Origin of the sequence: Micromonospora sp. LOL_025 (genome assembly GCF_048060285.1) — a bacterium.
Taxonomy (GTDB): domain Bacteria; phylum Actinomycetota; class Actinomycetes; order Mycobacteriales; family Micromonosporaceae; genus Micromonospora.
This window is the reverse complement of record NZ_JBHMIR010000004.1, coordinates 279674-335173: the sequence shown is the minus strand read 5'-3', so window position 1 is coordinate 335173 and position 55500 is coordinate 279674. Positions and strand designations below refer to the sequence as shown.

General features: G+C 73.8%; 54 protein-coding genes (2 of these 54 only partly in view). 23 read left to right on the top strand and 31 right to left on the bottom strand.

Annotated elements, in window-relative coordinates:
* The 4 genes from ACFHW0_RS08390 to ACFHW0_RS08375 form a co-directional block, all read left to right on the top strand.
* Window positions 1-564, top strand: the 3' end of a protein-coding gene (locus ACFHW0_RS08390) for an LPXTG cell wall anchor domain-containing protein (RefSeq protein WP_416606626.1). 999 nt of this gene lie to the left of the window's left edge; 564 of the gene's 1563 nt are visible here — the last part of the coding sequence; the start codon falls outside the window, past its left edge; the stop codon is at window positions 562-564.
* 228 nt (window positions 565-792) lie between these two features.
* Window positions 793-2271 carry a 3' terminal RNA ribose 2'-O-methyltransferase Hen1 gene (locus ACFHW0_RS08385; protein WP_416606624.1) on the top strand — a complete coding sequence of 493 codons (1479 nt, stop codon included), beginning with the start codon at window positions 793-795 and terminating at the stop codon, window positions 2269-2271.
* Window positions 2268-4793, top strand: a complete 2526-nt coding sequence (locus tag ACFHW0_RS08380; RefSeq protein WP_416606622.1) for a polynucleotide kinase-phosphatase — start codon at window positions 2268-2270, stop codon at window positions 4791-4793. The genes ACFHW0_RS08385 and ACFHW0_RS08380 overlap by 4 nt, the downstream gene beginning before the upstream one ends.
* A gap of 122 nt (window positions 4794-4915) precedes the next feature.
* Complete coding sequence (locus tag ACFHW0_RS08375) at window positions 4916-5905, top strand: DUF368 domain-containing protein (protein ID WP_416606620.1); 990 nt, start codon at window positions 4916-4918, stop codon at window positions 5903-5905.
* 72 nt (window positions 5906-5977) lie between these two features.
* Here the strand turns inward: ACFHW0_RS08375 and ACFHW0_RS08370 are convergent, their stop codons facing one another.
* The 13 genes from ACFHW0_RS08370 to clpB all read right to left on the bottom strand — a co-directional run bounded on the left by ACFHW0_RS08370 (window position 5978) and on the right by clpB (window position 17382).
* The gene (locus ACFHW0_RS08370) at window positions 5978-6355 is read right to left on the bottom strand and encodes an ArsR/SmtB family transcription factor (RefSeq protein WP_007073957.1); all 378 of its coding nucleotides are present in this window, start codon (window positions 6353-6355) and stop codon (window positions 5978-5980) included.
* A 57-nt stretch (window positions 6356-6412) separates the two neighbouring features.
* Window positions 6413-6952 carry an orotate phosphoribosyltransferase gene (locus ACFHW0_RS08365; RefSeq protein ID WP_121397268.1) on the bottom strand — a complete coding sequence of 180 codons (540 nt, stop codon included), beginning with the start codon at window positions 6950-6952 and terminating at the stop codon, window positions 6413-6415.
* A 169-nt stretch (window positions 6953-7121) separates the two neighbouring features.
* Window positions 7122-7931, bottom strand: a complete 810-nt coding sequence (locus ACFHW0_RS08360) for an SDR family NAD(P)-dependent oxidoreductase (protein WP_416606617.1) — start codon at window positions 7929-7931, stop codon at window positions 7122-7124.
* An 8-nt stretch (window positions 7932-7939) separates the two neighbouring features.
* Window positions 7940-8611, bottom strand: a complete 672-nt coding sequence (locus ACFHW0_RS08355; protein WP_416606615.1) for a hypothetical protein — start codon at window positions 8609-8611, stop codon at window positions 7940-7942.
* A 72-nt stretch (window positions 8612-8683) separates the two neighbouring features.
* Window positions 8684-9529 carry a hypothetical protein gene (locus ACFHW0_RS08350; protein WP_416606613.1) on the bottom strand — a complete coding sequence of 282 codons (846 nt, stop codon included), beginning with the start codon at window positions 9527-9529 and terminating at the stop codon, window positions 8684-8686.
* 141 nt (window positions 9530-9670) lie between these two features.
* A complete protein-coding gene (locus tag ACFHW0_RS08345) occupies window positions 9671-11239 on the bottom strand; it encodes a polyamine aminopropyltransferase (RefSeq protein WP_416606611.1) in 1569 nt (522 codons plus the stop codon).
* Window positions 11236-11946: a hypothetical protein gene (locus tag ACFHW0_RS08340; RefSeq protein WP_416606730.1), complete on the bottom strand. Its 711-nt coding sequence runs from the start codon at window positions 11944-11946 to the stop codon at window positions 11236-11238. The genes ACFHW0_RS08345 and ACFHW0_RS08340 overlap by 4 nt, the downstream gene beginning before the upstream one ends.
* An 89-nt stretch (window positions 11947-12035) precedes the next feature.
* A complete protein-coding gene (locus tag ACFHW0_RS08335; RefSeq protein ID WP_357869936.1) occupies window positions 12036-12458 on the bottom strand; it encodes a DUF350 domain-containing protein in 423 nt (140 codons plus the stop codon).
* A gap of 33 nt (window positions 12459-12491) precedes the next feature.
* On the bottom strand, window positions 12492-12917 hold the full coding sequence (locus ACFHW0_RS08330) for a DUF4247 domain-containing protein (RefSeq protein WP_101413563.1): 426 nt from the start codon (window positions 12915-12917) through the stop codon (window positions 12492-12494).
* Window positions 12914-13420, bottom strand: a complete 507-nt coding sequence (locus ACFHW0_RS08325; RefSeq protein WP_416606610.1) for a DUF2617 family protein — start codon at window positions 13418-13420, stop codon at window positions 12914-12916. Before ACFHW0_RS08325 ends, ACFHW0_RS08330 begins: the two co-directional genes overlap by 4 nt.
* Window positions 13420-14046 (bottom strand): DUF4178 domain-containing protein, encoded by a 627-nt coding sequence (locus ACFHW0_RS08320; RefSeq protein ID WP_416606609.1) that lies wholly within the window; start codon window positions 14044-14046, stop codon window positions 13420-13422. The genes ACFHW0_RS08325 and ACFHW0_RS08320 overlap by 1 nt, the downstream gene beginning before the upstream one ends.
* Before the next feature lie 218 nt (window positions 14047-14264).
* Window positions 14265-14645, bottom strand: coding sequence for a hypothetical protein (locus ACFHW0_RS08315; RefSeq protein WP_416606607.1), 381 nt, complete (start codon window positions 14643-14645; stop codon window positions 14265-14267).
* Between the two features lie 145 nt (window positions 14646-14790).
* Window positions 14791-17382 (bottom strand): ATP-dependent chaperone ClpB, encoded by a 2592-nt coding sequence (clpB, locus tag ACFHW0_RS08310; RefSeq protein ID WP_416606605.1) that lies wholly within the window; start codon window positions 17380-17382, stop codon window positions 14791-14793.
* Between the two features lie 247 nt (window positions 17383-17629).
* On the opposite strand from clpB, the gene ACFHW0_RS08305 reads away from it, so the two are divergent.
* The 3 genes from ACFHW0_RS08305 (at window position 17630) to ACFHW0_RS08295 (ending at window position 19953) form a co-directional block, all read left to right on the top strand.
* Complete coding sequence (locus ACFHW0_RS08305; protein WP_101413558.1) at window positions 17630-18130, top strand: cation:proton antiporter regulatory subunit; 501 nt, start codon at window positions 17630-17632, stop codon at window positions 18128-18130.
* 7 nt (window positions 18131-18137) lie between these two features.
* Window positions 18138-19343, top strand: coding sequence for a cation:proton antiporter (locus ACFHW0_RS08300; RefSeq protein ID WP_416606728.1), 1206 nt, complete (start codon window positions 18138-18140; stop codon window positions 19341-19343).
* A 178-nt stretch (window positions 19344-19521) separates the two neighbouring features.
* A complete protein-coding gene (locus tag ACFHW0_RS08295) occupies window positions 19522-19953 on the top strand; it encodes a hypothetical protein (protein ID WP_121397281.1) in 432 nt (143 codons plus the stop codon).
* A 189-nt stretch (window positions 19954-20142) separates the two neighbouring features.
* Here ACFHW0_RS08295 and ACFHW0_RS08290 read toward each other — a convergent pair whose 3' ends face one another.
* The 5 genes from ACFHW0_RS08290 to dnaK all read right to left on the bottom strand — a co-directional run bounded on the left by ACFHW0_RS08290 (window position 20143) and on the right by dnaK (window position 25172).
* Window positions 20143-20352 (bottom strand): hypothetical protein, encoded by a 210-nt coding sequence (locus ACFHW0_RS08290; protein WP_416606602.1) that lies wholly within the window; start codon window positions 20350-20352, stop codon window positions 20143-20145.
* A gap of 397 nt (window positions 20353-20749) precedes the next feature.
* On the bottom strand, window positions 20750-21190 hold the full coding sequence (locus ACFHW0_RS08285; RefSeq protein ID WP_121399143.1) for a heat shock protein transcriptional repressor HspR: 441 nt from the start codon (window positions 21188-21190) through the stop codon (window positions 20750-20752).
* Between the two features lie 46 nt (window positions 21191-21236).
* Window positions 21237-22430 carry a molecular chaperone DnaJ gene (dnaJ, locus tag ACFHW0_RS08280; RefSeq protein ID WP_121397283.1) on the bottom strand — a complete coding sequence of 398 codons (1194 nt, stop codon included), beginning with the start codon at window positions 22428-22430 and terminating at the stop codon, window positions 21237-21239.
* An 84-nt stretch (window positions 22431-22514) separates the two neighbouring features.
* Window positions 22515-23243 carry a nucleotide exchange factor GrpE gene (gene grpE / locus ACFHW0_RS08275; protein ID WP_416606599.1) on the bottom strand — a complete coding sequence of 243 codons (729 nt, stop codon included), beginning with the start codon at window positions 23241-23243 and terminating at the stop codon, window positions 22515-22517.
* Window positions 23244-23291: 48 nt separating this feature from the next.
* A complete protein-coding gene (dnaK, locus tag ACFHW0_RS08270) occupies window positions 23292-25172 on the bottom strand; it encodes a molecular chaperone DnaK (protein ID WP_416606597.1) in 1881 nt (626 codons plus the stop codon).
* A gap of 223 nt (window positions 25173-25395) precedes the next feature.
* Between dnaK and ACFHW0_RS08265 the strand changes: the two genes are divergently transcribed.
* The 3 genes from ACFHW0_RS08265 (at window position 25396) to ACFHW0_RS08255 (ending at window position 30254) form a co-directional block, all read left to right on the top strand.
* Window positions 25396-27237, top strand: a complete 1842-nt coding sequence (locus tag ACFHW0_RS08265; protein WP_416606595.1) for an ABC transporter — start codon at window positions 25396-25398, stop codon at window positions 27235-27237.
* The gene (locus ACFHW0_RS08260; RefSeq protein WP_416606593.1) at window positions 27234-28919 is read left to right on the top strand and encodes a GTPase; all 1686 of its coding nucleotides are present in this window, start codon (window positions 27234-27236) and stop codon (window positions 28917-28919) included. The genes ACFHW0_RS08265 and ACFHW0_RS08260 overlap by 4 nt, the downstream gene beginning before the upstream one ends.
* A gap of 114 nt (window positions 28920-29033) precedes the next feature.
* A complete protein-coding gene (locus ACFHW0_RS08255) occupies window positions 29034-30254 on the top strand; it encodes a hypothetical protein (protein ID WP_416606591.1) in 1221 nt (406 codons plus the stop codon).
* Between the two features lie 179 nt (window positions 30255-30433).
* On the opposite strand, the gene ACFHW0_RS08250 is transcribed toward ACFHW0_RS08255, so the two are convergent.
* Window positions 30434-30985, bottom strand: a complete 552-nt coding sequence (locus tag ACFHW0_RS08250; protein ID WP_416606589.1) for a phosphatase PAP2 family protein — start codon at window positions 30983-30985, stop codon at window positions 30434-30436.
* A gap of 336 nt (window positions 30986-31321) precedes the next feature.
* Here ACFHW0_RS08250 and ACFHW0_RS08245 point away from each other — a divergent pair, with 336 nt between their 5' ends.
* From ACFHW0_RS08245 to ACFHW0_RS08220, 6 genes are all read left to right on the top strand, one after another.
* Window positions 31322-31882, top strand: coding sequence for a hypothetical protein (locus ACFHW0_RS08245; RefSeq protein ID WP_416606587.1), 561 nt, complete (start codon window positions 31322-31324; stop codon window positions 31880-31882).
* A gap of 674 nt (window positions 31883-32556) precedes the next feature.
* Entirely contained in the window at window positions 32557-33732 is a 1176-nt protein-coding gene (gene pdhA / locus ACFHW0_RS08240; RefSeq protein WP_416606585.1) for a pyruvate dehydrogenase (acetyl-transferring) E1 component subunit alpha, read from the top strand.
* Window positions 33732-34721: an alpha-ketoacid dehydrogenase subunit beta gene (locus tag ACFHW0_RS08235; RefSeq protein WP_416606583.1), complete on the top strand. Its 990-nt coding sequence runs from the start codon at window positions 33732-33734 to the stop codon at window positions 34719-34721. The genes pdhA and ACFHW0_RS08235 overlap by 1 nt, the downstream gene beginning before the upstream one ends.
* Window positions 34722-34726: 5 nt before the next feature.
* Window positions 34727-36184 carry a dihydrolipoamide acetyltransferase family protein gene (locus ACFHW0_RS08230; protein WP_416606726.1) on the top strand — a complete coding sequence of 486 codons (1458 nt, stop codon included), beginning with the start codon at window positions 34727-34729 and terminating at the stop codon, window positions 36182-36184.
* Between the two features lie 220 nt (window positions 36185-36404).
* Entirely contained in the window at window positions 36405-36542 is a 138-nt protein-coding gene (locus ACFHW0_RS08225; protein ID WP_165947779.1) for a hypothetical protein, read from the top strand.
* A 342-nt stretch (window positions 36543-36884) separates the two neighbouring features.
* Window positions 36885-39635, top strand: a complete 2751-nt coding sequence (locus tag ACFHW0_RS08220) for an LppU/SCO3897 family protein (RefSeq protein ID WP_416606582.1) — start codon at window positions 36885-36887, stop codon at window positions 39633-39635.
* 165 nt (window positions 39636-39800) lie between these two features.
* On the opposite strand, the gene ACFHW0_RS08215 is transcribed toward ACFHW0_RS08220, so the two are convergent.
* Together ACFHW0_RS08215 and ACFHW0_RS08210 are read right to left on the bottom strand one after the other, a co-directional pair.
* Window positions 39801-39992, bottom strand: a complete 192-nt coding sequence (locus tag ACFHW0_RS08215; protein ID WP_416606580.1) for a DUF397 domain-containing protein — start codon at window positions 39990-39992, stop codon at window positions 39801-39803.
* The gene (locus ACFHW0_RS08210; RefSeq protein WP_416606579.1) at window positions 39983-40750 is read right to left on the bottom strand and encodes a DUF5753 domain-containing protein; all 768 of its coding nucleotides are present in this window, start codon (window positions 40748-40750) and stop codon (window positions 39983-39985) included. Before ACFHW0_RS08210 ends, ACFHW0_RS08215 begins: the two co-directional genes overlap by 10 nt.
* A 373-nt stretch (window positions 40751-41123) precedes the next feature.
* On the opposite strand from ACFHW0_RS08210, the gene ACFHW0_RS08205 reads away from it, so the two are divergent.
* The 3 genes from ACFHW0_RS08205 to ACFHW0_RS08195 all read left to right on the top strand — a co-directional run bounded on the left by ACFHW0_RS08205 (window position 41124) and on the right by ACFHW0_RS08195 (window position 43593).
* Window positions 41124-41435: a hypothetical protein gene (locus ACFHW0_RS08205; protein WP_416606578.1), complete on the top strand. Its 312-nt coding sequence runs from the start codon at window positions 41124-41126 to the stop codon at window positions 41433-41435.
* Window positions 41435-41680 carry a flavin reductase gene (locus tag ACFHW0_RS08200; protein ID WP_416606577.1) on the top strand — a complete coding sequence of 82 codons (246 nt, stop codon included), beginning with the start codon at window positions 41435-41437 and terminating at the stop codon, window positions 41678-41680. The genes ACFHW0_RS08205 and ACFHW0_RS08200 overlap by 1 nt, the downstream gene beginning before the upstream one ends.
* A 71-nt stretch (window positions 41681-41751) precedes the next feature.
* A complete protein-coding gene (locus ACFHW0_RS08195; protein WP_416606576.1) occupies window positions 41752-43593 on the top strand; it encodes an NHL domain-containing thioredoxin family protein in 1842 nt (613 codons plus the stop codon).
* A gap of 55 nt (window positions 43594-43648) precedes the next feature.
* Here the strand turns inward: ACFHW0_RS08195 and ACFHW0_RS08190 are convergent, their stop codons facing one another.
* From ACFHW0_RS08190 to ACFHW0_RS08180, 3 genes are read right to left on the bottom strand one after another with little or no spacing between them, the layout of a single operon-like run.
* Complete coding sequence (locus ACFHW0_RS08190) at window positions 43649-44398, bottom strand: LamB/YcsF family protein (RefSeq protein ID WP_366641416.1); 750 nt, start codon at window positions 44396-44398, stop codon at window positions 43649-43651.
* Window positions 44382-45338: a biotin-dependent carboxyltransferase family protein gene (locus tag ACFHW0_RS08185; protein ID WP_416606724.1), complete on the bottom strand. Its 957-nt coding sequence runs from the start codon at window positions 45336-45338 to the stop codon at window positions 44382-44384. Before ACFHW0_RS08185 ends, ACFHW0_RS08190 begins: the two co-directional genes overlap by 17 nt.
* Window positions 45236-45874, bottom strand: coding sequence for a 5-oxoprolinase subunit B family protein (locus tag ACFHW0_RS08180; protein WP_416606574.1), 639 nt, complete (start codon window positions 45872-45874; stop codon window positions 45236-45238). Before ACFHW0_RS08180 ends, ACFHW0_RS08185 begins: the two co-directional genes overlap by 103 nt.
* Window positions 45875-45981: 107 nt before the next feature.
* On the opposite strand from ACFHW0_RS08180, the gene trhA reads away from it, so the two are divergent.
* The gene (gene trhA / locus ACFHW0_RS08175) at window positions 45982-46659 is read left to right on the top strand and encodes a PAQR family membrane homeostasis protein TrhA (protein ID WP_416606572.1); all 678 of its coding nucleotides are present in this window, start codon (window positions 45982-45984) and stop codon (window positions 46657-46659) included.
* A gap of 60 nt (window positions 46660-46719) precedes the next feature.
* On the opposite strand, the gene ACFHW0_RS08170 is transcribed toward trhA, so the two are convergent.
* Window positions 46720-47004 carry a DUF6458 family protein gene (locus ACFHW0_RS08170; RefSeq protein WP_089002696.1) on the bottom strand — a complete coding sequence of 95 codons (285 nt, stop codon included), beginning with the start codon at window positions 47002-47004 and terminating at the stop codon, window positions 46720-46722.
* 115 nt (window positions 47005-47119) lie between these two features.
* On the opposite strand from ACFHW0_RS08170, the gene ACFHW0_RS08165 reads away from it, so the two are divergent.
* Entirely contained in the window at window positions 47120-47659 is a 540-nt protein-coding gene (locus ACFHW0_RS08165; protein WP_416606569.1) for a SixA phosphatase family protein, read from the top strand.
* Window positions 47660-47715: 56 nt separating this feature from the next.
* Here ACFHW0_RS08165 and ACFHW0_RS08160 read toward each other — a convergent pair whose 3' ends face one another.
* The 4 genes from ACFHW0_RS08160 to ACFHW0_RS08145 form a co-directional block, all read right to left on the bottom strand.
* The gene (locus ACFHW0_RS08160; protein ID WP_013730795.1) at window positions 47716-47985 is read right to left on the bottom strand and encodes a DUF6458 family protein; all 270 of its coding nucleotides are present in this window, start codon (window positions 47983-47985) and stop codon (window positions 47716-47718) included.
* Between the two features lie 869 nt (window positions 47986-48854).
* Window positions 48855-50711 carry an acyl-CoA dehydrogenase gene (locus ACFHW0_RS08155; RefSeq protein ID WP_416606567.1) on the bottom strand — a complete coding sequence of 619 codons (1857 nt, stop codon included), beginning with the start codon at window positions 50709-50711 and terminating at the stop codon, window positions 48855-48857.
* Window positions 50712-50861: 150 nt separating this feature from the next.
* Complete coding sequence (locus tag ACFHW0_RS08150) at window positions 50862-51989, bottom strand: PP2C family protein-serine/threonine phosphatase (RefSeq protein ID WP_416606565.1); 1128 nt, start codon at window positions 51987-51989, stop codon at window positions 50862-50864.
* Between the two features lie 100 nt (window positions 51990-52089).
* Window positions 52090-52731, bottom strand: coding sequence for a septal ring lytic transglycosylase RlpA family protein (locus ACFHW0_RS08145; protein ID WP_416606563.1), 642 nt, complete (start codon window positions 52729-52731; stop codon window positions 52090-52092).
* Window positions 52732-52927: 196 nt separating this feature from the next.
* On the opposite strand from ACFHW0_RS08145, the gene ACFHW0_RS08140 reads away from it, so the two are divergent.
* A complete protein-coding gene (locus ACFHW0_RS08140) occupies window positions 52928-53479 on the top strand; it encodes a phosphoribosyltransferase family protein (protein WP_416606561.1) in 552 nt (183 codons plus the stop codon).
* 138 nt (window positions 53480-53617) lie between these two features.
* Here the strand turns inward: ACFHW0_RS08140 and ACFHW0_RS08135 are convergent, their stop codons facing one another.
* Window positions 53618-54154, bottom strand: a complete 537-nt coding sequence (locus ACFHW0_RS08135) for an alpha/beta hydrolase (protein ID WP_416606559.1) — start codon at window positions 54152-54154, stop codon at window positions 53618-53620.
* A gap of 103 nt (window positions 54155-54257) precedes the next feature.
* On the opposite strand from ACFHW0_RS08135, the gene ACFHW0_RS08130 reads away from it, so the two are divergent.
* Window positions 54258-54689 carry an ASCH domain-containing protein gene (locus ACFHW0_RS08130; protein ID WP_121399144.1) on the top strand — a complete coding sequence of 144 codons (432 nt, stop codon included), beginning with the start codon at window positions 54258-54260 and terminating at the stop codon, window positions 54687-54689.
* A gap of 76 nt (window positions 54690-54765) precedes the next feature.
* Here ACFHW0_RS08130 and ACFHW0_RS08125 read toward each other — a convergent pair whose 3' ends face one another.
* A protein-coding gene (locus ACFHW0_RS08125; protein ID WP_416606557.1) for an LLM class flavin-dependent oxidoreductase crosses the window boundary here: on the bottom strand, window positions 54766-55500 show its 3' portion. Its footprint extends 147 nt past the window's final position; only the last 735 of its 882 coding nucleotides appear in the window; its start codon lies beyond the right edge, outside the window; the stop codon is at window positions 54766-54768.

Below are 55500 nucleotides of genomic sequence, written 5' to 3'. Positions count from 1 at the left end.
AAGGGGAAGGCGGGCGAGCGGGTCACCGCGACGGTCGGCTTCCGCAACAACGGTCCCGCCACCCTCGACTACCAGCGCGGCTGGTCCTCCGTGACCTACATGGAGGTCGCGGTTCCCGAGGGCACCACGGTGGTCGACGCCCCCGACGAGTGCATGCCCGTGAAGGGCGACGATCGGGGCGAGCCGGGCGAGCCGGGCGCCCGCACCTACTTCTGCTACGCCCAGCCGTTCCTCAAGGCCGGCGATGCGGAGACCTTCGAGTTCGGGCTCCGGATCGACAAGGTCGTCGCCGACGCGACGGGCACCGTCGACATCAACATCCCGTGCCAGTGCGACGGGGGCTTCTACGCCGACCTGAAGCCCGCCAACGACACCGCCAAGCTCCTGGTCAACGCGACCGGCGGCCAGGGCGGCGGCGACGGTGACGGTGACGGTGACGGCGGCACCCTGCCGATCACCGGCGAGTCCACCGGCCTGATCGCCGGCATCGGCGGGCTGCTGCTCGTCGCCGGCGTCGGCGGCTACGTGGTGACCAAGCGCCGCAGGACCCGCTTCGTCGCCTGATGCACCCGCACCACCGGTGCCCCGTCGACCCAGGTCGGCGGGGCACCGCCACATCCACACCATCCCAGACACCCACCCCCCGGGCCCCCACCCCGACAGCACGCGCCCCCACCCCATGCCCCGAGCCACCGGACGAACCCGGCCCACGAAGGGTTTCCGGGGGAGCCCCACCCGACGAGCACCGAAAACGGGACGACGCAAGATCGAAGAGGCTGAGACCATGGGCGCGTGCTGCTCACCCTGACCACCACGCACCGGCCGGCCACCGACCTCGGGCACCTGCTGGTCAAGCACCCCGACCGCGCACACTCCTTCGACGTGCCGGTCGGCACCGCGCACGTGTTCTACCCGGAGGCGGGCGAGCAGCGTTGCACCGCCGCCCTGCTGCTCGACGTCGACCCGCTGCGGCTGGCCGGCGTGCGGGGCAAGGGTCGCGGCCGGCAGCAGGCCCCGACCCCCGACAGCTTCACCCTCGGCCGGTACGTCAACGACCGGCCCTACGCGGCGTCCAGCCTGCTCTCCTCCGCGCTGTCCAAGGTGTACCGCTCGGCCCTGCGCGGCGAGTCCCGCGAGCGCCCCGAGCTGGCCCGTACGCCGATCCCGCTGGAGGTGCGGGTGCCGGTGCTGCGCTGCCGAGGCGGCGCGGACGTGGCGGTCCGGATGTTCGGCCCCCTCGGCTGGGCGGTGACCGCCGCCCCGATCCCGCTCGACGAGCGGCACCCGGAGTGGGGCGACAGCCGGTACGTCGACCTGACGCTGACCGGCACGCTGCGCGTCGCCGACGCGCTCAACCACCTCTACGTCCTGCTGCCGGTGCTGGACGACGCCAAGCACTACTGGGTCGCCCCGGACGAGGTCGACAAGCTGCTCCGGGCCGGTGAGGGCTGGCTGGCCGGCCACCCGGAGCGTGACATGATCACCCGCCGCTACCTGGCGCACCGGCGGGCGCTGGCCGGGCTGGCCCTCGCCCGCCTGGCCGAGCGACGCCCGACCGACGAGCCGGCCGCCGACGGTACGACCGCGGACGAGGCGACCGGGGACGGCACGACCACGGACGGGGCGACCGGCGAGGGCGGACAGGCCACGGCCCGCCGGGCGTCACTGGCCGCACGCCGGCGGGAGGCGGTGCTCGGCGCGCTGGCCGGGGCGGGCGCGAGCCGGGTGCTGGATCTCGGCTGCGGCGGCGGTGCCCTGCTCGCGGCGCTGGTCGGCGACCATCGGTTCACCGAGATCGTCGGCACCGACGTGTCCACGCACGCGCTGGCCCTGGCCGCCCGGCGGCTGCGGCTGGACCGGCTGCCCGAGCGGCAGCGGGACCGGATCCGGCTCCGGCAGTCCGCGCTGACCTACCGGGACGACCGGCTGCGCGGGTACGACGCGGCGGTGCTGATGGAGGTGATCGAGCACGTCGACCCGCCCCGGCTGCCGGCGCTGGAGGACGCCGTGCTCGGGCACGCCCGGCCGGCCACCGTCGTGGTGACCACGCCGAACGCCGAGTACAACGTCCGCTACGAGGGGCTGCCCGCCGGGCGGTTCCGGCACGCCGACCACCGCTTCGAGTGGACCCGCGCGGAGTTCGCCGCCTGGGTCGACCGGGTGTCCACCACGTACGGCTACACCGCCGCGATCAGCGGGGTCGGCGACGACGATCCCGAGGTCGGCGCCCCCACCCAGCTCGTCGTGCTGACCCGGAAGGAGAACCCGTGACCACCCTCGACATTCCCGAGCTGGCCCTGGTCGCACTCGTCGGCGTCTCCGGCTCCGGCAAGTCCACCTTCGCCCGCCGGCACTTCGCGCCCAGCCAGGTGCTCTCCTCCGACATGTTCCGGGCGATGGTCGCCGACGACGAGAACGACCAGTCCGCGTCCGCCGACGCCTTCGACGCGCTGCACCACGTCGCCGCCACGCGGCTGCGCCGGGGCCGGCTCACGGTGGTCGACGCGACGAATCTCCAGCCGCACGCCCGGGCCGCCCTGGTGCGGGTGGCCCGCGAGCACGACGTGCTGCCGGTGGCCGTCGTGCTGGACGTGCCCGAGGCGCTGGCGTGGGAACGCACCGAGGGCCGCGCCGACCGCACCTTCGGCCGGCAGGTGCTCGCCCGGATGCAGCGCGACCTGCGCCGGTCGTACAAGCTGCTGGCCCGGGAGGGCTTCCGCAAGGTGCACGTGCTGCGGGGCGTCGAGGAGATCGACGCCGCCGAGATCCGCTACGAGAAGCTCTTCAACGACCGGCGGGAGCTGACCGGGCCGTTCGACATCGTCGGCGACGTGCACGGCTGCCGCGCCGAGTTGGAGGCGCTGCTCGTCCGGCTCGGCTGGGAACTGCGCCGCGACGAGCGGGGCCGGCCGGTGGACGCGACGCACCCGTCGGGGCGTACCGCCGTCTTCGTCGGTGACCTGGTGGACCGCGGCCCGGACTCCCCCGGCGTGCTCCGCCTGGTGATGGGCATGGTCGCCGCCGGGCACGCGATCTGCGTGCCCGGCAACCACGAGCAGAAGCTGCTGCGCCGGCTGCGCGGCCGCGAGGTGCGGCTCACCCACGGGCTGGCCGAGACCATGGAGCAGCTGGCGGCGGAGCCGGACGCCTTCGTGGCCGAGGTGGCGGGCTTCATCGACGGCCTGGTCAGCCACTTCGTGCTCGACGGCGGCCGGCTGGTGGTCGCGCACGCCGGGCTGAAGGAGGCCTACCAGGGCCGCGCCTCGGGCCGGGTGCGCTCGTTCGCGCTGTACGGCGAGACCACCGGAGAGACCGACGAGTACGGGATGCCGGTGCGCTACCCGTGGGCGCGGGAGTACCGGGGTTCGGCGATGGTGGTCTACGGGCACACGCCGGCCGCCGTGCCGGAGTGGGTGAACAACACCATCTGCGTCGACACCGGCTGCGTCTTCGGTGGCCGGCTCACCGCGCTGCGCTACCCGGAGAAGGAGCTGGTCTCGGTGCCGGCGGAGCGGGAGTGGTACGCCCCGGTGCGCCCGCTGACCGCCGCCCCGGCCCGGCCCGACCAGGTGCTGGAGCTGACCGACGTGACCGGCCGGCGGCACGTCGAGCACGCGTACGGGTCGCTGACGGTGCCGGCGGAGAACGCGGCCGCCGCGCTGGAGGTGATGAGCCGCTTCGCGGTCGACCCGCGCTGGCTCGCCTGGCTCCCGCCGACGATGGCGCCCTGCTCGACGGCCACGGCGGGCGGCTTCCTGGAGCACCCGGCGCAGGCGTTCGCCGACTACCGCGCGGCGGGCGTGGACCGGGTGGTCTGCGAGGAGAAGCACATGGGTTCGCGGGCGGTGGTGCTGGTCTGCCGGGAGCCCGACGGCGGGCCCTTCGGTCCGGGCGGCGGGGTGGTGCACACCCGCACCGGCCGGCCGTTCTTCGGCGCGCCGCTCGACACGGAGCTGCTCGACCGGGTGCGCGCGGCGGTCGGCGGGGCGGGGCTCTGGGACGAGCTGGGGAGCGACTGGCTGCTGCTCGACTGCGAGCTGCTGCCCTGGTCGGCGAAGGCGGGCGGCCTGATCCGCGAGCAGTACGCCGGTGTCGGCGCCGCCGGCCGGGCGGCCCTGCCGGCGGCGCTGGCCGCGCTGGAGGCGGCGGCCGGTCGGGGCCTGCCCGTCGACGGGCTGCGCGACCGGATGGCCCGCCGCCGCGACGAGATCCTGGCCTACTCGGACGCCTACCGCGCGTACGTGGGGCCGACCGACGGGCTGCGCGGGGTGACCCTGGCCCCGTTCGCGGTGCTGGCCGGCGCGAAGGCCAGCTACGCCGACCGGGACCACGGCTGGCACCTCGGGCTGGCCGACCGGCTCTGCGCCGCCGACCCGGAGTTCTTCACGCCGACCCGTCGCCAGGTCGTCGACCTGGCCGATCCGGCCGCCGAGGCGGCGGCCACCGAGTGGTGGCTGGCGCTGACGGCGGCGGCGGGCGAGGGCATGGTGGTGAAGCCGTACGCCGGCCCGGCCGCCCGCAGCGACCGGGGTTCGCTGCTCCAGCCGGGCATCAAGTGCCGGGGGCGGGAGTACCTGCGGATCATCTACGGTCCGGGGTACGACGAGCCGGAGCAGCTCGCCGCGCTGCGCCGCCGGTCGCTGGGGCGCAAGCGGGGGCTGGCGCTGCGCGAGCACGGGCTGGGGCTGGCGGCGCTGGACGCGCTGGTCGCCGGCGCCCCGCTGTGGCGCCGGCACGAGCTGGTCTTCGCCATCCTGGCCTGCGAATCCGAGCCGGTCGACCCCCGGCTGTGACTCGCGTTCCTGGCCTGTGAATCCGAGCCGTCGCCCCGACTCTGACGGTCCGCCGGCATCGCCGGCCGTTCGCGCGACGTGGTGCGCTGCGCCCAGGCTCGGCACCGGTAGCCTGTGTGGCCGTGGCGAGCGCCACACAGGCAGCGGTTCGAGTGGATGACGAACGGATTCTCGCAATGGCATGGGGCGAACGCATTGGCCACGTCTTCCGTGGGGCGGCCATCGGGGTGGCTGAGGCCGTTCCGGGAGTCAGCGGTGGCACAATCGCGCTGGTCACCGGGGTGTACGAGCGGGTCATCGCCTCCGCCGGCCACCTGGTGAACGCGGTTCGCTTCGTAGCCTCGGACCTCCCTCGTGGGAGGGGGTGGACGCGGGCCTCGCGCCAGTTCCGCCAGGTCCACTGGGAGGTGGTGATCCCGCTTCTGCTGGGCATGGTGCCCGGTCTGCTGATCGCGGCGAAGCTGCTGGAGCCGCTGCTGCACGACCATCCGGAGCAGACCCGTGGGCTGTTCCTCGGTCTCGTGCTCGCCTCGGTGCTGGTACCGATCTCGATGGTGGGCAAGCCATGGCGGGGCGCAGAGGTCGGCGCACTGGTGGTCAGCGCCGTGGCCGCCTTCGTGCTGACCGGTCTCCCTCAGGCGACGGTCGACACGCATCCGCTGATCGTGCTGGTGGCGGCGGCGGTCGCGGTCTGCGCGTTGGTGCTGCCCGGCGTTTCCGGTTCGTTCCTGCTGCTGACCGTCGGCCTCTACGAGCCGACGATCAATGCGGTCAACGACCGTGACTTCGGCTACCTGGCCATCTTCGCCGCCGGGATGGTGATCGGCCTCGCGCTGTTCGTGAAGCTGCTTCAGTGGTTGCTGGAGAAGCACCGTCGCATGACGTTGGCGGTGATGGCCGGGATCATCGTCGGCAGCCTCCGGGCCCTGTGGCCGTGGCAGTCGGAGGACCGGTCGATGCACGCCCCCGGCGACAATCTCGTGTCGATACTCGCGCTATTCCTGCTCGGCGTGGCGCTGGTCAGCGCAATGATCATCGCCGAGCGTCGCCGGCTGCGGCGCGCGGCGAGGGATCTCACCGAGGAGACGTACGAGAGCCGGCACGTCCGCTGATCCGTACCGTCGCGGCCCACCCGCTCGGTGGCTACCTTGAGGGCGGCCACCGAGCGGATCGGATCGGACGGGTCAGCGCGCCTTCTTGGTGGCGCGCTTGCGCGGCGGGGTCAGCAGATCGGCGATCGTGGCGATCGCCGTCGGCACCAGCCGGTAGTACGCCCAGACACCGCGCTTCTCCCGCTCCAGCAAGCCGGCCTCGGTGAGGATACGCAGGTGGTGACTGACCGTCGGCTGCGAGAGGCCGAGGGGCGCGGTCAGGTCGCACACGCACGCCTCGCCCTCGGGCGCCGACTGGATCAGGCTGAGCAGCCGAAGTCGAGCGGGGTCGGCGAGGGCCTTGAGGACCCCCGCGAGACGCTCGGCATCGGCACGTTCGATCGGCTCGCCGGCAAGCGGCGAGATCTGAGGCATAGTCATTTCAGCCAACGCAGTTCCCACGTATTCCATCCTTCCACCAGCAGCATCGATCCGCCTGCATATCGGCGGATCCGAATCGGCAGACTTTTACGCCACAAGGCCGAGGTCAGCCAACGTATAGGCCGCTCGATACGGCAATCCGGCGGCTCGCACCGCGTCGCCGGCGCCTCGATCAACAATAACCGCCACACCCACGATCTCGGCCCCGACCTCGCGAAGGGCCTCGACCGCCGTCAACACACTTCCCCCGGTGGTGGAGGTGTCCTCCACCGCCAGCACCCGCCGGCCGGCCACGTCCGGCCCTTCGATCCGGCGCTGCAGCCCGTGCGTCTTGCCCGCCTTGCGGACCACGAACGCGTCCACCGGGCGATCGGTTCCGGACGCGGCGTGCACCATCGACAGCGCCACCGGGTCGGCGCCCAGGGTCAGCCCGCCCACCGCGTCGTACTCCCAGTCGGCCGTCAGGTCACGCATCACGCGCCCCACCAACGGAGCGGCCTGGTGATGGAGCGTGACGCGACGTAGATCGACGTACCAGTCGGCCTCGCGGCCTGAGGAGAGCACCACCCGGCCGTGGACCACCGCCAGGTCAGTGATGAATTTACGCAGGTCGTCGTGGTCCCCCATGCCGATAGAGGGTACTGCTCAAGTCTGGGAGTCGTGTGCGGGGTCCACCGGGATCAGCCCTGGGGACGACGAGCGGGTGGCGGTGCCCGGCTACGCTGAGCGACCGTTCAGCCGGGCATATCGGACGACCGACGAAAATCGACGGGGCGAGCCGGCCCCGACCCGTCGCTCAGCCGCCGTCGCGGCCGGTCCGGCCCCGGGTGTCCCGGGACACGGCTTCCAGCAGCCGCCGGGGCGCGTGCCGCAGTCCCGCCACGGCGAGCTTGTACTTCCACGCGGGAACGCTGACCAGCTTGCCTTTCCGCAGGTCACGCAGGGCTTCGTCGACCACGTCGTCGGCCCGCAGCCACATCCACTCCGGCGTCTTCGACATGTTGATGCCGGCGCGCTCGTGGAACTCCGTACGTGTGTAGCCGGGGCAGAGCGCCATCACGCGTACGTCGAAGGGCCGGGCGGACTGGCCGACGGACTCGCTGAAGTTGGTGACCCACGCCTTGCTGGCGGAGTATGTCGAACCCGGCATGACCGGGCCGAAGCCCGCCACCGAAGAGACATTTATCACTGCCCCACGGCGCCGCTCGGTCATCGGACGCAGGGCCGCGAGGGTCAGCCGCATCACGGCGTGCACGTTGAGCCGCAGCAGCCGCGCCTCGTCCTCGACGGACGACCGCAGGAACGGGGTGTTCAGGCTGATCCCGGCGTTGTTGACCAGCAACTCGATCGGCGCCCCCTCGGCCAGCCGCCCCTCGACCGTCGCGCAACCGTCGTCGGTGGACAGATCGGCCGGGATCGTCTCGACCTCCCGGCCGTGCCGCCCGGTCAGCTCGGCGGCCGTCGCGGCCAGCCGGCTCGCGTCCCGGGCCACCAGCACCAGGTGCCAGCCGTCGGCGGCCAGCCGGCGGGCGAAGGCGGCACCGATGCCGGCGGTCGCTCCGGTGATCAGGGCCCGCCGCTCGCTGGCCGACTGGTCGAGCGTCACGGGCGGTCCTACCTCGGCGGGTACGGGGGCGCGGGCGGCGCCCCGGGCGGCTGGTGCGAGGGCTGGGCGGGTGGCGCGGGCGACGCCGGAGGATGGTGCGGGGCGGACGGCGCGGGCCGCCGGCGGAACCAGGCGCTCGCCGCCGGCAGTGCCAGCAGCACGGCTACCACAAGGTAACCGAGCACCTGGCCGACGGAAAGCCCCGCGCCCAGCGGAATCCACCAGGACGGGTAGGCGTCGGCGAGGAGGCCGAGGAGCTCCGCCGTCGCCCGGTCGTCCTCCCCGGACCCCAGCGGGGCGGCACGCTGGCCGACCAGCAACGCGAGCCCGCAGCACCCGGCGATCAGCCCCAGCCCCGAGACCACCCAGGTCGCGGTGCGGGCGCCGTCCCGGCCGGCCCGTAGGCCGAGGGCGAGACCGGCGAGGAGCAGCCCCGCGAGCAGGCTCACCGCCGCCGTCAGCACGGTGGACACGTCCAGCAGGGTGACCGTCCGGTCGATCTGGTCCGGGCCCGCCGAGGTGCCTCCGGCGGCGGCGCGGAACCGGTCGACGGTGCCGCCCCGCGTCGCCACACCGGCGGCGGCGTACGCGAGGGCGGCGACCGCCATCAGCGCCAGCAGCGCCACGGCCGCCGTGACCACGGCCGGGCGGCGGGCCGGTGCCCGATCGGGGTGCGACACGACGAGTCCCTCCGGTAGGCGTCGGGTTGCAACCTACTCGGAGGGACCGTCGGCGTCGCTGTTATCGACCGGTCAACTCACCGGCGGCGGGTTCGGCCCGGGACGGTCCGACCCGGGCTGATCGCCACCCGGGTTCGACCCCGGCTGGCCCGGCTGGCCCCCGCCGTACGGCGCGGACGGCGGCTGGTCGCCCGGGGCCGGCGGGTAGCCCGGCTGGTCGGACGCCTGCGGCTGGCCCGGCGTCGGCGGGTACCCCGGCGTGGGCGGGTAGCCGGGCTGGCCGGACTGCGGGTAGCCGGGCTGGCCGCCGGACTGCGGGTAGGCCGCACCCGGGACCGGAGGCTCCCAGCCCTGCTTCGGCTTGCGGAAGAACTCGTTGGCCTTCGGCAGCGCCAGCAGGATCAGCGCGGCGAGCAGCGCGAGCAGCCCGATCACGCTGAGCAGCGTGGTGACCGGGGTGAACCAACCGGGCAGCGCCTCGTCGAGGCGGCGCTGGATCTCCTCCGGGCTCGGCCCGTCGCCGGTCGTCTGACCGGTGCCCATGCCGCCGCCCACTCCGCTGACCAACCCGCCGCCCGTGCAGCAGACCATGATGCCGCCGAGCACCCAGGTGGTGATCCGCGACCCGTTGCTGCCCCGGTTGTTGAACACCCCGAGCACGGCCAGCACGACCGCGAGCAGGAGCACGAAGACCGCGCCACCGATGGTGATCATCGTGGTGATGTCGGCCAGGTTCTGCGTGCCGTTGGCGTCGGTGCCCCGGTACGCGTCGTCGAGCACCTCCGAGATGGTGCCGACGGTGGAGAGCGTGATGATGAGGCCGATCAGCTGGGTGAGCGCGAACAGCCACAGCAGATACGTGGATATGGTCACCACACCCGGCCGGGTGCGGGCCGGCGTGTTGTGGGAATCGACCATGATTCTCCTTCCCTAGATCGCGGTCACACCGTATCCAGGTCGGGCCACTCCGGCACGTCAGACGGGCGTTGACCCGCCGGGACGGCGGCGATCACGGGCCGCGGGGCCTGTTCACCAGCGGGCTGTGGCTGCCGCGGCGCCTCAGTAGCCGCGCCACTCCGCGCGGGCGTACTCCAGCACGCGGGGCTGGAGCAGGGTGGAGGCCGGCACGTCCACCCGGCGGCGGTCGGCCGGGAAGTTGCCGGCGGCGGTCAGGGTCGCCGCGTCGAGGAAGCGCAGCCCGGGCGCGCCCGGCGGCAGGGCCAGGGCGGGCGCGGTCGGGCCGGGGGCGGCCAGCAGGAAACCCCAGTCGCCGAAGGACGGCACGTCCACGTGGTACGGCGTGGTGGCGAAGCCCGCCTCGCGCAGCGACGCCTCGATGGACCAGTACGACCGGGGCGCGAAGTACGGCGAGCCGGACTGCACCACCAGCCGGCCGCCCTCGGCGAGCACCGTCCGCACCAGCGCGTAGAACTCGACGGTGTAGAGCTTGGCGGTGGCCGTCTCGTCCGGGTCGGGCAGGTCGGCCACGACCGCGTCGAACCGGTCGGCGGCGGTACGCAGCCAGGCGAACGCGTCGGCGTGCACCACCCGCACCCGGGGGTCGTCGAGCGCCCCGCCGTTGAGCCGGCGCAGCTGCGGCTCGCTGCGGGCCAGCGCCACCACCGCCGGGTCCAGGTCCACCACCGTGATCCGCCGGACGTCCGGATAGCGCAGCAGCTCGCGTACGGCGAGGCCGTCCCCGGCGCCCAGTACCAGCACCTCGCCACGCGGGCCGTTCAGCACCGGATGCACCAGCGCCTCGTGGTAGCGGTACTCGTCGACCGAGCTGAACTGGAGGTCGCCGTTGAGGAAGAGCCGCAGGTCGGTGCCGGCGCGGCCGGTCTCGGCGACCGAGCGGGTGAGCACGATCTCCTGGTACCGGCTGCGCTCGGCGTGCACCACCGGGTCCCGGTAGAGCTGCTGGCGGGCGGTCAGCTCGAAGTCGTGCGCGGTCACCCACGCGTACCCGAGGCTGACGAAGACCACGACGCTGCCGGCGCCGAGCGCGACGCGGGCCCGGCGGCTCAGCTCCCGCCGGAAGACCGTGCAGACCAGCGCGAGCCCGGCGACGGCGTTCACCGCGCCGACCACCAGCGCCCCCTTGAGCTGGCCGAAGACCGGCAGCAGCAGGAACGGGAAGGCCAGCCCGCCGAGCAGCGCGCCGACGTAGTCGGCGGCGAACAGGTCCGCCACCGCGCTGCCGGCGGCCTGCTCCCGGATGCGTTGCAGCAGCACCATCAGCAGCGGGATCTCCGCGCCGATCAGCAGCCCGAGCACGAAGGCGGTGCCGATCAGCGCCGGGCCGTAGAGGTCCAGCCACGCGAAGGCCGCGTAGAGGCCGAGCACGGAGAGGCCGCCGAGCAGGGCCAGGGCCAGCTCGATCGCGGCGAACGCGGCGGCGGCCCGGGGCTGCAACGGCTTGGCGGCGAGCGCGCCGACGCCCATCGCGAACACCATCACGCCGAGCACGATCGACGCCTGCCCGACCGTGTCCCCGATCAGGTAGCTGCCCAGGGCGACCAGGGCCAGCTCGTAGACCAGGCCGCAGGCGGCGCAGACGAAGACCGCGACGAGCACCGCCGCGCGGGACAGCCGCCACCGCGCGGGTGCCGGCGCGTCGACGGTCACCGGCCCTCCGGCGTACGCCCGGCGGCCCGGACGTCCCTCGTCCGCCCCTGCCGTCCGGCCTCCTTGCGGCGCTGGCGGCCGCGCTGCCAGAAGCCGGCGGCGAAGAGCAGCGCGGTGAACAGCAGCAGGCCGACCGCGGCGAGCAGGTAGCCCCAGCGGTCCCGCCAGAGGTCGCTACCGGCGTCCGGCAGCGGTGGTGCGTCGGCCGTCGCGGCCGCCGGGGTCGGCGCCGGCTCCACCACCCCCGCCTCGGCGGCGAGCAACGGCAGCGAGACGGCGGCGCGGGTGACGGCCCAGCCGGGCTCGTCGACGAAGGCGTCCTCGGTCAGCCCGAGCCGTTCCAGCCCGCTCTGCATCCGCAGGCGGGCGGTGGCGGAGACGTCGTCGGAGGCCTCCACCGTGACACGGGCGAAGTCGTTGCTCTCGCTGCTCTCCGACGTGTAGGCGACCCGGGCGACCACCTGCACCCAGCGCGGGCAGGCGGCGTTCTCCTCGACCGCGATCCCGTCGCCGAGGTTCGACCCGACGCTGAGGTCGGTGTACCTGTAGAAGTCCTGGAGCACCCAGCCGTAGCAGATGCCCTGGCTGGCGCTGGAGCGCTGGAGGATCGGCACGGTGTCGCCGCGCTCCTGCGAGGTCGGCGGCAGCACGTCGTCCCCGCCCCCGCTGCGGTTGACGACGCCGATGCCCACGCAGCACAGGACCATCACACCGATGACCACCCAGACGATCCAGGTGCCCGTGTTCGCGTTCGCGACCGCGGCCTGCTGCCCGCCGGGCTTCTTCGCCGTCGCCATCAACTGATCGCGGCGGCGATGATCGCGCCGGTGGCGAGGTGCACGACGGCGGAGACCCAGACCGCCGGGTGCGGCTGCTGGTCGACCAGGATCTCGCCGAGCTTGCCCGGCGTGGCGACGTCGAGCAGCACGAAGGCCGCCGCCATGATCACCAGGCCGAGGATCCCGTACGCGGACGCGCCGACGATGCCGAGCGCGAAGTCGTCGTCGCTGGCGGCGATCGCGGCGACCACGATGATGCCGACGCCGGCCAGGTTGGAGGCGAGCAGCAGCGCCGCGTTGCGGTTGCGCTCGGTCCAGATCAGCTGGTTGAGCCGGCCGGGGGTGGCGAGGTCCACCAGGACGTAGCCGATGCCCATCAGCAGGACACCGACGGCCCCGTAGGCGAGGGTGACCAGCAGATCGGTGACGAGGGTCTGCACAGGAGGCTCCAGGGTGAGGGGGGGGTCGGTGCGTCACTTGCCGCTGCCGGGGCCGCCGCCCCGGACGGTGCTGCCACGGCCCCAGCCCCAGTGGGAGCCGACCGTGGAGTGGTAGCGGGGGTAGGCGGTGCTCATGCGCTCCAGCAGGATCACCGAGCCGGCGGCGATCGGCAGGATCACCACCGAGTCGTCGTCGTAGCGCAGGTAGACGCCGCTGCCGTCGACGTACTGGTCGGCGGGCTGCCATGCGTCGGTGACCTCCTTCGCCACCTGACTCGGCGAGCGGGGCGAGGTGTAGGCGACGGCGTTGCGGCCGATGTCGTGGCTCGCCGCCCGCCTGTACTTGTCCTCGACGTAGCCGCGCGGCGAGAAGCTGCCGTAGAAGATGGCGAAGGCGGCGACCAGAGCGCCGATGACGGCGAACGCCACCCCCACCACGAACCAGCGTCGGTACGTCATCGCAGTGCCACCACCGTCTCGGTCAGGACCAGCTCGTTGGTCTGGGGATACGCGTGCCAGGTGCGCCAGGCGAGGGTGCCGGCCGGCGGGTCGGGGCGGACCGCCAGCGCGGTCACCGCGTCGGCGTCGCCGGGGAACACGCCCACCAGCGCGTACGGGTCGTCGGCCAGGTCGGCGCGGAGGGTGGCGACCTGCGCGCTCAGCCCCGTGCCGGCGGGCCGCAGCACGGTCGCCGTGAAGTGGTAGCCGCTCGCCTCGTCGCGTACCGCCGGCGGCAGCTCGGGCGGGCGGCCGGGCAGGCAGGCGACCGTCTCGGTCAGCGTGGCGCCGGGCGCGTGCAGGACCACCTGGTGCGAGGCGCCGAGCAGCCGCAGCCGCAGCCGGACGCCGCCGGGCAGGTCGAGGTCGAGCACGTGCAGCGCGGGCCGCTCGACGTCGTCGAGCGCCAGGCTGAGGTCGGCGGCGCTGGTGTCGACGTACGGGGCGTCGAGGGTGACGAGCATCAGCCCACCTCGGACTGCGGGTAGATCATGACGTCGCCGCGGTGCAGCAGCTCACCGAGCGCCACCTCCCAGCCCGCCTCCCCGTACGCCTCGAAGGAGAGCCGGGCGCCGCCGGGCGCCTGGTAGTCGTGGTACCGCATGGTGCCGGTCGGGTCTAGCCCGGTGTTGCCGACGGCGGTGAAGCGGGCCTGGCCGGACTCGTTCCAGTTGTAGCGGCGGCCGGCGAAGTCGATCGTCGGCGCGCCCGGGGTGACGGTGGCGCCCTGCTCGGCCCCCCAGAGCACCAGCTCCAGCTCCGGGTCCTCCTCGACGGAGAGCCAGCGCCGCACGCCGCCGGCGTCGTCGAGCAGGTGCTCGGCCCAGCTCCAGCCGCCCTCGACCAGGCGGATCGAGCCGCGCACCGCGTACGACACGCCCCGGATCTCGACGATGTCGCCGGGCTTCAGCCGGCGCGGGTCGCCGCGCAGCGCGTCGGCGTCGCGGTCCCGCAGCGGGTCGCCCGGCCCCTTGGCCCGTTGTTGCGGGCGGGAACGCGTCCGGTTCCAGGCCACCGCGGCCACGACCAAGCCGCCCACCCCGACCAGACAGCCCATCGCCGCCAGCACGTATGCGATCGTCCCGCTCATCCCGACCACCTCCCCAGGTACGTCGGCGAGGACGGTAACAACCCCGCGCACCTGGGGAAACATGCTGTCGCCTGAGTGAGGGAACGGTCACTCGGCGTGCTCCGCCGGTGGGCTCCCGGGACCGTTCCGGGCGTGCTCCCGGCCCCTTCGCGGCGTGCTCCCGGCGAGCTGTTCCCGGGCGGCGGGTAGGCCCCGGGGCTGTTCCCGAAGGCCGGGGGTCAGCCTCGGGGAAGGTGCTCGGCGACGTACTCGCGCAGGGTGGTGCGGCCCATGACGCAGCCGGTGAAGGTGCCGAACTCGGCCGGGTCGCCGCCCAGCGCCGTCCAGGCGGCCCACGCGGCCGACGGATCGACGCGTTCCAGCAGCGTGGCGGCGTAGACGCGCCCGGCCGGGGTGCCCTTGGCGAGCAGCCGGTCGAGCTGTTCGCGTACGCCCTCGGGGTCGTCGGCGAGCGCCGCCTCCACCCGCCGGTACGCCTCGGTCACCGGCAGCACCGTCCCGGCGATCCCCACCCCGCCGAACGCCACCGTGTCGGCCTGCCGCAGCTCGTCGAGGGCCGCCTCGATCTCCCGGTCCCGTTTCTTGCCGATCCCGAACATGCCCCTGTTCCTTCCCCCGTCGCGCCCCGCCCACCCTGTCGATCAAGAGATTCGCGTCGTCCACGAAGCGCTGCCGGGACGCAACCTCTTGATCGTCACAGGCTCGCCCCGGCCGGCGGCGCCGGCCGGGGCGAGGTGGAGCGGGTCAGGCCGCCGAGACCGTCAGGGCGTCCCTGGTGTCCGCCAGGTCGACCTCGACCGTGTCGCCGTCGCGGATCCGCCCCGACAGGAGCGCCTTGGCGAGCTGGTCGCCGATCGCCGTCTGGACCAGGCGGCGCAGCGGGCGGGCGCCGTAGATCGGGTCGTAGCCGTGCTCGGCGAGCCAGACCCGGGCCGGCTCGGTGATCCTCAGGCCGAGGCGGCGGTCGGCGAGACGCTTGCGCATCCGGTTGAGCTGGATGTCGACGATCGCCCGCAGGTCGTCCCCGCGCAGCGCGGCGAAGACCACGATGTCGTCGAGGCGGTTGAGGAACTCCGGCTTGAAGTGCGAGCGGACCACCGCCAGGACGCCCTCCCGGCGCTGCTCCTCGGCCAGCGTCAGGTCGCCGATCACCGACGAGCCCAGGTTGGAGGTGAGGATCAGGATGGCGTTGCGGAAGTCCACCGTGCGGCCCTGCCCGTCGGTGAGCCGGCCGTCGTCGAGCACCTGGAGCAGGATGTCGAAGACGTCCGGGTGGGCCTTCTCGACCTCGTCCAGCAGGATCACCGAGTACGGCCGGCGGCGCACCGCCTCGGTGAGCTGGCCGCCCTCCTCGTAGCCGACGTAGCCGGGCGGGGCGCCGACCAGCCGCGCGACGGAGTGCTTCTCGCCGTACTCGCTCATGTCGATGCGGACCATGGCCCGCTCGTCGTCGAAGAGGAACTCGGCGAGCGCCTTGGCCAGCTCGGTCTTGCCGACGCCGGTCGGGCCGAGGAAGAGGAAGCTGCCGGTGGGGCGGTCGGGGTCGGCGACCCCGGCCCGGGCGCGGCGGACCGCGTCGGAGACCGAGCCGACCGCCTCGGCCTGACCGACCACGCGGGCGCCGAGCGACTCCTCCATCCGCAGCAGCTTGGCGGTCTCGCCCTCCAGCAGCCGGCCGGCGGGGATGCCGGTCCAGGAGGCGACCACGGCGGCGATGTCGTCGGCGCCGACCTCCTCCTTGAGCATCGCGCCCTCGGCCTGGAGCCGGGCCAGTTCCTCCTCGGCCTGCTTCAGCTCGGCCTTGAGGGCGGGGATCCGGCCGTAACGCAGCTCGGCGGCCCGCTCCAGCTCGCCGTCGCGCTCGGCCCGTTCGGCCTCGCCGCCGAGCCGCTCCAACTCCTCCTTGGCGGTGGAGAGCTTGGTGATGTGACTCTTCTCCAGCTGCCAGCGCTCCGACAGGACGGTGAGCTGCTCGCGCTTGTCGGCCAGCTCCTTGCGCAGCCGCTCCAGCCGCTCGGCGGAGGCGGCGTCCGGCTCCTTGGCCAGCGCCATCTCCTCGATCTCCAGCCGGCGCACCGCCCGCTCGATCTCGTCCACCTCGACGGGCCGGGAGTCGATCTCCATCCGCAGCCGGGACGCGGACTCGTCGACCAGGTCGATCGCCTTGTCTGGCAGGAACCGGTCGGTGATGTAGCGGTCCGACAGGGAGGCGGCGGCGACCAGGGCGGCATCGGTGATCCGTACGCCGTGGTGCACCTCGTAGCGCTCCTTCAGGCCGCGCAGGATGCCGATGGTGTCCTCGATGGTCGGCTCGCCGACCAGCACCGGCTGGAAGCGGCGCTCCAGGGCCGGGTCCTTCTCGATGTGCTCGCGGTACTCGTCCAGCGTGGTCGCGCCGACCATCCGCAGCTCGCCGCGGGCCAGCATCGGCTTGAGCATGTTGCCGGCGTCCATCGAGCCCTCGCCCTTGCCGGCGCCGACGACGGTGTGCAGCTCGTCGAGGAAGGTGATGACCTGACCGTCGGAGTTCTTGATCTCCTCCAGGACGGACTTGAGCCGCTCCTCGAACTGGCCCCGGTAGGAGGCGCCGGCCACCATCGCGCCGAGGTCGAGCGAGACGAGCTTCTTGTTCCGTAGCGACTCGGGTACGTCGCCCGCGACGATCCGCTGGGCCAGGCCCTCCACGATGGCGGTCTTGCCGACACCCGGCTCACCGATGAGCACCGGGTTGTTCTTGGTCCGCCGCGACAGCACCTGGATCACCCGGCGGATCTCCGAGTCCCGGCCGATGACCGGGTCGATCTTGCCGTCGCGGGCGCTGGCGGTCAGGTCCACGCCGTACTTGGCCAGGGCCTGGTAGGTCTGCTCGGGGTCGGCGCTGGTGACCCGCCGGTCCCCGCCGCGCACCGACGGGAAGGCGGCGACGAGGGTCTCCTCGGTGACACCGGCCGACTTCAGCGCGTTCGACACCGCGCCGCCCACCCGGGCCAGGCCGGCGAGCAGGTGCTCGGTGGAGGTGTACTCGTCGCCGAGCGGCCGGGCGATCTGCTCGGCGGCCCCGATGGCGTTGACGAACTCCCGGGCCAGGGTCGGCTCGGCGATGCTGGAACCCCGCGCGGCGGGCAGGCCGTCGACCGAGCGCTGGGCGACCCGGCGCAGCTCGCCGGGATCGGCCCCGACGGCGCGCAGCAGGCCGGCGGCGGTCGAACCGTCGGTGTCCAGCAGTGACAGCAGCAGGTGCCAGGGCTCCACGGTGGCGTGGCCGCGCTGGTTCGCCAGCGCGACGGCACCGGTGATGGCCTCGCGGCTCTTGGTGGTGAGACGTTCCGTGTTCATGGGCTCCCCCGGATCGGCGTGTCCACTGGAAAGGACACAACCAGAGTTGAGCCTATTCCGCTCAACCCTGACCACGTGAGCTGGCTCACACATTCCGTGGCAGCGGCCGGGCCTTTCCGGTCCCGGCGTCCGGCCCCTGTCGCGCCGGGTCGTTCACGACGGTGGCGGAGGAGCACTGACAGATCACTCAGCGGCAGGCGACGTCCTGACAGGATCCGCAGGTGACGGCGGGGAGTAGCCTGACCGCGTGCGCGTACGTGTCGAACAGACCGCCCTGCCTGGTATCGGGGTCCGTCACGATCTGCTGACGGAATCCGGCCGCCGCCTCGGCGTCGTCTCCCACCGCAATGGCCGCCGTGACCTCGTCCTGTACGACCCGGACGATCCCGACTCATGTCAGCACGACATACCGCTGACCGACGACGAGGCGGAGGCGCTCGCCGACATCCTCGGCGCGTCCCTGATGCTGGGTCAACTCTCCGGGCTGCGCGACCAGGCCGCCGGGCTGCTCACCGAGCAGATCGCCATCCCGGCCGGGTCGAAGTACGTCAACCGCAAGCTCGGCGACACGCAGGCACGTTCCCGCACGAGCGCCTCGATCGTCGCGGTGCTGCGCCACGGCGAGGTGATCGCCTCGCCGGACCCGTCCTTCCGCTTCGCCGCCGGTGACGTGGTGGTCGTCGTCGGGACCCGCAGGGGCCTCGACGGAGTGACAGCCATCCTCGCCGACAGTGACCCGGACGGCTGAGGCGCGGATGCACCACACGACAACCCTGCTCGTCGAAGTCGGCGCGCTGCTGTTCCTGCTCGGCCTGCTCGGTCGGCTGAGCCGCCGGATCGGCCTCTCGCCCATCCCCCTCTACCTGCTCGCCGGGCTCGCCTTCGGGCACGGCGGCCTGCTCCCTCTCGCCGCCAGCGAGGAGTTCTTCGCGGTCGGCGCCGAGATCGGCGTGATCCTGCTGCTGGTGATGCTCGGCCTGGAATACTCGGCCAACGAGCTCGTCGGCAACCTGCGCGCCGCGGCCCCCGCCGGGCTGATCGACGGGCTGCTCAACGCGCTGCCGGGGGCGGCGTTCGCGCTGCTGCTCGGCTGGGACTGGGTCGCCGCCCTGGTGCTGGCCGGCATCACCTGGGTCTCCTCCTCGGGTGTCATCGCCAAGGTGCTCGCCGACCTGGGTCGCCTCGGTAACCGGGAGACGCCGGTGGTCCTCTCGGTCCTGGTGATCGAGGACCTGGCCATGGCGTTGTACCTGCCCCTGCTCACGGCCGTGCTCGCCGGCACCGGCCTGCTCGGCGGCGGGATCGCGCTCGGCATCGCGGTCGGCACCGTGCTCCTGGTGCTGGTGGTCGCCATCCGCTACGGCAACCTGATCTCCACCGCGATGTCGGCGAAGGACCCGGAAGCGCTGCTGCTCGGCGTACTCGGGATGACCCTGCTGGTGGCCGGCATCGCGGCGAAGCTCCAGGTGTCGGCGGCGGTCGGGGCGTTCCTGGTCGGCATCGCCCTCTCCGGGCCGGTGGCACACCACGCCACGGAACTGCTCACGCCGCTGCGGGACCTCTTCGCGGCGGTCTTCTTCGTCTTCTTCGGGCTGGTCACCGACCCCCGGGACATCCCGCCGGTGCTGCTGCCCGCGCTCGCGCTGGCCATCGTCACCATGGCGACCAAGACCCTCACCGGCTACCTGGCCGCCCGCCGGGTCGGCATCGCCGAGCCCGGTCGATGGCGTGCCGGTCTGGCCCTCGTACCACGGGGTGAGTTCTCCATCGTCATCGCGGGCCTCGCCGTGGCAGCCGGCAGCGTCGAGCCGAAACTGGCGGCGCTCGCGACGGCGTACGTGCTGATCACCGTGGTGACCGGGCCGATGCTGGCACGGCTGCCCGACTTCGCGTGGTTCAAGCGCTGGCTGCGACAGCGCGGCGCCGCACAGCGGGCCCAGCCGGCACCCGTGGCGGAATGATCGACGTTGGCCGGGGGGCGGATCGACCGTACGGTCGGGTCGGCCCTCGGCCAACGGATGTCGAATTGCTCCCCACGGGGTCTACCGCCGACCAGCGCTCCGGGTTACCGTTTCGCCCCAGCAGCCAGAGCCCGTGGGTGGCCGACGCCCTCGCGGGCTCAGAGCGGAAGGTTGGCCGGTGAGCGTGCAGGAGTCGACGTTCCACGGCTTCGCCAACCCCGTCGACCCGACCCCCGCCGAGTTGCGGGCGTGGGCCTACCAGCCGGACTCCGTACCGCTGACCTCGATGCCGCCGGACTGGGACCTGCTGGTCTCCGGCGACCGGCTGGTGGCGGTGCTCTTCGGCCTGGCGATGGACCCGGCCTGCCCGGCGCGCCGGTTCGCGCTGCACTGCCTCTACATCTACGCCGCCGACGGCATCCGGACGAACTTCCGCGCCCACCCGAAGCGGCGCTTCCGCAAGCTCGTGGAGCAGGCCGAACGCGACGGCGACGACCTGATGCGCACCTGGGCGTACAACAGCCGGGCGCTGCTGGCCCGCCCGGAACTCTTCGTCTACCGGGACTGGTGCGAGGGCGGCCTGGTCCGCGAGAACCGCCGCATCGCCTGAGCGAAGCAGACCCTCTTCTACGACGAACGGGCCGGGCCCCGCACGAGACCACGAGCCTCCCGGCCCGCACGCCCGAACGGCGAACAGGCCGGGACCCCCGCACGGAACCACGAGCGTCCCGGCCCGCACGCCCGAACGACGTGCGGGCCGGGACCCCCCGTGGGTCCCGGCCCGCACGTCGGCGGATCGTCAGTGCTCCGGTCCGCCCTGCTCGCGGCGTCTCGCCTCGTCGCGTCCCTGGTCGGTGCCGTGGTCGGCCCGGTCGGCGAACGCGCCGTTCTTGACCTTGTCGGTGAAGCGGCCCTCGGTGACCCGGTCGAACCTCTCCCGGACGTTCTTCGCCACCTCGTCGAGCCGTTCCTCCGCCTGCTGGGCAACCTTCCTCGCGGCTTCCGTCATGGCTCCCCCTGCCATTGGAGTCCGGATTAAGCGGGTTGGACCTGATTCGCAGATTAGCGGATCCGGCGCCTCCCCCGCCGGCAAACCGGCAACCGCGCACGGGTGGAACACCACAGGTGTCATTCGGGGGTGGTGACACCCGTGGTGTTCCACCGGTGGTGCCCGGTCGCGCGGTGTTCGGCGCGACGTCGGACGCGACGCGCCGGAACGGCCTACCCGCCGGCGACGGCCGGAACGGCCTACCGCCAGCGACGCGGCGGTCGGCGACGGCACCAGAACCGGGAGTCGGGAGTCGGAGAGTGGCCACACCGCGCGACGGCAGGGCGGGGCGGCCGGGCGGGGGCGGGTAGACGACCGCGCCCGGCCGCGGAGGGCGGCCGGGCGCGGTGAGATGTCGTCAGCGCTCGGGGCCCCGGCGGGGACGCCAGACCACCAGCGCGGTGGAGGTGCGGTTGGTCGGCACCAGGTCGCTGCCCGGGAAGCGGGCCAGGGCCTCCAGTTCGGCGATCCGCCGGTACGCGGCGTCCAGCTCCGCCTCCAGCCGGGCCACCCGCTGCTGCGCCTGCTCCAGCAGCCGTTCCAGCCCGATGATCCGCTTGACCCCGGCCAGGTTGATCCCGTCGTCCTGGCTGAGCCGCTGCACCTCGCGCAGCAGCACCACGTCGCGGACGCTGTAGCGGCGCCCGCCGCCGGCGGCCCGTCCCGGTTGGACCAGGCCCAACCGGTCGTACTGGCGCAGGGTCTGCGGGTGCATCCCCGCCATCCGCGCCGCCACCGAGATCATCAGCACCTTGGCCTCGTAGGCAGGGTCACCCGAGCCGACGAACTCGTCCGACATCCCGCTCACCTCCGCGTGCACTCCACCGAGCCGACTGAACACCGGGTCAACTGAATCGACGTACCCGCGCCTCGAGATGTTCCCGGGCGGCCGGCGGGGTCTGCGCGGCGAAACTCTCCAACGCCGCACGCGCCTCGTCTGACACCTTCGCGGGCACGACCACGTCGAGCGTCACCAGCAGGTCGCCCGCCTGGCCGTCCCGGCGGACCACCCCCTTGCCCCGCGCCCGCAGGATCCGGCCGCTCGGCGTACCCGGTGGCACCCGCAGGGTCACCGCGCCGTCGAGGGTGGGCACCCGCAGGTCCGTGCCGAGCACGGCCTCCGCGAACGTGACCGGCACCGTCAGCGTGAGGTCGTCGCCGGTACGCCCGAACAGTTCGTCCGGCCGCACCTTCACGTGTACGAAGAGGTCGCCCGCCGGGCCACCCCGCGCGCCGGGCTCGCCCCGCCCGGCCAGCCGGATCTTCTGGCCGTCCGCCACGCCGGCCGGGAAACGGACGTTCAGCGTGCGGGTCTTGGTGACCCCGCCGGTGCCCTGGCACTCGGGGCACTTCTCGTCCACGACCGTGCCCACGCTCTGGCAGTTGCGGCACGGCTCGGAGAAGCTGAACGACCCCTGGTTGCGGTTGGTCACGCCGGCCCCGTGGCACACCGGGCAGGTGCGCGGCTGGGTGCCGGGCTTGGCCCCGTTGCCGTGGCAGGTGTCGCACACCCCCGGGGCGCGCAGCGTCAGCGGAAGCGTCACCCCGCGTACGGCGTCGCCGAAGTCGAGGGCCACCTCGGCCTCGACGTCCCGCCCCCGGGCCGGGCCGCGGGCCGCCGCCCCGCCGGCGGGACCGCCGGCACCGCCCGAGAAGATCGAGCTGAACAGGTCCTGGAAGCCGGCCCCGCCGAAGCGGCGGTCACCGCCCCCGCCCGCGGCGCCCCCGAACAGGTCGGAAACGTCGAACGGGACGCCGCCGGGCTGGCCGGGACCACGGGCCCCGCGCCGGAACGCCCCCGAGCCGAACAGCGACCGCAGCTCGTCGTACTCCCGCCGCTTGGCGTCGTCGCCGAGCACGGCGTACGCCTCGGAGGCGGCCTTGAAACGCTCCTCGGCCTTCGGGTCGCCGGGGTTGTGGTCCGGGTGCGAATCCCGGGCCAGTTTCCGGTACGCCTTCTTGACGTCGTCGGCGGTGGCGGCCTTGTCCACGCCCAGCACGGCGTAGAAGTCCTTCTCGATCCAGTCCTTGGAACTCACCGGTCCACCCCCCTCCCTAGCTGGGGACCGACCGTCCCGCCCACCCTCTGCGGGCGGGCGGGACGGTCCGGTCGTCGTTCCGCACTACTCCGGGTCGGCGACCGCGACCATCGCGGGTCGCAACAGCCGCTCACCGACCTGGTAGCCCCGACGCATCACCTGTACGCAGGTGGGCTCGGTGACGTCGGCCGAGGTCTGGTGGGCGACCGCCTCGTGCCGGGTCGGGTCGAACGGGTCGCCCTGCTCGCCGAACGGGGTCAGCCCGAACTTGCCGAGCGCCGTGGTGAGCTGTTCGGCGACGGTGCCGAACGGCCCGACCAGGTCGCCGTGCTCGCGGGCCCGGTCCAGGTCGTCGAGGATCGGCAGCAGCGCGGCGAGCACCGCGCCGGTCGCCTGCTCGGTGACCAGGCCCTTGTCCCGGTCCACCCGCTTGCGGTAGTTGGCGTACTCCGCCGTCACCCGCTGGAGGTCCCGGGTCCGCTCGTCGAGGTCCTTGCGCAGTGCCTCGAGTTCGGCGCCGAGCGCGGTCGGGCCGCCGTCGGCCGGCTGCGCCGGGGCGTCCACCACCGGCGGGCCGGTCACCTCGGCCGCCTCGACCTCGATCTCGTCGACGACGACCTCGGCCTCCTCGACCAGGCCCTCGGCCGGGACGTCCGAGCCGGCGTCGGCGGCGGCCGGCTCGGACGTCTCGCTGATCTTGCGGTTGTTACGGATGACGACCCGCGGCCCGTCGCCGGCCTGCTCGGCGGGCGCGGAGCCACCCGGCGCCGACCCGGTCGCACCCGGGTCGGCAGCTCGTGGCTTCTCCGTCATGGGGCTACCTCATCCCTCTGCCGTGGTTCCGTGTCCGAGGACGAACCGTCACTTCTTGTCCTTGTCCTCGTCCACGATCTCCGCGTCGACCACGTCGTCCGCGCCACCGGCGGAGCCGCCGGCCTGCGGGCCACCGGTCGCCCCGGCGCCGGCGGCACCCGCCGCGCCCGGCCCGGCCTCGCCCGGCTGCTCGCCCTGCTGGTTGTAGAGCAGCGAGCCGGCCTGCTGGGAGACCTGCGCCAGCCGCTCGTGGGCCGACTTGATCTTCTCGAGGTCCTGGCCGCCGAGCGCGCCGCGCAGCTCGCCGAGCGCCTCGTTGATCTGGTCACGGGACTCCGCGGGCAGCTTGTCGCCGCTCTCGGCCAGGAACTTCTCGGTCTGCCACTGGAGCGCCTCGGCCAGGTTGCGGGTCTCGGCCTCCTCGCGGCGACGCTTGTCGTCCTCCGCGTGCTCCTCGGCGTCGCGGCGCATGCGCTCGATGTCGTCCTTCGGCAGCGAGGAGCCGCCGGTGATCGTCATCTTCTGTTCCTTGCCGGTGCCGAGGTCCTTGGCGTGCACGTTGACGATGCCGTTGGCGTCGATGTCGAAGGTGACCTCGATCTGCGGCACGCCGCGCGGCGCCGGCGGGAGGCCGGTCAGCTCGAAGGTGCCGAGCTTCTTGTTGTAGGCCGCGATCTCCCGCTCGCCCTGGAACACCTGGATCAGCACCGACGGCTGGTTGTCGTCCGCCGTGGTGAAGACCTCGGAGCGCTTGGTCGGGATGGTGGTGTTGCGCTCGATCAGCTTGGTGAAGATGCCGCCCTTGGTCTCGATGCCCAGGCTCAGCGGGGTCACGTCGAGCAGCAGGACGTCCTTGACCTCGCCCTTGAGCACACCGGCCTGGAGTGCGGCGCCGACGGCGACGACCTCGTCCGGGTTCACGCCCTTGTTGGGCTCCTTGCCGGTGAGCTGCTTGACCAGGTCGGTCACGGCCGGCATCCGGGTCGAGCCGCCGACCAGGATGACGTGCTCGACGTCGGAGACCTTGATGCCGGCGTCCTTGACGGCCTGCTCGAACGGGCCCTTGCAGCGGTCCAGCAGGTCCTGCGTCATCCGCTGGAACTCGGCCCGGCTGAGCGTCACGTCCAGGTGCAGCGGGCCCGCCGCGCCGGCGGTGATGTACGGCAGGTTGATGTTGGTGGTGGTGGCGGCGGACAGCTCGATCTTGGCCTTCTCGGCCGCCTCGCGGAGCCGCTGGAGGGCCATCTTGTCCTGGCCCAGGTCGATGCCGTGCTCGCCACGGAAGGTCTTCACCAGATGGTCGATGATCCGCTGGTCCCAGTCGTCGCCACCGAGGTTGTTGTCACCGCTGGTCGACTTGACCTCGATGACGCCCTCGGCCAGCTCCAGTAGCGACACGTCGAAGGTGCCGCCACCGAGGTCGAAGACCAGGACGGTCTGCTCCTTGGAGCCCTTGTCCAGCCCGTACGCCAGGGCCGCCGCGGTCGGCTCGTTCACGATCCGCAGCACGTTGAAGCCGGCGATCTCGCCAGCCTCCTTGGTGGCCTGGCGCTGGCCGTCGTTGAAGTAGGCCGGGACGGTGATCACCGCGTCGGTGATCTGCTCGCCCAGGTACGCCTCGGCGTCCCGCTTGAGCTTCATCAGCGTGCGGGCCGAGATCTCCTGCGGGGTGTACTTCTTGCCGTCGATGTCGACGGACCAGTTGGTGCCGATCTCCCGCTTGACCGAGCGGATCGTCCGGTCCGGGTTCGTCACCGCCTGGCGCTTGGCGACCTCACCGACGAGCACCTCGCCGTTGCGGGCGAACGCGACGATCGACGGGGTCGTCCGCGAGCCCTCAGCGTTGGCGATGACGGTGGGCTCACCGCCCTCCAGAACGCTGACGCAGGAGTTCGTCGTGCCGAGGTCGATACCGACCGCACGTGCCATCTTCGCTTCCTCGCTTCATCACGTTGTGGGCAGGTGACGGGCGACGCCCGTCGAGCTGCCCGGCGGGCGTCGCCCGCAGCGACCCCACCACAAGTTGAGTGAACTTGACTCAATAGTGCCACGCCCCGCGAAATCGTCAAGTCGGGGTTGAGTCGACCCGACGCAACCCCAGCTTGATACTGACCGGTTGTCTTCCCTTGCATCGGTCGGGCACGCTTTAGCGGTGACGACGCACGGCGATCCCGCCAACCCGGCCGGCACGCCCACCGTCGCAGCTCGCACCGGCCCCACGGACGCCGGGGAGGACCGGCCCGCCACCACCGGGGACGACAGCCTGCCCGCCGCACTGGCCGGCCTGCGTGCCGCGATCGGGGCGGCCCGGTTCCCGCTCGCGCTACCCTCCGCCGAGCCCGCCCGGCGGGCCGGCGGAAGCCTCACCGACCAGCTCGACGACTACCTGCTGCCCCGGCTGCGCCGGCTCGACGCGCCACTGCTCGTGGTGGTCGGCGGGTCCACCGGCGCGGGCAAGTCCACCCTGGTCAACAGCCTCGTGCAGGCGCGGGTGAGCGCCGCCGGGGTGCTCCGCCCGACCACCCGCTCCCCGGTGCTGGTCTGCAACCCGGCCGACTCGGGCTGGTTCCGCCAGGGTGAGCTGCTGCCCGGCCTCACCCGCACCACCGAGCCCAGCGAGGACCCGCGCACCCTGCAACTGGTCACCGCCCCGGCCCTGCCGGCCGGGCTGGCCTTCCTCGACGCCCCCGACATCGACTCGGTCGTCGACGCCAACCGGGCCCTGGCCGGGCAGCTCCTGGCCGCCGCCGACCTCTGGCTCTTCGTCACCACCGCCGCCCGCTACGCCGACGCCGTCCCCTGGGAGCTGCTGCGCAGCGCCCGGGCCCGGGGCGCCGTCATCGCCATGGTGCTGGACCGGGTGCCCCCGGAGGCGGCCGACGAGATCGCCGCCCACCTGTCGGAGATGCTCGCCGCGCAGGAGTTGGGGGCGGCCCCGCTCTTCGTGCTGCCCGAGATCTGGGTCGACGGGCAGGGCCTGCTGCCCGAGCGGGTCACCGCGCCGCTCGCCGCCTGGTTCGCCCGGCTGGCCGCCGACGCCGACGCCCGCGCCGCCGTGGTCCGGCAGACCCTGGACGGCGCGCTCGCCGCGCTGCACCCGGCGGTCGAAGGGCTCGCCGACGCCGCCGAGGAGCAGATCGCCGCCGCCGACGCGCTCGACGAGCGGGTGCTGGCCGCGTACCGGGGGGCGCACCGGACCGTCGGGCAGGGGCTGAAGGACGGTCGGCTGCTCCGCGGCGAGGTGCTGGCCCGCTGGCAGGAGTTCGTCGGCACCGGCGAGTTCTTCCGCACCATCGAGGCCCGCATCGGGCGGCTCCGCGACCGGGTGGTGTCGGCGGTCACCGGCCGGCCCGCGCCCGCGTCCGAGCTGCGGGAGGCGATCGAGTCCCAGCTGGTGACGCTGCTGCGGGGCGTCGCCGCCGAGGCGGCCGAGAACGCGTACACCGGGTGGAAGGCCCATCCCGCCGGGGCGGCGCTGCTCGAACCGGAGCTGGCCCACCCCTCCGCCGACCTGCCCGAACGGGCCGAGCGGCTGGTGCGGGAGTGGCAGCGTGGAGTGCTGGAGCTGGTCCGCGCCGAGGGCGGCGACCGCCGCTTCGTGGCCCGGACGGCCGCGTACGCGGTGAACGCCACCGGGCTCGCCGTCATGATCGCGGTGTTCGCCTCGACGGCGTTCATCCCCACCGGGCTGGAGGTGGCCACCGGGGCCGGCACGACCGTCGCCGCGCAGACCGTGCTCCAGGCGATCTTCGGCGACCAGGCCGTGCGTACGCTGGCCGCCAAGGCCCGGGCCGACCTGCTGGACCGGGTGCGGGCCCTGCTCGACGACGAGGCCGGCCGCTACCTGGACCGGACGGCGCAGGCGCGGCCCGCCGCGCGCACCGCCGAAGCTCTGCGCGGCGCCGCCAACCGGGTGGAGATCGCCCGCAACCGCAGCGACCTCGCCGGCACGGCAGTCGTGGGCCTGCCCGGCGCCGGGGATGGAGGGTCATGACCAACATCGTCGGGCGGATGCGCGAGGCGTTCCGCGGTGACCAGCGGGTGGACGCCGACGCGCTCATCGCCCGCCTCGACGCCGTACGCCGGTTCCTCACCGTCGTCGACGGCCACCTGCCGGACGCCCGGCTCGTGCCGGCACACACCCTGGTCGAGCGGGCCGGCACCCGGCTGGCGCTCTCCCGCGACCACACCGTGGTGGCCCTCGCCGGCGCGACCGGCAGCGGCAAGTCCAGCCTGTTCAACGCGCTCGCCCGGATGGAACTCTCCACGGTCGGGGTGCGCCGCCCCACCACCGGCGTCGCCCACGCCTGCGTCTGGGGGCCGCTCGACGGCGGCAACCGCCTGCTCGACTGGGTCGGCGTGCTGCCCCGGCACCGGTTCGTGCGGGAGAGCGTGCTCGACGGCGACGACGAGTCGGCCCTGCACGGGCTGATCCTGCTCGACCTGCCCGACTTCGACTCGGTGCAGCGGTCCCACCGGCTGGAGGTGGACCGGCTGCTCGGCCTGGTCGACCTCGTGGTGTGGGTGGTCGACCCGCAGAAGTACGCCGACCGCGTCATTCACACCAGCTACCTGCGCGAGTTCCACCGGCACCGGGACGTCACCCTGGTCGTGCTCAACCAGGCCGACCGGCTGCCGCCGGCCGAGCTGCCCCGGGTGCTGGCCGACCTGCGCCGGCTGCTCGACAGCGACGGCCTGGACGGCGTACCGCTGCTGGCGACCACCGCCGTCGATCCGGCGGGCATGGCCGGGCTGCGGGAGGCGCTGGAACGCACGGTGGCCGAGCGGCAGGCCGCCCTGCGGCGGCTCCGGGGCGACGTGGACGCGGTGGTGGCCGGGCTCGAAGAGCTGGTCGGCGACGCCTCGCCGGCCGGTGGGCCGGACGACGCCGCCGTCACCGCGCTGCACCGGGCGCTCGCCGGCGCCGCCGGGGTGCCGGCGGTCGCCGAGGCGGTCGAGCAGGCGTACCGGCACCGGGGCGCCGCCACCACCGGCTGGCCGCTGGTCCGGGGCTGGCGGCGACTGCGGCCCGACCCGCTGCGCCGGCTGCACCTGCCCGGCCCGGCCGCCGGCCGCGACGAACCGGCGGAGAGCCTCGTCGCCGCGACCTCGGTACCCGACCCCACCGCCGCACAGCGCGCGGCGCTCGGGCTGGCGATCCGGTCGGTGGCCGACCGGGCCGGGGCGGACCTGCCCGCCGCCTGGCCGGCCGCGGTGACGGCCGCCGCCCGCTCCCACCTCGCCGACCTGCCCGACGCGCTGGACCGCGCGGTGGCCGGCACGGACCTCGGCATGGACCGGCGACCGCTCTGGTGGCGGTTCGTCGGCGGCCTCCAGTGGCTGGTGACCCTGGCCGCGCTGGCCGGGCTGGGCTGGCTGGCGCTCGGCTACGGGCTGCGCGCGCTGAGCCTGCCGGCGCTGGAGCACCCGATGGTCGGCGAGGTGCCGCTGCCCACCCTGCTGCTCCTCGGCGGCCTGCTCGCCGGGCTGCTGGTGGCCGCCCTGACCAGGCCGATCGTCCGCTGGGCGGCCCGCCGCGCCCGTCGTCGGGCCGAGCGGCGCCTCACGGACGCGGTGGCGGCGGTCGGCGAGGAGAACGTGCTCGCCCCGGTGCGGGCGGTGCTCGCCTCCTACGCCGAGGCCCGCACGGCTCTGGAGGAGGCCGCCGGCCGCTGAGCCGGGAATTCCGTCCCACGGCAACCGCAGGTCGGCGGCGCGGCGCCGCGACGCGGACCTGACGCTCGGGTCGCTCGTACCGTCCCGGGGCGGGCGGCGGCGTAGGGTCGGTGGATGGGAACGCCTCAGACCCCGTACGACGCGGTGCTGCACGCCGCCCGCGACGTGGCCAAGCTGGACAACGCCCTCGACGCGGAGATGCTCGGCGCGGCCCTGCTGGGCAGCGTCTACTCGGTCGCGGAGACCGAGCGTGACGCCGCCGTCCGGGACTTCGTGGCCGGCTTCCTGGCCGCCACCTCCCGCCGGCGCTCGGCCGCGGCGACCACCATCCGCGCCGTCTTCGCCGCGCTGGTGCCCGACGCCGAGGGCACCGACCGGGTCCGTCCGGGCGCCGCCACCCCCGCCTGGGCCGGCCAGCTCGGCCGCGTGCACCTGACCGGCTGCTGGTCCTACGGCGACGTGTACGGCGACCAGACCTCCTACCTCGCAACCTTCGCCTACGACGACCCGGCCGGCGGTTCGGCGCACGCCGTGGTGACGCTGCTCGACCACAACATCGGCATCACCAAGGACGTCTTCGTCGGCGGGCCGCCCGACCGCATCCTCGACCAGGTCCGGCAGATGTGCGCCGGGGACGAGCTGACCTGGTTCCGCGACGAGGAGCCGGCCCGGATGCGCGCCGAGGTGACCCGCCACCTGGCGATCACCGACGGCCTGACCGAGCTGCCCGGGGAGGGCTCGCTCGCCACCGACCGCGCCCTGCTCGGGGCCCGGCTGGCACTGCTGCCCCAGACGGCAGGGGCGGCCCCCGCGCCCGCCGAGCCGCTCTCCGCCGCCGAGCGCACGGATCTGGTCCGCCGGTTCCTCGCCGCGCCGGAGGCGGCCCGGTTCGGCCTGGACACCATCGACGGGGCGGAGCTGGCCTCGCTGCACTTCTGCCTCAGCCTGCTGCTGGACCACGCGGCCAGCTTCCCGGACGCCGACCCGATGCGGTGGAGCCCCACCGTGGCCGGGCTGTTCCTGCTGGACTGGGTGCACCGGCGCGCGGTGCTGGACATGGACGACGCCGCACTGCTGCCCCGGGTGCTGCGTGCCTGGGCCGGATACGCCGCCCGCAAGCGCGGCCTACCCGAGCAGGCGGCGGCGCAGATCGACACGGCCATCGAGGAGATGGTGCCGGAGTTCGCCCGCCTCTACAGCACGGGCGAGCGCCGCAGCCCCGCCACCGCCGCCGTCGCCCAGCTGATGGCCGACGGCGTCGACCCCGACGACCCGGCCGCCCTCGACGCCTGGATCGAAGCCAACCGCCACCGCCTCACGGACGACCCCGCCTAACCCCCACCCCCCGCCCCGCCCCGCCCCGCCCGTCGGCGTCGATCATGCAGTTGTGGTGGGCGGAAAGCGGCATTCCGTAGCTTTTGCGGGGCACCACAACTGCATGATCGGCGGCCTCGTCCGGGGTGCGCGCCATCAGCTTCGGGGGGAGGGGGAGGGGGTCAGGGGCAGGGGCAGGGTCAGCGGAGGGGGGCGAAGATGAGGGCGGCGACCAGGGCGCCCAGGGCGAGCCCCGCGACCACCTGGGGCACCGTGTGGTCGCGCAGGCGGACCCGGGACCAAGCGACCAGCGCGAGCAGTGGCGCTGTCGCCAGCAACCCGGCCCCGAACGTGAGCACCAGCACGACCACCGTCCCGGCGGCCACCGCCGAGTGGATCGACATCTTCCACCAGTGACTCACCGTCACGGCGACCACCAGACCGACGAGCCCGGCGGCGGCCAGGGCCAGCACCGGTCGCGGCGCGCCGAGCACCGTGAGCAGGGCCAGCCCGGCGGCGACCGAGCAGAGCCCGAACAGCAGCGGGACCCGGCGCTGCTCGCGGACCCCCACGTGGTGGTCGGTCAGTCGGCCGCGACGCACCCCGCCGAGGATGTACGCGAACGGGATCCCGCTGACGAAGAGCGTGGCCAGCAGTCCCCAGGCCAGCCCGTGCGCGCCCCGGGCGCTGTGCCAGCCGACCGCCAGCGTCAGCGCCGAGACCAGCACCGCGGGCGCCGTCAGCTCGGTCACGAAGCGGGCGAGCCGGAGGGTGCGGCCGGGTGGTGGCGCGGCGGCCGGACGGGTCTGGGGTTCCGCGTCCGAACCGCCCGTCCCGCTCAGCGCCCCGCCTCTGCGTCCACCCCGGGCCGCCGCCCGGAACCGTTCCCGTCCGTCCCCCGGCGCTCCGACCGGGCCGGGGCTGGATCACCTGCCGTCGACCGTCACCGTACCCGCAGCCGACCGTCCCGGTGCCCGGTCCCGCCGGGACCGGTCGGACCGGAGCCGGCGGCGGTCGGGCCTGGATCAGCGGCGGTCGGGCTGGGGTCGGCGGGGGTCGGGCTGGGGTCGGCGGGGGTCGGGCCGGGAGTGACGGTCGCGCTGGCGGTCGGGCCGTCCGGTGCCGGGGACGCGCTGGGCGCCGGGGTCGCCGTGGGCTCGGGTGGCGGTAGCGAGAGGCTGCTCGTCGGCTCCACCGACGTCGGCTCGCCGGTCGGTGTGGGCGCCGGGCTCGGGCTCGGGCTGGCCGAGGGCTTCGGCGACGGGCTCGGGGACGCCGAAGGCCTCGGGGCCGGGGGCGGCGGGACCGGTCGGCCGCCGGGCCTGGCCGAGGGCTTCGGATGTGCCGCCGGGCCGCGCGGCGGCGGCGGGGCTGGCGCCGGCGCCGCGACGATCGGCGTACCCGGGAGGGGCACGACGGTCCGCCAGTCGCCCGGGTCGGGCGCGGCGGGGGACGGGGTCGACGGGACGACCGGCGGCTGGCCCGTCGCCGGCACCGGGATCACCACTGGGCCGACCGAGGGTGTCGGAAGGAACGGCGTGCTGCCGTCCGGCAGGGCCGTGCTGCCGACGGTGGCGGAGCCGGTGCTGATGGCGGCGAGGATCGGCATCGACGCGGTGCCGGCGAGCAGTGCCACGGTGAACAGGTAGCCCCGGGACGGCCCGCCCGAGCCGGGAGCCCGGTGCGCGCCGACCAGCCGGCGGTAGCCGCCGGCGGCGCGGTGCCGGCCGAGGAAGGGGACGGTGGGATCTCGGCCTGGCTCGGACACCACACACCCCTTTTCGTCGACTGCGGCAGTGGACGGGCCGGTACGGCGACCGGCCCGAGCGCCCGGGGGCACCGCCCGGACGCGGGGAAGCGGCAAACCGCCCCGACGCGGACGATCCCGCGCCAATCAGCCTGGACCAGTGACGCTCGGTCAGCCAACCCTGCACAGCGTGTCGACACGCTTATCTGGCCGAACGGTGACGAACCACCGCCGGATCGGCCGCGCGTCGATGCAACGGACAACGGGCGCCCCGTGCGACGAAGCGGGTCACCGCAGGTGCCCGGGACAGGCGCACTGTGGGCGCGCTCACGTGTGATGCGAATATGGACCACGACGGCAACGCAGCCACGACCTCCGCGCACCCTCGCGGCAGGCGCGGCTGGGCGCCGGCGCTCCCGAACCGGGTTCGGCCAGAATCCGGCTCACGCCGCGCGGCAACCCCCACCGGGGCTAGGCGCGGCCGCCAGGAACCCGTCCGGCACCAGCCGGGCAGGCGCACGAGTTGCGCGGCCGGGTGACCCCCCGGTGCCGACGCAGACAGACAGGGAGAGACGGATGGCAAAGGGCGACCCCGGGGTCTCCAGTCGCGGCCGACGGGCCGCACCCCGGTCCAAGAAGGGTGCGACCGGCGACCCGCAGCTGGTGCAGTTGCTCACCCCGGAGGGTGAGCGGTTCGAGAGCGCGACCGGCCCGGACGGGACCGAGTACCGCGTCGACTTCACCGACGAGGAGTACCGCGGGCTCTACCGCGACCTCGTGCTGGTCCGCAAGCTCGACGCCGAGGCCACCGCGTTGCAGCGCCAGGGCGAGCTGGGCCTGTGGGCCAGCCTGCTGGGCCAGGAGGCCGCGCAGGTGGGCTCGGGACGCGCGCTGCGTACGCAGGACATGGCCTTCCCGACCTACCGGGAGCACGGCGTCCTCTACTGCCGGGGCATCGACCCGATCATGCCGCTCGGCCTGTTCCGGGGCGTCGACCAGGGCGGCTGGGACCCGAACGAGTTCAAGTTCAACATGTACACGATCGTGATCGGGGCGCAGACCCTGCACGCGACCGGGTACGCCATGGGCGTCCACATGGACGGCAAGACCGGGACCGAGGACGGCGAGGCGGTGATCGCCTACTTCGGCGACGGCGCCACCAGCCAGGGCGACGTCAACGAGGCGTTCGTCTGGGCCAGCGTCTTCAACGCCCCGCTGGTGTTCTTCTGCCAGAACAACCAGTACGCCATCTCCGAGCCGCTGGAGCGCCAGACCCGCGTGCCGCTCTACCAGCGGGCCGGCGGCTTCGGCTTCCCCGGTGTCCGGGTGGACGGCAACGACGTGCTCGCGTCGTACGCGGTGACCCGGCACGCGCTGGACAACGCCCGGCTCGGCCAGGGCCCCAGCCTGATCGAGGCCTACACCTACCGGATGGGCGCGCACACCACCTCCGACGACCCGACCCGTTACCGGATCGCCAGCGAGGTCGAGGCGTGGCAGGCGAAGGACCCGATCGCCCGGATGAAGGCGTTCCTGACCCGGCAGCAGATCGCCGACGCGGACTTCTTCGCGGCCGTCGACGAGCAGGCCCGCACCGAGTCGGTGCACCTGCGCGAGCGGGTGCTCGCCATGCCCGACCCGGAGCCGGCGACGATGTTCGACCACGTCTACCCGCACGGGTCCCCGGAGCTCGACGAGCAGCGGGCGCAGTTCACCAGCTACATGGAGTCGTTCGAGGGGAGCGCCCACTGATGGCCACGGAGACGCTCAGCCTCGGCAAGGCACTCAACACCGGTCTGCGCAGGGCCCTGGAGGACGACTCGAAGGTCGTCATCATGGGCGAGGACGTCGGCAAGCTCGGCGGCGTCTTCCGGATCACCGACGGCCTCCAGAAGGACTTCGGCGACCAGCGGGTGATCGACACGCCGCTCGCCGAGTCCGGCATCATCGGCACGGCGGTCGGCCTGGCCATCCGCGGTTTCCGGCCGGTCTGCGAGATCCAGTTCGACGGTTTCGTCTACCCCGCGTACGACCAGATCGTGTCGCAGGTGGCGAAGATGCACTACCGCTCGCAGGGCAAGGTCCGGATCCCGATGGTCATCCGGATCCCGTTCGGCGGCGGCATCGGCGCGGTCGAGCACCACTCGGAGTCGCCCGAGGCGTACTTCGCCCACACCGCCGGCCTGAAGGTGGTGTCCTGCGCCAACCCGCAGGACGCGTACACGATGATCCAGCAGGCCATCGCGTCGGACGACCCGATCGTCTTCCTGGAGCCGAAGCGGCGCTACTGGGAGAAGGGCCCGGTCGAGCTGGACGCCCCGCTGTCCGGGGCGTACCCGCTGCACTCGTCCCGGGTCGTCCGGACCGGCACGGACGCCACGGTGCTGGCGTACGGGCCGATGGTGCGGACCTGCCTGGACGCGGCGACGGCCGCCGCCGAGGACGGCCGGGAGCTGGAGGTCATCGACCTGCGCTCGCTCTCCCCGCTGGACCTGACCGCCGCGTACGAGTCGGTGAGGCGCACCGGCCGCTGCGTGGTCGTGCACGAGGCCCCGGGCAACCTGGGCCTGGGCTCGGAGATCGCGGCCCGGATCACCGAGGAGTGCTTCTACTCCCTGGAGTCCCCGGTGCTGCGGGTGACCGGCTTCGACACCCCCTACCCGGCCTCCCGGGTGGAGGAGGAGTACCTGCCCGACCTCGACCGGGTGCTCGACGCCGTCGACCGCACCTTCGGCTGGTGAGCGGCATGTCGCGGATCAAGGAGTTCAACCTGCCCGACCTGGGCGAGGGCCTGACCGAGGGTGAGATCCTCGCGTGGCTGGTCAAGGTCGGTGACGTCATCGAGCTGAACCAGCCGATCGTCGAGGTCGAGACGGCCAAGGCGGCCGTCGAGATCCCGGCGAAGTGGGCCGGCCAGGTGCAGGCGATCTTCCACCCGGAGGGGAGCACGGTCGAGGTCGGCACGCCGATCATCGCGATCGACACCGATCCGGGCGCCGGGCCGATCGAGGCGTCGACGACCGGCGCGCCGGCCGCCGCCCTGCCGACCCCGTCGGCGGCGTCCCTGGCCGCGGTCGAGGTGGCGCCGGCCGAGGGCGCGGTCGAGCCGGGCCTGATCGGCGGTCCCGCCCCGGGTGGGCGCACCGCCGTGCTGGTCGGCTACGGCCCGCGGAACACGGCGGCCAAGCGGCGCCCGCGCAGGGGCGACACCCCGGTGCCGGCCCAGCCGGCGGCCCCGGTCGCGCCGGTCGCGCCGGCGTCGCCCGCCCCGGTGGTGACCGCGCCGTCGAACGGTCACGGTCCTGCCGGTGGGCCGGTGCTGGCCAAGCCGCCGGTACGCAAGCTCGCCAAGGACCTCGGCGTCGACCTGTCCACGTTGACCGGGTCGGGACCGCTGGGCTCGATCACCCGGGAGGACGTACAGCGGGCGGCGAGCGGGGCCACGGCGGCGGCCGAGCCGCTCGCGGTGTCGGCCCCGGCCACGGCGGCCGCGAGCTTCGGCGCGGACCGCGAGCAGCGCATCCCCGTCAAGGGGGTACGCAAGCTCACCGCCGAGAACATGTCCCGCTCGGCGTTCACCGCGCCGCACGTCACGGAGTTCCTCACCGTCGACGTGACCCGGGCGATGAAGGCCCTGGACCGGCTCCGCAACCGGCGGGAGTGGCGCGACGTGCGGGTCTCGCCGCTGCTGCTGGTGGCCAAGGCGGTGCTGCTGGCCGTCAAGCGCCACCCGATGGTCAACTCGACCTGGGCCGGCGACGAGATCGTCGTCAAGGACTACGTCAACCTGGGCATCGCGGCGGCCACCGAGCGCGGGCTGATCGTGCCGAACATCAAGGACGCCGGTCGGCTCTCGCTGCGCGAGCTGGCGGACGCGATGACCGACCTGGTGCAGACGGCCAAGGCCGGGAAGACCTCGCCGGCGGACATGTCCGGCGGCACGCTGACGATCACCAACGTCGGCGTGTTCGGGGTGGACACCGGTACGCCGATCCTGCCCCCGGGCGAGTCGGCGATCCTGGCCTTCGGCGCGGTCCGCGAGATGCCCTGGGTGCACAAGGGCAAGGTGCGGCCGCGTCAGGTCACCACGCTGGGCCTCTCCTTCGACCACCGGATCATCGACGGTGAACTCGGCTCGAAGTTCCTGCGCGACATCGGGGAGTTCCTGGCCGACCCGGAGGCGGCGCTGCTCGCCTGGACCTGACGGTCTGACGCCAGCCGAACGGCCGGTGTGCTACGGGTTGACGCCCGGCACACCGGCCGTTTCCGTTGGGGAACGAAAGCGTTGGTCACCAACCCTCCACACCTTCGATTGTTCGGCCCGTGTCCCAGCTCACCTAAGAATCGATGGAAGGTGCGCCCGTCTTGGGGTTCAATGGAAGACATCAAGGGGCTGACAACCGAATAGCCAGGAGGAGAGACCCATGAGCATGATCGAGCGAATCCGCAACCGCCGCGACGCCAACCGCCGCGCCCGTGCCATCGAGCACGCGCTGCGCTCCGCCAACTCGCCCGCGGTCCGCGAAGAGATCCTCGCCATCGCCCAGCGTCACATGAGCTGACGCCCAGAACCTCTCTCACCTCCTCCAGATCGATGACCCGCCCGGTCCGCCCGGGCGGGTCATCGGCGTTTCGCAGCGGTTGACACCGGGATTCCACCTCGCCCCAGCGCCCGGTACGGTGGGCTTCGGTCGTCGCCCGCCGACCCGGAGCAGTCGAGTCGATAGAAGCCGCTCGACACCGTCCGGCCACGGGGAGTGACGACCGTGCTCCCCGGGCGCCCTCGGGCGGTCACCGGCTACGGTGCGGGGAGCCGGCACGGCCGGTACACCGGCGACGCCGGCCACCCTGCCGAGAAGACCGATCGGCAGTGGCGGCCGACAGGTGATGGAGGAGGCGCACGCATGACGTCCGAGGGCACGCACCACCCCGGCCAGCAGCCGGACGAGGTGTCGCCGGGCGCCGGCGGACCGGCGCCGTACGGCGACCGCCCGGCACAGCAGGACAACGGATACGGCGCCGGCGCCCCGGACCTGGGCTGGGCGCCCCCGCCCCCGTCCGGGCGACCGAACCCGCCCGCCTGGGGCGCGCAGGGTGAGCAGCAGCAGACCCCCGCGTGGGCCGCCCAGGCGCCGCAGCAGACCGACCCGGCCCAGCCCGGCCAGTGGGCGCCGGCCGGCGGATCGCCGCAGCCGGCGTGGCCGGGCGCGCAGGAGCAGGCCGGCCCGGCCTGGGCCGCCGCCGCCGCGCAGCAGCCCCAGCCGCCGCACGCCGCTCCGGAGCAGCCCGCCTGGGGACCGGCCGAGCAGGCGTCCCCCGCCTGGGCGCAGCCCGAGCCCGCCGCCCGCGGCGCCGCCCGGGTCCCCCAGCCCGCCCCGGCCCCGGCACCTCAGCCCTGGCCCGCCCAGGACGATCCCAACCGCTCCGGCGGCTGGGTCGGCGGCCAGCAGCAGCAGGACGAGCAGGCCCGTCCCGGCGGCTGGGCCGACGGCGCCACCCCGGACGACCGGCCCCCGCAGGGCGACTGGGCCGCGCAGCAGGACGACCCGAACCGCTCCGGCGGCGGCCAGCAGCAGGACGAGCAGCCCGCCTGGGGATCGGCCGAGCAGGCGTCCCCCGCCTGGGCGCAGCCCGAGCCCGCCGCCCGCGGCGCCGCCCGGGTCCCCCAGCCCGCCCCGGCCCCCGCCCCCGCACCCCAGCCCTGGCCCGCCCAGGACGACCCCTCCCGCTCCGGCGGCTGGAACGCCGAGTCCCCTCAGGACCCCGCCAGCGGCTGGGCCCCCGGGCAGCAGCAGGACGACCCCAACCGCTCCGGCGGCTGGGCCGGCGGCCAGCAGCAGGACGAGCAGCCCGGCTGGGACGCCGGTGCGGAGCAGCCTCCGAGTGGCGCCTGGGCCGCCTCCCGCGACGACGCGCCCCGGGACGGCCAGCCCCAGGGTGACGAGTGGCCCGCCCGGGACGAGCGCGCCGCGCGGGGTGCCGCGTCCGTGCCCCCGATGCCCGACGACCGGGACGCGAACGGCTGGGGCGCCGCACAGCCCACCTCCACCCCGCCCGGCCGTGCCTCCGTCCCGGTGCCGGGCGACGGCGGGCCGAAGCCGTGGGGTCCCGCTCCGGAGAACCCGCCGCAGTGGGCCGGCAACGCCGCCGAGCGGCCGGCCGTACCGGATGTCGAGCCGTGGTCGGCGGACGAGGTGTGGGGCCGCGCGGAGGCGAGCGAGCCGGCCCCGGGCCGCGCCGGCAACGGCTGGGAGCCGGAGCGGGCCGAGGAGCCCCCGATCTACCAGCCCGCCCCGGGGCCCGGCATCTCGCCGGCCAACGCGGTGCCGCTGCCGCCGCAGGAGCAGCGGGTGCCCGGCGCCAGCCTGGCCTCCGCCCCGCCGGTCGACTACGCGCCGCCGGCCCAGTTCACCCCCGAGCAGCCCGGCCGGGACGGCGGCCTGCCGGCGTACGAGCAGGAGCAGCCGGCTTGGGCCCAGGCCGGCTCCCGGCACGACGAGCCGCAGTCGCCCGCCGGTCCGGTGGTCCCGGCACCGCGCACCTCGCCTGAGGTGGGCGGGCGGGCGGCCGTACCGTCGCCGGAGAGTGCCGAACCGGCCGCCGGCAGCGTCTCGGCGAGCGCCTCGGTGCCGCTGGCCAGCCGGGTGATGCCGCCGACCGACCAGGCCCTCCGCCCGGGTGGTGCACCCGCGCCGCAGCCCCGCGTGTACGGCCGACCGGCCCGCCCTGAGCCGGCGGACGAGCCGGAGCAGGAGGACCCGCGCGGGCACCGGCCGGACCACGCGCCGGCACCCAGCTTCGACCAGGGGCCGGACCCGCGCTTCGGCCAGGGGCCGGACCCCCGCTTCGAGCAGGGGCCGGATCCGCGCTTCGGCCAGGGCCAGGACAACCGGTTCGACCAGGCCCCCGAGGGCCGGTTCGACCAGGGCCAGGATGGCCGCTTCGACGACCGGGACCGGGCACCGAGCGGGACCGCCGTCTTCGGCGCGGTCTCCCCGGTGGCGCCCGCCTCGCCGGCCGCGCCTCCGGCCTTCCCGCCGGGCGTGCCGTCCTTCGTCGACGCGCCGGCCAGCAACCGACCGGTGAACGGGGTCCGGCCGCACGACGGCGCGGACCGCCCCGCCGACCCCTTCGGTACGCCGGCAGCCGGCGGCCCGGCACCCGGCTACGGGGCCGCCCCGACGGCCGAGCCCACGCCGGGCGGGGCGTTCCCGCCGGCGTTCCCACCGCCTCCGCAGCAGCCCGGCCCCTGGGACCAGGGCGGCCCGGAGCAGGAGCAGAACCGCTTCGACTCGTTCAAGCCGATCGCGGAGCCGAAGACCGAGGCCCCCACGCCCAAGATCCGCAATGGCCGGGTGCTCGCCGCGGTGCTCGTCGCGGCGGTGCTCATCCTGGCGGTGCCGCTGGGCCTGCTCATGCTGCTCGGCAAGGTCGGCGGCGAGGACCCGGCCCCGGCGTTCGACCCGGCGGTCGGCAGCTGCGTGAAGAAGTCGGGTGAGACGGCGGCGGCGGCGGAGTGCGGCGAGGCGGGTGCCTTCACCGTGGTCTCCAAGGTGGACGCGAAGGACAAGTGCGCCGACCCGACCCAGCCGCACGTGGTGCTCCAGGGCGGCGGGGCGAACCGCGTGCTCTGCCTCAAGCCGGCAGGCCAGTAGCTACAACGACGGCGGCGGGGCCACGGGAGAGACCGTGGCCCCGCCGCCGTTTCTCCGGCCGGTGGCGCCATGGAACGGACGCGGAAAACGACAGTGCCCGTGGTACGGCAACGGAAAGCGCCCGCCTCCGGGATCGGGGACGGGCGCTTTCGGGAGTCTGGTCGGTCAGGACCGTTCGGCGACCTGGGCGACGAAGGCCCGCCAGGCGGCCGGGGCGAAGACAAGGGCCGGGCCGGTCGGGTCCTTCGAGTCGCGGACCCCTACGACGCCGGAAAGGTTGTCGGCGACCTCGACGCAGTCGCCACCATTGCCACCGCTCTTCGTGCTCTTGCGCCACTGCGCGCCGGTCAGGTCCATGATGCTGCCGCTTCTCTGAGAAGTTCCAAGGAGCGCCCTCGGGGAAGAGCCTCACCCCGTATGCGTTCCCACCGGTGCTCCAGCGTAGCAATGTCGGATGTCTGGTCGACTATCTGTGCACGCGCCTGGCTATCGACGTGCGCCACCCGCGTTCCGTCGGGAAGTTCGGCGAGTGTGAACGGTCCGTCGAGGCCTGGATAAGTCGCTGTCTCACGTGGCACGACGTGGAGTTGCACGTTCGGCATCTCGGCACAGCGCACCAAATGGGCTAGCTGCTCGGCCATCAGTCTCCGGTCTCCTGCCGCGGGACGACGGATGATCTCCTCGTCCAGCACCGCGACGAACAGGGGTCCGCGTTCACGAGTCAGGATCCCCTGGCGGGCAACCCGCGCCGAGACCAACTCGCCCACCTCGTCGTTGGCTAGCGGCTGGCCGATGAACGTGGCCCGCGCATAAGCCTCGGTCTGGAGGAGGCCCGGCACCCAGGCGAGTTGGAAAGCCCGTAGGGCTACCGCCTCACGCTCGATGTCGACCCACGGTCGGAACCACACGGGTTCGCGGCGGTTCAGCGTGTCCGGCCAGAGTTCCGACACGTTCTTGCCGAGGATCTTCGCTACCTCCGCACGATGTCGGCTCTGCGGGATACGTCCCGGGTTTGCCCACCGAGCAACGGTCTTCGGATGAATCCCGAGGCGGCCTCCCAGGCTTTCGGCTGTCTCGCACGCCTCGGCGAGCGCCGCCACGAATGCATGGTTCATGCCGCGTCCCTTCTGGAGCGATCAGAACGTTCCCGAGAAATCATCTAACGCTGTGTGATTGTCCAGCAACCCTCGGCAGAGTGCTTCGTAGACGGCGTGAGCCGGTGGAGGCGATGGGAGCCCGCCGGGCCGCGCTGACGGGGCCGCCCCGGGCGAGCAGCCGGACGGCCCCTCCCACCACCCGCCGCACGAGGGGGAGCATGCCCGAGGAGAGGCCGAAGCCGACACCCGCGCCGAAGAGCGATCCGCCGCCGGCCCGCCCGGTCGTCCCGGGGCCGATCGGTCCGTTCATCCCGCCGTACCGGGGCCCAGGCCGCGTGAGCAACGTCGTCCCCGCGTCGCGCTGGTCCGCCCGGTGCAACCGGGGTCCGCAATGACCGCCCGGACACCGCCTCCCGTACGGATGCTGCGGGCCGGCGAGGTCCTCCACCTGACCCGGGCGGCGTCGCCGCAGTTCGTGACCCCGATGCGCGTGCGCGTGATCCGCGAACTCGTCGACCGCTTCCCGCCGTACGGCTGGCTCTGGTTGGAGGGTTACCAGCTCGACGCCAGGGGCCGCGCGGTGGCGAAGCGTGAGCTGTTCGTCCTGCGCGAGGGCCTTGAGTGGGTCGTCACGGCGCCGCCCCCGGCCCGGCCTGCCCTCTCCCGCCGGCCACCGGCCCGCCCCCGCGTGGCGGTGGGCTGATGGCCCACGTCCGCGCCCACGTCCCCAGCCGGCCCACCTGGCGGTGCAGCGCCTGCGGGGTGGCGTGGCCCTGCTCGACGGCAAAGCTGCTCCTGCTCGCGAAGTACCGCGAGAACCCCGACGCGCTGCTGGTCCACCTCGCCGAGCTGTGCGAGGAGGCCGCCACGCAACTCGCCGAGTTGGACCACGGCAGCCCGCCGGCGGACCTGACGGCGCGCTTCACCGGCTGGGCCCGCGCCCGCTAGCCCGGCTCGCCGCCTGTCGTCCGGGTCACGGGTCCGACGTGGCGCGAGCCCGACATGGCAGGCTGGCGGACATGGGAACGACACCGCGCGTACGTGCCCCCGAGCTGCGGGGCCGGCAGTGGCTCAACACGGGTGGGCGAGAGCTGAAGCTGTCCGATCTGCGGGGCAAGATCGTCATCGCTGACTTCTGGACCTTCTGCTGCATCAACTGCCTGCACGTGCTCGACGAGCTGCGCCCGCTGGAGGAGAAGTACGGCGACGTGCTCGTCGTGATCGGCGTGCACTCGCCGAAGTTCGAGCACGAGAAGGACCCGGACGCGCTGGCCGCCGCCGTGGAGCGGTACGGCGTCCACCACCCGGTGCTCGACGACCCCGAGCTGGACATGTGGCAGCAGTACGCGGCCCGCGCCTGGCCCACCCTGTCGGTGATCGACCCCGAGGGCTACGTGGTCGCGACGATGGCCGGCGAGGGTCACGCCGAAGGGCTCGCCCGCCTCGTCGACGACCTGATCGCCACCCACGAGGCGAAGGGCACCCTGCACCGGGGCGACGGCCCGTACGTCCCGCCCGCCGAGCCGGAGACCACGCTGCGCTTCCCGGGCAAGGCGGTGCTGCTGGAGAACGGCAACCTGCTGGTGTCCGACTCGGCGCGGCACTCGCTGGCGGAGCTGGCCGGTGACGGCGAGACGCTGGTCCGGCGGATCGGCGCGGGCACCCGGGGCCGGGTCGACGGTCCGGCCGGGGCGGCCACCTTCTCCGAGCCGCAGGGGCTGTGCCTGCTGCCGGCGCACACCGCCGAGGTGGCCGGCTACGACCTCGTCGTCGCCGACACGGTCAACCACCTGCTGCGCGGCGTACGGCTGGCGGACGGCGACGTCGTGACGGTCACCGGCACCGGCCGGCAGTGGCGTTCCACGGTCGACGACCACTCGCACGACGCGCTCTCGGTCGACCTCTCCTCCCCCTGGGACCTGGCCTGGTACGACGACAAGGTCGTCATCGCGATGGCCGGCATCCACCAGCTCTGGTGGTTCGACCCGGTGAAGCGCACCGCCGGCATGTACGCGGGCACCACCGTCGAGGCCCTGCGCGACGGGCCGCTGGCCGAGGCGTGGATGGCGCAGCCGTCCGGCCTCTCCGTCTCCGCCGACGGCGTACGGCTCTGGGTGGCCGACAGCGAGACCAGCGCGATCCGCTACGTCGAGAACGACGTCATGGGCACCGCCGTCGGGCAGGGGCTCTTCGATTTCGGGCACGTCGACGGGCCGGCGGCGGAGGCGCTGCTCCAGCACCCGCTGGGCGTGTTGGCGCTGCCGGACGGCTCGGTGTTGGTGGCCGACACGTACAACGGGGCGGTCCGCCGCTTCGACCCGCAGAGCGACCGGGTCTCGACGGTCGCCGACGGGCTCGCCGAGCCGAGCGACCTGGTGCTCACCCCGTCCGGCGAGGTCCTGGTGGTGGAGTCCGCCGCGCACCGGCTGACCCGGCTGGCGCCCGGCGCGCTCTCGGCGGCCGGCGCGAGCACCGTCGACGGTCCCCGGCACCGCACCGAGCGCAAACCCACCGTCGTGGCGGCCGGCGAGGTGACCCTGGACGTGATCTTCACGCCCGCCCCGGGGCAGAAGCTCGACGAGACGTACGGCCCGTCGACGCGGCTGGTGGTGTCGGCGTCGCCGCCGGAGCTGCTCGTGGAGGGGGCGGGGACCGGCACCGAGCTGTCCCGCCGGCTGGTGGTCGACGGCACGGTGGCCGGCGGGGTGCTCCAGGTGACCGCCCAGGCGGCGACCTGCGACGCGGACGTCGAGCACGCGGCCTGCCACCTCACGCGGCAGGACTGGGGCGTCCCGGTCCGGGTGGTCGACGGCGGCGCCGCGCGGCTTCCGCTGGTGCTGCGCGGCCTGGACGACGCCTGACGCCGGTCGCGGTCGGCGTCGGGAAAGGGCCCCTCCCTCGCGGGAAGGGGCCCTTTCACGCGAACGGGGTGGGGGTGACGCCGGCGTCGATCAGGGCGGCGCGCACCAGTTCGGCGCAGCGGACCGCGCCGGGGGTGTCGCCGTGCAGGCAGATCGACTCGACCGGGCACGGGACGACGCTGCCGTCGACCGCGACCACGGTCCGCTCGGTGGCCATCCGCACGGCCCGGGCGGCCACCTCCTCCGGGTCGGTGACCAGCGCGCCGGGCGCGGTGCGCGGCACCAGTGAGCCGTTGGGCAGGTAGCCCCGGTCGGCGAAGCCCTCGGCGACCACCCGCAGCCCGGCGCCGGCGGCGAGCTGCGCGAGGACCGAGCCGGGCAGGCAGAGCAGCGGCAGCTGGTCGTCGTAGTCGCCGACCGCCGCGACCAGCGCCGCCGCCTGGGCCTCGTCGCAGGCGGCGGCGTGGTAGAGCGCCCCGTGCGGCTTCAGGTAGCGGACCCGGGTGCGGAAGAGCCGGCAGAACGCCTCCAGGGCCCCGAGCTGGTAGGTGACCTCGTCGCGCAGCTCCGCGAAGGCGTACGCGATGTGCCGCCGGCCGAAGCCGGCGAGGTCCCGGTAGCCGACCTGCGCGCCGACGGCCACCCCGCGCTCGGCGGCGCCCTCGCAGACCCGGCGCATGGTGGACGCGTCGCCGGCGTGGAAGCCGCAGGCGACGTTGGCGGAGGTGACGAGGTCCAGCAGCGCGGCGTCGTCGCCGAGTCGCCAGATGCCGAATCCCTCGCCGAGGTCAGCGTTGAGGTCCATGGAACCTGACCGTAGTCCCTGGCCGGGCCTGCGCGAGCGGGGTCACGTCGTCCACCACCCCGACGACGGGGTACCCGCCGGTGGTCGGATGGTCGGCGAGGAAGATCAACGGTTGGCCGTCCGCCGGCACCTGCACCGCGCCGAGCACGATGCCCTCGCTGGGCAGTTCCCCGGCCACCGCGCGGGGCAGCGCCGCGCCCGTGAGTCGCGCGCCGACCCGGTTGCTCACCGGGCTCACCGTGTACGCGCTGCCGAACAGCCGGTCCAGCGCGGCCGAGGTGAACCAGTCGTCGCGGGGGCCGAGCCGCAGGGTCAGCCGCAGCTCGGTCGGGGTGGGCGCCACGACGGTGACGTCCACCGGGGCGGGCGGTCCGGTCGGTGCGCCCAGGGGCAGCCGGTCGCCGTCGCGCAGTGGCGGTGGGCCGAGCCCGGAGAGGGTGTCCGTGGCGCGGCTGCCGAGCACGGGTTCGACGGCGAGCCCGCCGCCGACCGCGAGCCAGTTGCGCAGGCCGTCGCGGGGCGGGCCGATCCGCAGCACGGCGCCCGCCGGCACCGACAGCGGCCGGCCCACGTCACCGGGGCGGTCGCCGACCTGGACGGCGGCACCGGCACCGGTGACCGCGACCGCCGTCGCGCGGCGGAACCGCAGCTCGCAGCCGGTCATCGTGATCTCCAGGCCGGCGGCGGACTCCGGGTTGCCGACGAGCCGGTTGGCCAGCCGCAGCGCCGCCGGGTCGAGCGCGCCCGACCGGGGTACGCCGAGGTGTGCCCAGCCGGCCCGGCCCAGGTCCTGGACGGTGGTCAGCGCCCCGGCGCGGAGCACCTCGATTGCCGGGGTCATGCGGCCATCAGGCGTACCCGGGTGCCCGGGGTGAGCCGGGCCGGCGGGTCGGCGTGCACGTCGAAGAGGGTGGCGTCGGTGCGCCCGACCAGCAGCCAGCCGCCGGGCGAGGCCGCCGGATAGATCCCGGCGTACGGGCCGGCCAGGGCGACCGAGCCGGCCGGCACCCGGGGACGCGGGGTCGGCAGCCGGGGCACCGCCAGTTCGGCGGGGAGCCCGGTCAGGTAGGCGAACCCGGGGGCGAAGCCGCAGAAGGCCACCCGGAAGCGGGTACCCCGCAACCGGTCGACCACCGTCGGCACGTCCACGCCCCAGTGGTCGGCGACGAGGGCCAGGTCCTCCCCGTCGTACATCACCGGAACCTCGACCAGATCGGCGGCGGCTGCGGGCGCGCCCGCGACGGTCGGCCCACCGGGGGCGCCCGGTCGGGGCGGCCAGGCGGCGATCCGCGCGGCCGTCGTGGCCGGGTCCGGCACGCCGTCGAGCAGGACGGTGGTGGCCGCCGGCACGATCTCGACGGCGGTCAGCTCGCCGCGTTCGCGCCGCCGCCACAGCTCGGCCCGCCACGCCTCCACCTGGTCGGCGTCGGCACAGTCGATCAGCAGGGCGTGTGCGCCGACGGGTCGGATCCGCATCCCGCCATACTCCCCGACCGGCGCACGGCACCCGGGCCGGTCGACCGCCGTCCCACGTGACCGGACGCACTACTTGAAAGTAACCTACGGTGCCGTAACCTAAGGACGTGACCACCTCCGCACCGCTTCGACTGAAGCCGGTCGACATCGGTAAGCCCCGGATGCGCGGCTGGCTGCACACGTACGCGTTCTTCGTCGCCCTCCTCTGCGGCGTCGTGCTCAGCGCGATCGCCGCCACCCGGCCCGGCTGGGCCCCGCTGGTCAGCTGCCTCATCTACAGCGTGACGGTGTGCGGGCTCTTCGGCACCAGCGCGCTCTACCACCGGCGCGTGTGGTCCGAGCGCGGCTACCAGATCATGCGCCGGATGGACCATTCGATGATCTTCGTGTTCATCGCCGGCACCTACACCCCGTTCTGCGTACTGCTGCTGGAACCCCGGCCGGCCACGATCATGCTGGCGCTGGTCTGGGGCGGCGCGCTCGCGGGCGTGGCGCTCAAGCTGGTCTGGCCGCACGCTCCGCGCTGGGTCTCCGCGCCGCTCTACCTGGCGCTCGGCTGGGTCTCGGTCGCGATGCTGCCCGACATCCTGCACCAGGGCGGCGTCACGGCGCTGGTGCTGCTCAGCGTGGGCGGCGCGATCTACAGCGTCGGCGCGGTCTTCTACGCGCTCCGCCGGCCCAACCCCTGGCCCACCGTCTTCGGCCACCACGAGTTCTTCCACGCCTGCACGCTCGTGGCCGCGCTCTGCCACCACATCGCCATCTACTTCGCTCTCTTCGCCTGACGGACACGCACCGGGGCCCCGCCGCGCGGCGGGGCCCCCGGAAAGATCGTTTTTCTGACGTCAGACGGTACGGCGCGGCCGACGCACCTCGCGGTACTCCTCCACGACCCGGTCGTCCTGCACCGGCACGACCTGCTCGGCGACCACACGCTCACCGCGCACCGGGGCGACCACGGCCCGGCGGCGCGAGTTCCAGAAGTGGAGGGTGAGCAGCAGGCCGGCCACGCCGGCCAGCATCAGCACCCAGCCGACCACGGCCAGGTTGAGCCAGCCGAGATCCGCCTCCACGGCGAACGCGAAGATCGCACCCAACGCGATCAGGAAGATACTGCCACCAAAGCCCATCTCGTCGCCTCCTCGGCTGTCACCTGGCGTTTCCTTCCGCCGCGGCCATCGGTGAGGTTGCGGCATCCATCGACTTACCCAGGCGCTCTGATCGCCAATCGGGCAAGCTGAGGACATGACGGACGCTTCCGCCCGGGGACGCACGCTGGTGCTGCTCCGGCACGCCAAGGCCGAGCCGCCCGGGGAGGTGACGCCGGACGTGCAGCGCCCCCTGGCCGTACGGGGCCAGGCCGACGCGGCAGCGGCCGGCGCCTGGCTGGCCAAGCACGACCTGCTGCCGGACGTGGTCATCTGCTCGGCCGCCCGGCGCACGCGGGAGACCTGGCACAGCGTGGCGATGGGCATGACCGGATCCCCACCGGAGGGCGGCTCGGCAGGCCCCGCCCCCGTCGTGCGCTACGAGGCCGACGCGTACGAGGCGCACCCGGAGGACCTGCTGACGCTGGTCCGGGGCGTGGACCCGAGCGCCCGTACGGTGCTGCTGATCGCGCACAACCCGGGCATCTCGCTGCTCTCGGCGCTGCTCGACCCGGAGCGGGCGGACCAGGACGGCATGCGCACCAGCGACGTGGTGGTGCACCGGCCCGTCGTCGACTGGCCGCAGCTCGGCCCGGGCGGGGCACCGATCACGGATCGGCACACCGCACGCGGCTGAGCCACCCGCCGGTGCGTGACGGGTGGCTCAGGACGGCGGCGCGATCAGGCCGCGACTCAGGACGGCGGCGCCGTAGGCGGCGGCGGATCGGGCGGCGGTGGCATCATCGCGGTCGGGTGCGAGAGCCGGTTCTCCTCGACGATCAGAGTCCGTGCCCGCTTGCGCCGGTCCTGCCAGAACCAGAGCGTGGTGAGCAGGACGCCCAGCCCGGCCAGGATGAACACCCAACCGACCGCGCGCAGGTCGACCCACCAGACGTTGGCTCTGATGGCGAAGGTCAGGATCGCGCCGATGGCGATCAGGAAGATTCCGCTACCAATGCCCATGTGCGCTGCACTCCCCCGTGCGGTGGCTCTGGGCGTTCTCTGACGTGGCCTCGCGACGGTTACCCGCCACACCGCCCGGCTACCCGGATGGCCTCCCCGAATAGCCGGCGGAGGCACACCGCAACGGGCGGCCACCACGTCGGTCGGCACCACTCCTCTCCACCGGCCTGGTTCATCGCCACGGTTGCGCACGGTAACCGCGCCTCAGGAATCCGCGTCCTTACCCGCTGTAGCCAAAGCCGCTCGGTGCCACCGCCCGAGAAACAGACATGACATCCGAATATGGCCCGATCGGCACGAACGGCCGCTCCCACCGGCACCCCGCCGCAGACGCTTTGCTCTGCATCCATGGACGCAACAGGCACCCAGAGTTGCTGTTGCGTCCATGGATGCAGAGCAAAGGGTGGCGAGGGGTGGGTCGCGGGAACGGCGGGTCCGTGACGCTACGTGATTGGCTTGGCGCTGACGTGCCGGATGCCGCCGGGCGCGGGCCGCCGACGAAGGCAAGCGGAACCCCGCTCGGGCCAGGGCTGAGGCTGCGGGGACCACGCTCGGGGCGAGGGGCGCAGGCTGCGGGGACCGCTCTCATTCGGTGGTCGGCGGCGGCGGGGCACCCGGATGCGCGGCGACCGACCCGGATGCGCCGACTGGAAAGGTCGGGCAGGGGCGGGTGGACAGCGTGCACCTGCCTGCCCTTGCCCGATGGTGCTCTTGCGCCTCCGACGACAGCATCGGCGACGGTCGGCGCCGACCCGGCCCGGCGGGACGGACGACGACGGCCGGCGAGCTGTTGCCCGCCGGCCGTCGTGCCGATCATCGCCGGGTCGCCCCCGGCTCCGCCGCCGCGCCGTGGCGCGTCACGGCGTACCTCAGAAGGCCTCCTCCGGGAGGTCCATGACGTCCAGGTCGGTGCTCTCGACGATCCGCCGGTCGGCGCCGATGCGGGGCAGCACCTCGCGGGCGAAGAACCGGGCGGCGGCCACCTTGCCGGTGTAGAACGCCTTGTCGGCGGCGGAGACCTCGCCGGCCAGGGCCTTCAGGGCCACGTCGGCCTGCTTCTGGAGCAGCCAACCGACGATCAGGTCGCCGATCGCCAGCAGGAAGCGGCGGCTGCTCAGGCCGACCTTGTAGAGCGCCCGGGTGTCGCCGCCCTGCGCCTCGCCCAGCCAGCCGGTCATCACGCCCAGCATGTTCTGGATCTCGGCGAGCGCCTTGCCCAGCGCCTGCCGCTCCTCCTTGAGCTGACCGTTGCCGGCCTCGGTGGCGATGAACTCCTGGATCTCGCCGGCAACCGCCATCAGGGCCTTGCCGTTGTCCCGGACGATCTTCCGGAAGATGAGGTCGAGGCTCTGGATCGCCGTCGTGCCCTCGTAGAGGGTGTCGATCTTCGCGTCCCGGACGTACTGCTCCAGGGGGTAGTCCTGGAGGAAGCCGGAGCCACCGAAGGTCTGCAGCGACTCGTGGCCGAGCAGCTCGTACGCCCGCTCCGAACCGACGCCCTTGACCAGCGGGAGCAACAGGTCGTTGACCCGCTTGGCGAGCTTGGTCCCCTTCTCGTCGCCCGCCGCCTCGGCGATGGCGACCTTGTCCTGCCAGGTGGCGGTGTAGCAGACCAGGGCGCGCAGGCCCTCGGCGTACGCCTTCTGCAGCAGCAGCGACCGGCGCACGTCCGGGTGGTGGGTGATCGTGACGCGCGGCGCGGTCTTGTCCGCCATCTGGGTCAGGTCGGCGCCCTGCACCCGGCTCTTGGCGTACTCGAGGGCGTTCAGGTAGCCGGTCGAGAGGGTGGCGATGGCCTTGGTGCCGACCATCATCCGGGCGTTCTCGATGATCATGAACATCTGCCGGATGCCGTCGTGCTTCTCGCCCAGCAGCCAGCCCTTGGCCGGCACGCCGTGCTCGCCGAAGGTCACCTCGCAGGTGTTGGAGACCTTCAGGCCCATCTTGTGCTCGACGTTGGTGGCGAAGACGCCGTTGCGCTCGCCCAGCTCACCGGTGTTCTCGTCGAAGTGGTACTTCGGCACCACAAAGAGGGAGAGGCCCTTGGTGCCCGGGCCACCGACACCCTCGACGCCGACCGGACGGGCCAGCACGTAGTGGATGATGTTGTCGCTCAGGTCGTGCTCGGCGGACGTGATGAAGCGCTTCACGCCCTCGATGTGCCAGGAGCCGTCGGGCTGCGGTACGGCGCGGGCCCGGCCGGCGCCCACGTCCGAGCCGGCGTCCGGCTCGGTGAGCACCATCGTGGAGCCCCACTGCTTGTCGGCGAAGAGCTTCGCCCACCGCCTCTGCTGCTCGGTGCCCTCGACGTGCAGCACGTGCGCGAAGGACGGGCCGGAGGAGTACATCCACACGGCGGCGTTGGCGCCGAGGATCAGCTCGGCGAGGGACCACACGAGCGCCCGGGGCGCGTTGCTGCCGTCCAGCTCCGTCGGGAGCTCCAGGCGCCAGAACTCGGAGTTCATGAACGCCCGGTACGACTTCTTGAACGACTCCGGCAGCGGCGCGGTGTGCGTGGCCGGGTCGAAGACCGGCGGGTTGCGGTCGCTGTCCGTGTAGCTGGCGGCCAGATCCTCACGGGCGAGGCGGTCGACCTCGGCGAGGATGTCGCGTGCGGTGTCGACGTCCAGGTCCGTGTACGGCTCCTGGCTGAACGCCTGGTCCGCCCCGAAGACCTCGAAGAGGTTGAACTCGAGGTCCCGAAGGTTGCTCTTGTAGTGGGTCATGCTCGCTGGCCCCGCTTCCGGACAGGTGTTACCGATCAGTAACCCTGACTGTATTACCGATGGGTAGGCAGCGACAAGCCGATCACCGAAGTGACGGCGATTACACACTTCCCGTTCGGGTTGCGGAAGGGGGCGTCGAGCCCGCCCGGCTCAGCTCTCGGCCGCGCCGACTTCCCAGCTGGGCACGGCGACCGTGGCGGGGCCGCGCGAGCCCGTGTACTCCATCAGGACCAGGGCGATGTCGTCGTCGAGCCGGCCGTGCACCCACTCGACCAGGGCCGTCTCCAGCGAGGCGAGCCCGTCGCCGACGGTGCCGTGGCCGAGCAGCCGCCAGGCCCGGTCGGCGGTCGGGAAGAACTCCCCGTCCCGGCGCGCCTCGCCGAGCCCGTCGGTGAAGAGCAGCAGCCGGTCGCCGGGCTCCAGCCGCTCGACCCGGGGGCGTACCACCGGCATGAAGCCCAGCGGCGGGGCGGGGGCCGGTGGTTCGAGCGGGATGACGGCGCCCCGGCGCAGCAGCAGCGGCGGCGGGTGACCGCAGTTGACGATGGTGAGCGTCCCGCCCCGCTCCTCGACCAGTGCGGCGGTGACGAAGTCCTCGTCGCCCACGCTCCGGGCCACCGCCCGGTCCAGGTCGGTCACGACGGCCCGCAGGTCCGCCCGCTCGTACGCCACGTGCCGGTACGAACCGAGCACGATGCTGGCGAGCCGCACCGCGTCGAGGCCCTTGCCCCGCACGTCGCCGATGATCATCCGCACCCCGTACGGCGTGTCGACCGCCTCGTACAGGTCACCGCCGATCTCGGCAGTGGCGGTGGACGAGATGTAGCGGGCGGCCACCGAGAGCGTGCCGACCTGCGGTCCGAGCGGACGCAGCACGGCCTGCTGGGCGACCGAGGCGAGTCGGGAGAGCTCGGCGATGCGCTCGGCCTGCCGCTGCCGTACGGCCGCCGTGGCCACCGCGATGGCGGTGCCCAGTGCGATGCCCGCGACGGCGACCGTGGTGGGCAGCGCCACGGTCTCCTCCCAGAGGGCGAAGCCGGCCCCCAGGGCGGTGGCGGCCAGGCCCACGCCGAGCACGATCCGCCACGACGCCAGCGCGGCCGTCAGGAACGGCGCGGCCACCATGAGCGCGATGTAGTTCGCCGGACGGCCGTCGGCCAGCTCCACGGCCGAGACGATCGCGAGCAGGACGAAGGCCGCGCCGAGGCCGGCGCGGGATCCGGGGCTCAGTGGGCCGGGGCCCGACTGGAAGGGTCGCGTGCGTACGAGGGACAGCATGCCTGATGGACGTGAGCGGGTGAATGAACCTGGCCCGTCGGGCGAGCATGTTCTGCCCACCCGGATCGTGTCACCGGGCCGATCGCCACCCGGCCGGCGCTCAGCCGAGCACCTCGTAGCGGACCTCCACGTAACCGGCGTCGAGTGGGGCGATCCCGGCGAACGCGGCGCGGGACAGGTCCAGGCAGCGCCCCTCGATGAACGGGCCACGGTCGTTGACGCGCACCGTCACTGACCTGCCGTTCGCCGGGTTGGTGACCCGGACCCTCGTGTCGAACGGCAGGGTCTTGTGGGCGGCGGTCAGCGCGGACGGATCGAAGTTCTCGCCGTTGGCGGTGAGCTGCCCCTCGGAGTAGAACGAGGCGCCGCACGAACCGCTGTCGACGACTGGCCGGGCGGTGCTGCTCTTCTTCGTCGCGGTGGGCTTCGGCGCGGCGGTGCGCGGCTTGCTCCGGGAGGGGGCCTGGGCGGACCGGCTGGCCCTGGGGCTGGCGGTCGCGCTCGGCGACGCGCTGGCGCTCGGCGTAACGGCCGGCGGGGCGGCCGGCGAGGTGGGGGCCGCACTGGTCGGCAGGCCGCTGGGCGCGAGGTCGACCGCAGCCGGGCGGGCGGGCTCCGCGCCCGAGGTCAGCTGGACGGCGCCGACGGTGCCGCCGACGGCGAGGGCGACCCCGACCGCCGCAGTGGCCGCGATGCCGGCCGGCGAGGAGAACATGCGGGTACGGGAGTGCCTGCCAGTCACCGGGGCGGTCCTTTCGTCTTACGAGCAAATCGGGTCGGACCGTAACGAGAGAAGCACTTCCGAAGTCAACGTGGTCATGGTGGTATGGCCGCAATTACGGCGATACGTGTAGCCGATCATCCGATCCGACGTGGGCCGGGCGGCCCGGGTGCGGGGCGGGGCGCCCGGCCCGGTCCCCGTGGCGCAGGATGGGCCCATGCCCTCCGAGCTGAGCGGACGCCTCGCCGCGCTGGTCAGGTGGATCGATCCCGGCCCCGGCGCCACTCACCTGGTCAGCGACGTCTCCGGCTGGTGGCGGGACCCGGAGGTTCTCGCCCGGCTGGGGCCGGCCCTCGTGGCGCCGTTTCGGGCCGCCCGGCCGACGGTGGTCGTCTCGCCGGCGGTCACCGGGTACCTGCTCGGCCCGCTCGCCGCGACGGCGCTCGGGGTCGGCTTCGTACCGGCCCACAAGCCGGGCGACGGCCGGCTGCCCGCCGGGCCGCTCACCTGGGCGCAGAGCCCGCCGGACTTCCGGGGACGACGGGTCGACCTGGCCGTACGCGACCACGGCCTCGAAAGGGGTGACCGGGTGCTGGTGGTGGACGACTGGGTGGCGACCGGGGCGCAGGTCCGCGCGCTGTACGAGATCTGCGCCGCGCGGGGTGCGGAACCGGTCGGCACCGCCACGGTCGTACTCGACTGCCCCCCGGCGGTCGCCGCCGAACTGCGCGTCCGGGGAATCCTGGACGGTGCCGACCTGACGGCTTGACCTGAACCTCGGTTCAGGTCGGAGGCCCGGGGCCGCGCGGCACGGCGACGCGCACGTGGTCAAGCTGGCCGACGCGGTCCTCGAGGCGCACGCGGCGAGCGGCGACGAGCGGGTGCTCGCCGCCGTCGGCTATGCCGGTCAGCTGATCTGAACGAACGTCTCGACGGCCGTGCAGACCCGGCCGAGCGCCTCCGCCGAGCGGGCCAGCGGGCCCGGCACCATCAGCGCGTGGTCGGCCCGCTCGATCTCCACCACGTGCGGGGTGAGCCGGCGGGCGAGCGGGCCGTCCCAGGACGGGTCCGCCGTGCCGCCCACCAGCAGGAACGGCGCGGTGGCGCGGCGCAGGCCGTCGGCCACGGCGGGCACGTGGAGCAGCGGGGTGAGCCAGACGGCCGGCAGCCCGCGGTCGGCCGCGAGCGGCGTGGCCATCGAGCCGAGCGACTTGCCGACCAGCAGGTGCGTCGGCTCGGCGAGGGTCGGGGCGACCTGCCCGATCACCCATTCGATGGCCGGCCCCGGCCCCTCCCGGTCGGGGGCGAACCGCTCCGGCACCTCCCACGAGACGGCGTGCAGGGCGTAGCCGACGCGGCGCAGCGCCTCGCCGGCGTAGACGAAGAGCGGGAACCGGGTGTCGTAGCCCCGGCCGGGGATGAGCACCGCGCGCCTGTCCGCCATGCCGCCTCCGATCGTCGCCCCACCCACCGTAGCGCCCAGCACACCGACGGTGGGGGCGGAAATGCCACGACGGGTGATCGACGGCGACGGTACCGTCGGCAGGATGTGGCCTCGGATCGGTGGACTGCGCACCCTCGCCCTCGGCACCCCCGGCGAGCTGCGGACGCGGCTCAACACCCTGGTGCTCGCCGGGGTGAAGACGGCGACCGCCGGGCTGACCACGGAGTACGCCGAGGAGGGCGAGGAGCTGGAGCACGCCGGCGAGCGGCTGGCCCTCGTCGACGACGAGGACGCGCTGGTCGGCGTCGTGGAGGTCACCGGCGTCGAGGTGGTCCGTTTCGCGGACGTGCCGTGGGACTTCGCCCGCTCCGAAGGGGAGGGCGACCGTTCCATCGAGGAGTGGCGCGCCGGTCACGCCGCCTACTGGGCGCGCGTGGGCACCCCCGTCACCGACGACAGCGAGGTCGTCTGCATCCGGTTCCGGTTGGTCTCCGGCGGCGACGGCGGGATCACCACCGGAGACCTCGGCACCTGAGCGCGCCGGCTCGACGCGTCCGTCGGGCCGGCCGGGCTGACGCCTCCGGCACCACCTGCGCCAGGTACGCGCCCGGTCAGGCGCGACGCAGCTCGGGCAGGAGGCGGGTGGCGACGTCCGCCAGGACGGCCTCGTCGCCGGCGTACCAACTGCTGGCCCGGGGCCAGTGGGTCACCACGTCGGTGAAGCCGAGGGTGGCGGCCCGGCCGACCTGGTCGGCGAAGAAGTCGGCGCTGCGCAGCGAGAAGACCGGCGCGGAGTCGAGCGAGAGGTAGCGGTCCAGGGTGCCCGGGTCGCGGCCCGCCGCGGCGAGCGTCGTGTCCATCCGGGCGGTGGCCTCGGCCACCCCGTCCCACCAGCTGTCCAGGTCGTCCACCGTGGGCCCGGTGGTGACCCAGCCCTGGCCGAAGCGCGCCACCAGCCGCATCGACCGGGGCCCGTTGGCGGCCACCACGAACGGCACCCGGGGCGTCTGCACGCAGCCCGGGTCGTTGCGCGCGTCCACGGCGGTGAACCACTCCCCGCGCCAGGTCGTGCCGTTCTCGCGCAGGATGAGATCGAGCAGCTCGGTGAACTCGGCGAACCGGTCCACCCGCTGGCGCGGCGGCAGCGTCTCCCCGCCCAGCACGGCCGAGTCGAAGCCGATGCCGCCGGCACCGAGGCCGAGCAGCAGCCGCCCGCCGGAGACGTCGTCGAGCGCGGTGACCTGGCGGGCGAACGCCGCCGGGTGGCGGAAGTTCGGCGAGGCGACCAGCGTGCCGAGCCGGATCCGGGAGGTCACCGTCGCGGCGGCCGTCAGCGTGGTCACGGA

What these genes read in the sequence shown, in the direction of transcription:
- ACFHW0_RS08130 (WP_121399144.1), top strand. Translation starts at nt 54,258, where the DNA reads ATGTGGCCTCGGATCGGTGGACTGCGCACCCTCGCCCTCGGCACCCCC.
- ACFHW0_RS08320 (WP_416606609.1), bottom strand. Translation starts at nt 14,046, where the DNA reads ATGAGCGGGACGATCGCATACGTGCTGGCGGCGATGGGCTGTCTGGTC.
- ACFHW0_RS08195 (WP_416606576.1), top strand. Translation starts at nt 41,752, where the DNA reads ATGGGAACGACACCGCGCGTACGTGCCCCCGAGCTGCGGGGCCGGCAG.
- ACFHW0_RS08140 (WP_416606561.1), top strand. Translation starts at nt 52,928, where the DNA reads ATGCCCTCCGAGCTGAGCGGACGCCTCGCCGCGCTGGTCAGGTGGATC.
- ACFHW0_RS08200 (WP_416606577.1), top strand. Translation starts at nt 41,435, where the DNA reads ATGGCCCACGTCCGCGCCCACGTCCCCAGCCGGCCCACCTGGCGGTGC.
- ACFHW0_RS08255 (WP_416606591.1), top strand. Translation starts at nt 29,034, where the DNA reads ATGGGAACGCCTCAGACCCCGTACGACGCGGTGCTGCACGCCGCCCGC.
- ACFHW0_RS08315 (WP_416606607.1), bottom strand. Translation starts at nt 14,645, where the DNA reads ATGTTCGGGATCGGCAAGAAACGGGACCGGGAGATCGAGGCGGCCCTC.
- ACFHW0_RS08215 (WP_416606580.1), bottom strand. Translation starts at nt 39,992, where the DNA reads ATGGACCTGACCGGCGCGCAGTGGCGCAAGAGCACGAAGAGCGGTGGC.
- ACFHW0_RS08135 (WP_416606559.1), bottom strand. Translation starts at nt 54,154, where the DNA reads ATGGCGGACAGGCGCGCGGTGCTCATCCCCGGCCGGGGCTACGACACC.
- pdhA (WP_416606585.1), top strand. Translation starts at nt 32,557, where the DNA reads ATGGCAAAGGGCGACCCCGGGGTCTCCAGTCGCGGCCGACGGGCCGCA.
- ACFHW0_RS08365 (WP_121397268.1), bottom strand. Translation starts at nt 6,952, where the DNA reads ATGGGGGACCACGACGACCTGCGTAAATTCATCACTGACCTGGCGGTG.
- ACFHW0_RS08235 (WP_416606583.1), top strand. Translation starts at nt 33,732, where the DNA reads ATGGCCACGGAGACGCTCAGCCTCGGCAAGGCACTCAACACCGGTCTG.
- ACFHW0_RS08325 (WP_416606610.1), bottom strand. Translation starts at nt 13,420, where the DNA reads ATGCTCGTCACCCTCGACGCCCCGTACGTCGACACCAGCGCCGCCGAC.
- ACFHW0_RS08170 (WP_089002696.1), bottom strand. Translation starts at nt 47,004, where the DNA reads ATGGGCTTTGGTGGCAGTATCTTCCTGATCGCGTTGGGTGCGATCTTC.
- ACFHW0_RS08300 (WP_416606728.1), top strand. Translation starts at nt 18,138, where the DNA reads ATGCACCACACGACAACCCTGCTCGTCGAAGTCGGCGCGCTGCTGTTC.
- ACFHW0_RS08285 (WP_121399143.1), bottom strand. Translation starts at nt 21,190, where the DNA reads ATGTCGGACGAGTTCGTCGGCTCGGGTGACCCTGCCTACGAGGCCAAG.
- ACFHW0_RS08260 (WP_416606593.1), top strand. Translation starts at nt 27,234, where the DNA reads ATGACCAACATCGTCGGGCGGATGCGCGAGGCGTTCCGCGGTGACCAG.
- ACFHW0_RS08290 (WP_416606602.1), bottom strand. Translation starts at nt 20,352, where the DNA reads ATGACGGAAGCCGCGAGGAAGGTTGCCCAGCAGGCGGAGGAACGGCTC.
- ACFHW0_RS08210 (WP_416606579.1), bottom strand. Translation starts at nt 40,750, where the DNA reads ATGAACCATGCATTCGTGGCGGCGCTCGCCGAGGCGTGCGAGACAGCC.
- dnaK (WP_416606597.1), bottom strand. Translation starts at nt 25,172, where the DNA reads ATGGCACGTGCGGTCGGTATCGACCTCGGCACGACGAACTCCTGCGTC.
- ACFHW0_RS08160 (WP_013730795.1), bottom strand. Translation starts at nt 47,985, where the DNA reads ATGGGCATTGGTAGCGGAATCTTCCTGATCGCCATCGGCGCGATCCTG.
- ACFHW0_RS08165 (WP_416606569.1), top strand. Translation starts at nt 47,120, where the DNA reads ATGACGGACGCTTCCGCCCGGGGACGCACGCTGGTGCTGCTCCGGCAC.
- clpB (WP_416606605.1), bottom strand. Translation starts at nt 17,382, where the DNA reads ATGAACACGGAACGTCTCACCACCAAGAGCCGCGAGGCCATCACCGGT.
- grpE (WP_416606599.1), bottom strand. Translation starts at nt 23,243, where the DNA reads ATGACGGAGAAGCCACGAGCTGCCGACCCGGGTGCGACCGGGTCGGCG.
- ACFHW0_RS08350 (WP_416606613.1), bottom strand. Translation starts at nt 9,529, where the DNA reads ATGGTCGATTCCCACAACACGCCGGCCCGCACCCGGCCGGGTGTGGTG.
- ACFHW0_RS08155 (WP_416606567.1), bottom strand. Translation starts at nt 50,711, where the DNA reads ATGACCCACTACAAGAGCAACCTTCGGGACCTCGAGTTCAACCTCTTC.
- ACFHW0_RS08340 (WP_416606730.1), bottom strand. Translation starts at nt 11,946, where the DNA reads ATGGTCCTGTGCTGCGTGGGCATCGGCGTCGTCAACCGCAGCGGGGGC.
- ACFHW0_RS08205 (WP_416606578.1), top strand. Translation starts at nt 41,124, where the DNA reads ATGACCGCCCGGACACCGCCTCCCGTACGGATGCTGCGGGCCGGCGAG.
- ACFHW0_RS08330 (WP_101413563.1), bottom strand. Translation starts at nt 12,917, where the DNA reads ATGACGTACCGACGCTGGTTCGTGGTGGGGGTGGCGTTCGCCGTCATC.
- ACFHW0_RS08230 (WP_416606726.1), top strand. Translation starts at nt 34,727, where the DNA reads ATGTCGCGGATCAAGGAGTTCAACCTGCCCGACCTGGGCGAGGGCCTG.
- ACFHW0_RS08370 (WP_007073957.1), bottom strand. Translation starts at nt 6,355, where the DNA reads ATGGAATACGTGGGAACTGCGTTGGCTGAAATGACTATGCCTCAGATC.
- ACFHW0_RS08190 (WP_366641416.1), bottom strand. Translation starts at nt 44,398, where the DNA reads ATGGACCTCAACGCTGACCTCGGCGAGGGATTCGGCATCTGGCGACTC.
- ACFHW0_RS08225 (WP_165947779.1), top strand. Translation starts at nt 36,405, where the DNA reads ATGAGCATGATCGAGCGAATCCGCAACCGCCGCGACGCCAACCGCCGC.
- ACFHW0_RS08150 (WP_416606565.1), bottom strand. Translation starts at nt 51,989, where the DNA reads ATGCTGTCCCTCGTACGCACGCGACCCTTCCAGTCGGGCCCCGGCCCA.
- ACFHW0_RS08180 (WP_416606574.1), bottom strand. Translation starts at nt 45,874, where the DNA reads ATGCGGATCCGACCCGTCGGCGCACACGCCCTGCTGATCGACTGTGCC.
- ACFHW0_RS08220 (WP_416606582.1), top strand. Translation starts at nt 36,885, where the DNA reads ATGACGTCCGAGGGCACGCACCACCCCGGCCAGCAGCCGGACGAGGTG.